General features: G+C 35.5%; 29 protein-coding genes. 7 read left to right on the top strand and 22 right to left on the bottom strand.

Annotated features, from left to right (window positions below; all coding sequences use genetic code 11):
- Window positions 1–681: 681 nt before the first annotated feature.
- The 18 genes from CCZ01_RS07545 to CCZ01_RS07460 all read right to left on the bottom strand — a co-directional run bounded on the left by CCZ01_RS07545 (window position 682) and on the right by CCZ01_RS07460 (window position 21,822).
- Window positions 682–2,232, bottom strand: coding sequence for a DASS family sodium-coupled anion symporter (locus CCZ01_RS07545; RefSeq protein ID WP_112052609.1), 1,551 nt, complete (start codon window positions 2,230–2,232; stop codon window positions 682–684).
- 1,342 nt (window positions 2,233–3,574) lie between these two features.
- Window positions 3,575–5,524, bottom strand: a complete 1,950-nt coding sequence (locus CCZ01_RS07540; RefSeq protein ID WP_112052608.1) for a lysozyme inhibitor LprI family protein — start codon at window positions 5,522–5,524, stop codon at window positions 3,575–3,577.
- A gap of 332 nt (window positions 5,525–5,856) precedes the next feature.
- Window positions 5,857–7,302: an ABC transporter ATP-binding protein gene (locus tag CCZ01_RS07535; protein ID WP_112052607.1), complete on the bottom strand. Its 1,446-nt coding sequence runs from the start codon at window positions 7,300–7,302 to the stop codon at window positions 5,857–5,859.
- Between the two features lie 2 nt (window positions 7,303–7,304).
- Window positions 7,305–8,120: a nickel ABC transporter permease subunit NikC gene (nikC, locus tag CCZ01_RS07530; RefSeq protein WP_112052606.1), complete on the bottom strand. Its 816-nt coding sequence runs from the start codon at window positions 8,118–8,120 to the stop codon at window positions 7,305–7,307.
- Window positions 8,117–9,052 carry an ABC transporter permease subunit gene (locus tag CCZ01_RS07525; protein WP_112052605.1) on the bottom strand — a complete coding sequence of 312 codons (936 nt, stop codon included), beginning with the start codon at window positions 9,050–9,052 and terminating at the stop codon, window positions 8,117–8,119. The genes nikC and CCZ01_RS07525 overlap by 4 nt, the downstream gene beginning before the upstream one ends.
- An 8-nt stretch (window positions 9,053–9,060) precedes the next feature.
- Window positions 9,061–10,614 carry a nickel ABC transporter substrate-binding protein gene (nikA, locus tag CCZ01_RS07520; protein WP_258437019.1) on the bottom strand — a complete coding sequence of 518 codons (1,554 nt, stop codon included), beginning with the start codon at window positions 10,612–10,614 and terminating at the stop codon, window positions 9,061–9,063.
- A gap of 85 nt (window positions 10,615–10,699) precedes the next feature.
- A complete protein-coding gene (locus CCZ01_RS07515) occupies window positions 10,700–11,344 on the bottom strand; it encodes a hypothetical protein (RefSeq protein ID WP_112052603.1) in 645 nt (214 codons plus the stop codon).
- Window positions 11,345–11,347: 3 nt separating this feature from the next.
- Entirely contained in the window at window positions 11,348–12,445 is a 1,098-nt protein-coding gene (locus tag CCZ01_RS07510; RefSeq protein WP_112052602.1) for a glycosyltransferase, read from the bottom strand.
- Between the two features lie 555 nt (window positions 12,446–13,000).
- Complete coding sequence (locus tag CCZ01_RS07505) at window positions 13,001–13,606, bottom strand: acyltransferase (RefSeq protein ID WP_112052601.1); 606 nt, start codon at window positions 13,604–13,606, stop codon at window positions 13,001–13,003.
- 91 nt (window positions 13,607–13,697) lie between these two features.
- Complete coding sequence (locus tag CCZ01_RS07500) at window positions 13,698–14,468, bottom strand: formyltransferase family protein (protein ID WP_112052600.1); 771 nt, start codon at window positions 14,466–14,468, stop codon at window positions 13,698–13,700.
- Complete coding sequence (locus CCZ01_RS07495; protein ID WP_258437016.1) at window positions 14,465–15,538, bottom strand: aminotransferase class V-fold PLP-dependent enzyme; 1,074 nt, start codon at window positions 15,536–15,538, stop codon at window positions 14,465–14,467. The genes CCZ01_RS07500 and CCZ01_RS07495 overlap by 4 nt, the downstream gene beginning before the upstream one ends.
- Window positions 15,535–15,963, bottom strand: coding sequence for a glycosyltransferase family protein (locus CCZ01_RS10855; RefSeq protein ID WP_258437014.1), 429 nt, complete (start codon window positions 15,961–15,963; stop codon window positions 15,535–15,537). Before CCZ01_RS10855 ends, CCZ01_RS07495 begins: the two co-directional genes overlap by 4 nt.
- 161 nt (window positions 15,964–16,124) lie before the next feature.
- The gene (locus CCZ01_RS07485) at window positions 16,125–17,309 is read right to left on the bottom strand and encodes a phosphonoacetaldehyde reductase (RefSeq protein ID WP_258437012.1); all 1,185 of its coding nucleotides are present in this window, start codon (window positions 17,307–17,309) and stop codon (window positions 16,125–16,127) included.
- On the bottom strand, window positions 17,306–18,469 hold the full coding sequence (gene aepY, locus CCZ01_RS07480) for a phosphonopyruvate decarboxylase (protein WP_112052598.1): 1,164 nt from the start codon (window positions 18,467–18,469) through the stop codon (window positions 17,306–17,308). The genes CCZ01_RS07485 and aepY overlap by 4 nt, the downstream gene beginning before the upstream one ends.
- Entirely contained in the window at window positions 18,463–18,828 is a 366-nt protein-coding gene (locus CCZ01_RS07475) for a hypothetical protein (RefSeq protein ID WP_112052597.1), read from the bottom strand. The genes aepY and CCZ01_RS07475 overlap by 7 nt, the downstream gene beginning before the upstream one ends.
- A gap of 4 nt (window positions 18,829–18,832) precedes the next feature.
- A complete protein-coding gene (locus CCZ01_RS07470) occupies window positions 18,833–19,696 on the bottom strand; it encodes a TylF/MycF/NovP-related O-methyltransferase (RefSeq protein ID WP_112052596.1) in 864 nt (287 codons plus the stop codon).
- A 14-nt stretch (window positions 19,697–19,710) separates the two neighbouring features.
- The gene (gene aepX / locus CCZ01_RS07465) at window positions 19,711–21,036 is read right to left on the bottom strand and encodes a phosphoenolpyruvate mutase (protein WP_181566364.1); all 1,326 of its coding nucleotides are present in this window, start codon (window positions 21,034–21,036) and stop codon (window positions 19,711–19,713) included.
- A 108-nt stretch (window positions 21,037–21,144) separates the two neighbouring features.
- Window positions 21,145–21,822: a class I SAM-dependent methyltransferase gene (locus tag CCZ01_RS07460; protein WP_258437009.1), complete on the bottom strand. Its 678-nt coding sequence runs from the start codon at window positions 21,820–21,822 to the stop codon at window positions 21,145–21,147.
- A 1,087-nt stretch (window positions 21,823–22,909) separates the two neighbouring features.
- Between CCZ01_RS07460 and gltS the strand changes: the two genes are divergently transcribed.
- A complete protein-coding gene (gene gltS, locus CCZ01_RS07455; protein WP_258437024.1) occupies window positions 22,910–24,118 on the top strand; it encodes a sodium/glutamate symporter in 1,209 nt (402 codons plus the stop codon).
- Between the two features lie 205 nt (window positions 24,119–24,323).
- Entirely contained in the window at window positions 24,324–25,301 is a 978-nt protein-coding gene (locus tag CCZ01_RS07450; RefSeq protein ID WP_112052594.1) for a cation diffusion facilitator family transporter, read from the top strand.
- Between the two features lie 29 nt (window positions 25,302–25,330).
- Here the strand turns inward: CCZ01_RS07450 and CCZ01_RS07445 are convergent, their stop codons facing one another.
- From CCZ01_RS07445 to CCZ01_RS07430, 4 genes are all read right to left on the bottom strand, one after another.
- Entirely contained in the window at window positions 25,331–25,921 is a 591-nt protein-coding gene (locus CCZ01_RS07445; protein WP_112052593.1) for a DUF6033 family protein, read from the bottom strand.
- A gap of 66 nt (window positions 25,922–25,987) precedes the next feature.
- Window positions 25,988–28,330 (bottom strand): penicillin-binding protein 1C, encoded by a 2,343-nt coding sequence (gene pbpC, locus CCZ01_RS07440; protein WP_112052592.1) that lies wholly within the window; start codon window positions 28,328–28,330, stop codon window positions 25,988–25,990.
- On the bottom strand, window positions 28,330–33,681 hold the full coding sequence (locus tag CCZ01_RS07435) for an MG2 domain-containing protein (RefSeq protein WP_112052591.1): 5,352 nt from the start codon (window positions 33,679–33,681) through the stop codon (window positions 28,330–28,332). Before CCZ01_RS07435 ends, pbpC begins: the two co-directional genes overlap by 1 nt.
- A gap of 29 nt (window positions 33,682–33,710) precedes the next feature.
- A complete protein-coding gene (locus CCZ01_RS07430) occupies window positions 33,711–34,235 on the bottom strand; it encodes a peptidylprolyl isomerase (protein WP_112052590.1) in 525 nt (174 codons plus the stop codon).
- Window positions 34,236–34,307: 72 nt separating this feature from the next.
- On the opposite strand from CCZ01_RS07430, the gene CCZ01_RS07425 reads away from it, so the two are divergent.
- From CCZ01_RS07425 to CCZ01_RS07405, 5 genes are read left to right on the top strand one after another with little or no spacing between them, the layout of a single operon-like run.
- Entirely contained in the window at window positions 34,308–35,297 is a 990-nt protein-coding gene (locus CCZ01_RS07425; RefSeq protein ID WP_112052589.1) for a hypothetical protein, read from the top strand.
- A 57-nt stretch (window positions 35,298–35,354) separates the two neighbouring features.
- Window positions 35,355–37,829 carry a DNA topoisomerase (ATP-hydrolyzing) subunit A gene (gene gyrA / locus CCZ01_RS07420; RefSeq protein ID WP_112052588.1) on the top strand — a complete coding sequence of 825 codons (2,475 nt, stop codon included), beginning with the start codon at window positions 35,355–35,357 and terminating at the stop codon, window positions 37,827–37,829.
- A 2-nt stretch (window positions 37,830–37,831) separates the two neighbouring features.
- The gene (locus CCZ01_RS07415; protein WP_112052587.1) at window positions 37,832–38,230 is read left to right on the top strand and encodes a hypothetical protein; all 399 of its coding nucleotides are present in this window, start codon (window positions 37,832–37,834) and stop codon (window positions 38,228–38,230) included.
- 2 nt (window positions 38,231–38,232) lie between these two features.
- Window positions 38,233–39,546 (top strand): sigma-54-dependent transcriptional regulator, encoded by a 1,314-nt coding sequence (locus CCZ01_RS07410; protein ID WP_112052586.1) that lies wholly within the window; start codon window positions 38,233–38,235, stop codon window positions 39,544–39,546.
- 9 nt (window positions 39,547–39,555) lie between these two features.
- Entirely contained in the window at window positions 39,556–40,575 is a 1,020-nt protein-coding gene (locus CCZ01_RS07405) for an aspartate-semialdehyde dehydrogenase (RefSeq protein WP_112052585.1), read from the top strand.
- Window positions 40,576–40,782 lie beyond the last annotated feature (207 nt).

Below are 40,782 nucleotides of genomic sequence, written 5' to 3'. Positions count from 1 at the left end.
AAACTAATCCGCATTATTTTAGGATTCCCCCACTTAGTTTCTCCTTAAGCACAAAAAACTTACGCTAGATTGTGGGGGATAGCGTAGCTACAAAAAACGACTACAAACAAAAACATAGCCTATATTAACTCTATAAGCCTTAAAAACTACATTTAATAATAACAAAGGTATTTGTATCTTCTTGCATTATAAAACGCATTTATGAATGTTCTATGCCCTTTTGTGCTTAGGTGCGGGGGCGGTTTGTTTTTTTGGGTTGTGTGTGGGCGGGGCGGATTGTTTTTTTTCTCCAAAAAATGGGCTTGAAATATGTGTTATAAGAAAGAAACTTTTGTTGTTTTTGATAATTTTTTGAGTGAATGCAATGCAATAGTATAGGAATGGCAAAAAATGAAAATGGCAAAAATATGTTTTTTATAGAGAGTTTTTAAGGGTTGAGTGTATTATTATAAAGGTTATAGACTCTATCCTAGTCTTTAAATAAAACTTAAATTGACACAAAATTGGCACACTTTTATTAAAGCCTTTTACAGACTCCTATAATAGGTGCTTTAAAGGAATATACCCATTTCTTTTAAAATACCGCAATGTAACCCACAAAAATGGAAACAACAAATATAAAAAATAAGAACACCGCACAAGATGGCACAGATTTAAACGTGCCATCCAAGGACATAGAGTCTAATGGAAACTCAAATAAGGTGTGATAAATTCTATCCACGGAAGCCCCACGAGCAAGAATATTGCCATATAGATAATAGCGAAAATCCCACCTAGCAGGAAGAATTGAGGTCCTTTAATATAGTGACTTCCAAACCACAATGGAGAACAGCCTGTGCCATAAGGCGTGATTATCCCCATAAAGCCCATCGGCAAGATGAGAATAAGGAGGATTTTATTTGCTTCAAGCACAGCTTGTGCCTCTGTAAGCGAGCCTGCCTGCACTGCACCTTGCACCGCTGCTTGCACCATCACGATAAATACCGACATTACCGCTACAACGAATGCCGTCCCGGAAGCGAAGAAGTATCGTAGCCATGAGAATACCAAAGTAAGAGCGATTGTCGCGACGAGAAGCGAAGTTTCGTCAAACATACCATTGAAGAATTTTGCAAGCCAATCAATAAATCCTACATTGCTTAGCCCTCCTGCCATCGCTACCAAAGTCGCGAACCACACGAGCGTATTCCACGCGGGTTTGTTGCCTAAGAAATCCTGCCAAGTGATGACTTTCGCCGCCACCATTAGCACTATCATTAGGAGTGCGGTTGTCGTGGCATTGAGATTATAGAGTGCGGTTTTAGGGAAGAAACTCGCTCCTACCCATAGAACAAGCCCAACAGCTGCAACGCCTACCATATAAATCTGAGGTTTCGTAATCGCACCAAGTGCCTTGTATTTTTCCTGTGCCCATGAGACGACTTCGCTAGAGCCTTTCACTTCCGGTGGATAGATGAAATACGCAAGCAATGGAGTAATGATGAAAAGTATCACCCCCACCGGCAAAAATGCCAAAAACCAACTCATCCAATCCACGACTTGTCCACTACCTTTTTCGATTTGTGTGAGTGCAAGCGGGTTGGGAGCTTGTCCGGTCAAGAAAATCGAGCTTGACACACACGCACTCGCCAATCCTACCCATACGAGATATGCCCCGATTTTGCGAGGATTCTTATCTGGATGACTATCAAACATCGAAGCAATATTTGTAACGATAGGATAGACAGAACCACCGCTTCGTGCCGCATTACTAGGAATAAATGGTGCAAGGATTAAGTCAATAATCGAGATAGCATAGCCTAAACCTAATGTGGATTTGCCAAGCTTACTTACAAGCCATAGTGCGATACGTTCACCAAGCCCTGTCTTTGCAAATCCAAGCCCAATCGTAAATGCAGCAAAAATCAACCACACGACGGCGTTTGAGAATCCACTAAGCCCCCAATTTATCGCATCACCTGCCTTTGTCACCGCATCATCTGTACCCGAACCCTTTGGTCCAAGTCGAAAAATCACCGCCACAACGATAGCAATCACACCAATAAACGCTGGTGGGATAGGCTCTAAAATCAGCCCCACAATAAGCCCCATAAAGATTGAGAGATAGAGCCACGCATTCACCGAACACCCACTAGGCGCACTCACACCCCAAAATCGTGGCAAGAAAAACATTACCAAACCAAAAGCGACGGGAGCGAGCAGTTTGATATAGAATTTAGCCTTCTCATTCATAATATACCTCCAAAATTTACCTCTTTAATTTAACCCTTCGCCTGTAAAAAAACAAGTAAAATTATACAATAATTCTAGTGATTTTTAGAATGATTTAGAATTTCTCTTATTTTGGATTAAAACCCACAATCTAATCCGCTTAACTTCTCGAAAAGCCTCTCCCGCTCATTCCTCTAAAATCGGTATTTGATTTAATTTTAGTTATTTCTTCTTTAATTGCTTTTGGTGTTAAATTATTGATTAAAATCTTAAATACAGGTTTAGAGGTTTAGGGTGTGTAATTATTAAATAAATTATAATTTACTATTAAAACAGTTTTTAAAAATATTTTAACAATATTCATCAACTCTGGATTTTTAAGTTCCATTTTTTTGGTTAATATTCCTATCAGAATAAAATGTTATAATTCGGTTGTTAGAGGAGGATAGTGGCACATCGGGACCCTCTCCTTTATTTAGCAACCTTAACAACACATCTAAATCTTAATTCTCGCTATTTTCCCATTCATAAATTTTTACTCCATTTTTATCTATAAAACATTTTAATCTTCTGTAATTAAGTTTAAACTATATTTGTGTTACAATGTTTTCGTCGGCTATTGAAGGTGCTTTATTGCACTTAGGTAAATCGTTTGATTTACTAGCGTAACGGTCTAGCCTTGTGGATGCTGCATTTGCAGATGACGTCTCCACCAATAGCTGATTATTTTGGCCTTCCTAAGCAATCTATCAAATTATTGCCTATTTTGCTTGATTATATGATATGGTATTTTTTCCTCTGTTTTTTATTGTAAATTTCTAATGTTTGTTTTGTGGCAGTTAAATCTTTTTAACTTCTAGCTTTTGGACTCTTTATGATTGAGTAGGCTCTTATACTACTTCCTTGATGGCACTAGAAACATTTTGCATTTCATGGTGTTCTTCATAAAGTTTTTAAATCAGCAGTAACTTCTTTATCTTCAGTTAAAGCTTCCATTGATATTAATGTTAACTTAATTATATCTAATTCTTTTGATTATTTTTTATTGTTTTTATCCATTTTCAGATAGAATCGAAGTAAAATGTTTACTTTGATTTTAAGCAAAAATGGCATATGGAATGAATAAGCACAAACAAGAACAAGTGTGAGCAAAAGCATGGAGTTACTGATTAGCGATTATAACTTGTACGCATACACCACTGCTTATTTTAGTTTATACATAGCTTTAAGTTCTCAAAACATCAAAAGCAAAATCTTACAGGCTTATTAAACATATCTACCCTACTTTCATTGTAAATACAGGTAGCTAAGTGAATTTGGGACAATCTAAAATCTAGCACTTCCTTTTATACTGAAAACAAAACTACTTCCTCAATTCCCCTATGCGTCCGCTGATTTGATGATAGAGACACGCTATATTGCCACTTCCGCATTGATTGCGTTTTTTGAGCCACTGCATTTGTGCGTTAAAGAGCTTCTTTTTCGCCTCGCCACTCGCATTGAGGTATTTGGCATTATAAAATTCATTGAGGATTCTATCGCCAAGTGTGAGGGCGAAATCCGCACAGATTTGCTCCTCAATATTGTTGAGATTCCCATTCTCACAATCAAAGCTTGTTACACTCCCATATCGCTCACGATTTATAAGCTCCTTTGCCCAATCTGCGGGTGGCTCAAATCCCGTGATTTGATATTTCACACTTTCCCATGATTCCACGACTTCAAGGCTCAATGCGCCATTTTCATTGTTGATAGCATAATAGTTTTGCTCACCACTTGCATAATCATTAGCAAATAGCACCTCGCCGTATTTCGCGTGTTTGACGAGCTTCGCCTCGCCATGTATGCTATCATTATAGAGGACATTCATATCTTTATCGATGAGACTGACAAGGGTTTGAGGGTATCCACGCCCTCCGACTTGCGTCCCCCATAGAAACATCAATGCCTTTTTCTTACTCTGTGGGAGTGCGACTTCACCCGCGAAAGTCGGTCTATCAAGCGTTTGCAACAATGCTTCATAGTCTATCTTGCCACCCTTGTCGTATTTGCTCCCTTTGAGATAAGATTCCATTATCTGCACCATATCTTTGGGACATTCATCAAGCCGATAGAGGCTACATTCGGGCATATCTTTTGCGAGCGGATTGTCTCCCATATCTGCTTTATTGACGCCTGTATTTGTCGTCTTTATCTTTGCGATGCGATAGTGTTGCGGATTTGCTTCGACTTGACCTAGTGAGCCTTGAGCAAAAAAGTATAAAGAGCGCGGATTTTGCAATCTATCACTTGCTTTGCCATTCACGCCATAGAGGGCGAAATAGCCTTTCTTGTATGGCACGACAAAGGCGGAGTAATAGTCCCCTCGCCCGTCATCTGTCTCTATTTCTATGTCAAGGAATGCAGAGCAGTTTGCAATTTTATTTTGTTTGCAATATTCTAGGTTCCTTAGAGGCTCACTCACATACCACCACGCAAACCGCCCACTGCCTTGATATGAGACGAGGTAGGCAAAGAGGTCGTTATCATTGGAGAGTTTGCCGATACCATTTTCGCTCCCCATAAAGCGTAGGTTGGTAAGACTAGCATTAAATTGCTTGGTAATGTATTCCATAATGTTTGGCGTAGAATCCGCTACTGCCTTGCTTAGGAAAGCTATCAAGTCCTGATACTCCGCAAGGACTTGAGGGACGCCTACTTTGCCTTCACCCCGAAAATATACACGCATAGCAGATTCTATCTCATCAAACTCATAGAGATAGTCTTTGGCATAATAGCTAAGGGCGGTATGAAGTGCGATGATAGCGGTAATCTCGGGGTCATCGGTATGCTCGAGGGCGTGAAAGAGTGCGAGACGCAAATCGCGCAAGGATTTGGCGTGTGCCTCATAGTCGGCGAAATGCTTTTGCAGACTTATAGAATCCTCCTTCACTCCCATCATATCCATATCATACTTTGGCTCAAAGGGATAAAAGCTTGTGATATTGTTCAGTGCATTGACTAGCTCGGGCATTCGCTCTACAAAATCTTGCCATTTTTTGTCTGTTTGTTTAAGCTTTAAGAATTGTTTGGAATTATTAGAATCTTGCTTGAAATCCGCCTTGAAGCTCACATATAAAGGCGTAGGATCTGTAAAATCTATTTCACTAGATTGGCTAGAGTATAAAGTTTTGTTAGCAAACAAAAAAATCAAGAGAACTAGGGTAAGATATTTAGTGGGAAAACTTGTAAGATGATTTGTAGTGAGGTTTTTTACAAGAAATATTCGATAAAAATATGGCAAGAATCCTACTAGAATATTGATACATAGCATAGCATACCTCCAAAAACAATAGCAACGAGCTACATTGTAACAAAATATCCCAAATAACAAGCAATAGATAAATAAATTTTATTTAAAAAGTAAGAAATCTAGAGAATTTCTAGTATTTTTATATTTACATTCGTAGTAACAGGTTAGCTACTATATATCTCTCCTGTTTTATTTTTACTTCCGCTATTACTTTCTTTGAATGGCAGAAAAGTTTGCTAAACAAATTAAAAACAAAATTAACTTTTATGATTTATAAGTTTATAACAAGAATTTTAGTAATTTCCGTAAACTATTTTATAAAAATTACAACATTTTTTATAAATATTTAGCCTCTAAGATGGTAACTTTTTATGTATTCTTCCTCCCTGCATTTCCCAAATATCTTCACAAAGTGCATAAACAATCCGCATATCATGAGAAATAACAAGATAAGTAAGTGAAAATTGTTGTTGAATATCCTTCAAAAGAGTAATAATTTGAGCTTGCAAAAGCATATCTAAATTACTTAAAGCTTCATCTAGAATAACTACCGATGGTTTTGTGATAATCGCCCTCGCAATAGCAATGCGTTGCTGTTCTCCACCACTGAAATGGATTGTTTTTTTATGTAAAGATTCTATCTTTAAAGATTGTGCAATAAAATTTGCCTCTCGCAAACACTCTTGCTTAGAATATCCAATATTTCTTAAAGGTTCAATAATAGCATCTTGTGCACTGAATCTTGGGTTAAGGCTTGCGGGTGGATTCTGAAAAACCATACTGATATGACGACGATATTCCTTGATTTTTGTAATAGGAATAGAATTAAGGGTAATTTGTGCTGAATCTGCTGGTTGAATACCAAGTAAAACCCACATTAATGTGCTTTTTCCTGCACCATTTTTTCCTACAATTCCCGCATTCTTGCCCCGATATAAACAAAAATCAATGTTATTTAAAATTTTTTTAGGTATCTTTTTAGCAAAAAAATTTCCCTGATGGTAAGCAAGATGAATATTTTTTGCTTCCATGAGGATTTCTGAATGTGAATGCGTGTTTCCTTTTTGCTCAAACCGGCTTTTTGCTCGATTTAAAAGCGTATGTGCGTTTAAGAAAGAATGCGTAATTTCTTGCTTTGGAGATTCAAAAAAAGATTCCTTATCATTTTCTTCTTGAATTCTACCTTTATCCATTAAAATAATACGGTCAGCGTATTGTTGTGCGATGCTTAAATCGTGTGTAATAAACAAAATAGCAAAGTTTTGTTTTGCCTTTAGGCGATAAATCAATTCCATAAGCTCTTTTTGTCCTTGCGTGTCGATATCACTGCTAGGTTCATCAGCAATTAATAAAGGTGAATGCGAACATAAAGCAAGGGCAATCATTATTCGTTGCAACATTCCACCGCTCAATTCAAAAGGATATGCCTTTAATACAGATTCTTCAATATCTACTTCTTTTAAAAGTTGCCGATAAACTCTTGAATCACGTGGAAGTTTTTTTGCGTAAAAAGTCTCATCAAAATGTTGTTGAATTGTAAAGATAGAATCGAAACAAGAAGCAGGATTTTGCATAACAATTCCAAATTTTTTTGGACAATGCCAACGCACAAATCCCTTTGTTTGTAAGTTTTGTGGCAAAAGCCCCATAATTGCTCTTGCACTCAAACTCTTTCCAGAACCAGAAGATCCAAGCAATACAAGGGTTTCATTTTCATAAATATCATAAGTGATATTATGCAAGATAGTCTGTTGTGCGTGATACAGATAAAAAGATTCAAAAGAAATTAGCTTTTTCATACTTATACTACCTCATATTCAGGGTCTAGTCTATCACGCAAAGCCTCACCAAGTAAATTGAATAAAGCAACAGTAATAAAAATAGCTAAACCTGGATAAATAATTAGTGTGTAATGTTCCATAATATGTGGAGCAGCGTCATTAATCATAACTCCCCATTCAGGTGTGGGTGCAGTAACTCCAAGTCCCAAAAATGAAAGTCCAGATACATGTAAAAGCATATGTCCAATATCAAGTGTTACAAGGATAATCATTTGAGAAAAAACGGATGGCAAAATATGTCGCACAATCACCTGCCACTCACTCGAACCCATTGCGATACTTGCCAATACAAATGGGTGACTACGTGATTCCAGCACTAAAGAGCGGACAATTCTAGCATACCAAGCCCAGTGCGTTAGCACAATAGCGATAATGACATTATTTAAACCAACACCAAGAATCCCAATCAAAAATAAAGCAAGTATAAAAGTGGGAAATGCAAAGAAAATATCACAGATTCGCATAAAAATGGCGTCGTAATAGCCACCCTTATAACCAGCAATAAAACCGACAATAAATGAAAAAAATACAATGAGAACACAAATAATAAAGACAGAAAATAGAGAGGTTCTCGCCCCATAGATAAGCCTTGTAAGCACATCTCTTCCAAGATGGTCTGTTCCTAGCCAATGCTCCATTGTTGGTGGCAGAAATTTCTTTGTTAAGTCAACTTCAATAGGATCATGGGGTAAATAATTCGCAAAAAAAGCAAGGAATAAAATGCAAAATATACCAATAAGAGGAATGTATAATTTTATAGATTGTATGTGGTTCATATTTGTTTCTCGTAGCGGATTTTAGGATTCATAAAAACACAAAAAATATCAACTAATAGATTAACACAAATAAAAATTGTTGTCATAAAAAGCATAAAACATTGCAAAACAGGATAGTCATGGCTATAGATAGCACTGACAGCATAACGTCCTAAACCAGGTAATGCAAACAGAATTTCTACGACAACTGCACCACCAAGCAATTCTCCAAAATGCATTCCAAAAGAAGTAACCACAGGGAGAAGGGAATTTTTTAGCAAATGAAGTTGGACTTGTTGTTTGCTCAATCCTCTTGCTTTCGCATAAAATAAGCTTTTATCGTTTTTGTGTTCAAGAATACTTGAACGGACAAGTCGAATATTGATACTTAAAGACATTAAAGCAAGAGTGATTGTCGGTAAAATATAACGTTCAAAGCCTATTGATTGATAGGGAATGAGTACATTAAATTTTAGGGAAAAGATATAGATAAGCAGAAAACCAAACCAAAAGCTAGGGAATGAAACACCGCTAAAAGAAAAGAATATAATTATTTTATCCCATATAGAATCTTTCTTATAAGCCGCTAAAATTCCTACGGGAATACTAACGAGTACAATAAAAAACATTGCTAAAAATGTGAGATTTAAGGTTGTGGGTAAGTAGTACAAAATATCATCAAGCACTGCACGTTTTGTAACATAGGAATTGCCAAAATCAAGCATTATTGCGTTTTTAAGCCATGTAAAATATTGCTCTAAAAAGGGCTTATCTAATCCAAGTTCAATTCTTGCTTCCTGTAAAGCCTCTTGTGTTGGAGGAATTTGTGATTGGGTAAGATAAGAAAAGGCAGGGTCTACAGGACTCAAATACAATAAAGAAAACACAATAAAAGAGACAAATAACAACAAAGGAATGAGGAGCGCTAATCTTTTACAGATAAAAACTAGCATACATGCACCTAAGGATGAGTCAGAAGATGAAACATAAATTCTGTCTGCATAGCCCCAAATTCAAAGTTTTTAATTCTATCTTTTCGATAAACTGCTGGAACAAAACTATAGCTAATGGGTAGATAAATGGCACTATCATTGAGAGCATTTAGCACAAAAGAGTAATTTTCTTGCAATACTTTTGGATTAGCAGTATTAAGGATATTTTGGATACCTTTATCAATTTCAGCTTTGTTAGGTAAATCTTGTTGTGCGGTATAGTCAGCATGAGAGGAAGAAAGCATTGAGCCCAAAAAAGAATGTGGATCATAGGGGTTACCCCATGTTTCATTAAAAATAATATCAAAATTTCCATTCTTTTGTGTTTGATAAAAGGAAACCTCCTCACTCGCAACCAAATGAAGTGTAATGCCCACTTTTGCCAAATCTCCCTGCAAGGCTTCAGAAATAGCCTTTTGAATAGGGTTTGTACCGATATAAACTAAATTTAATTCTAATTTTTTTCCATCTTTGTAACGCATTTTTCCTTTTAGTTTCCAACCCGCCTCATCTAAAAGATGTCGAGCAAGTTCCTGATTGAACGCATAATGATGCAATGACTGATTAGCATAGGGTAAGGTAGGGCTAAAAAGGTTGTCGGCTTTTTGTTCTACATTTAACAAAATTCCAGAAATAACACTATCTTTATTAAATGCGTGCAAAATAGCTTTCCTAATTGCAATATCATATTGCGTAAGGCGATTATGAGAAGCATTAATGACAAGCGTTGTCGTACCTTGAATATCTGATTTCTCTACACCAAAGTTTGAATCCTTCTGTAAGCGAACAAAATTCTCCAAGCTGATAGAATCTTTACCGGTTAGAATATCAATCGCACCACTTTGCAAGGCTAAAACTCTTGCATTTGGGTCAGGCAACACCTTCATAATTAACCATTCAAATGCAGGCTTTTTACCATTAAAATGTGGATTTGGAACAAATATATCATACTCACCAAGCTTTGTTTCTATAAGTTGCCAAGCACCTGACCCAACCGCTTTTGCAATACCTTTTGAGGTATCTTGTGTCTTAAATCCTGATGGTGCTAAGATTCTAAAAGGACGTGGAAGACTAAGCTCATTGAGTGTCGCCACATAGGGGCTACTAAGCTTAAGCTCAAAGTGTGTAGAGTCAAGAGCTTTAAAAGATTCAATTTTATTGACGATACCTAACCATTGATGTCGTGCTTTATTCATGATGATTGTCTGAAAATTTTTTTCCACAGCAAAAGCATCAATAGGAGTACCATCAGAAAAAAGTCGGTTCTCTTTTAATGTGAATGTGTAAGTTTTACCATCATCAGAAATTTGCCAGGATTCAGCGATAGCAGGACCTATACTCCCATCTTTGTTGTAACGAACCAATCCTTCATAAACAAGCACTTGTGCATACATTTGGTTTGGGGTATAGAGATGGGGATTAAGAGGACCTGCATTCACAGGCCATGCACCAATAATACCTTTCGCAAACAAAAATGATAATGACAAAAAGGCAGTTGTGAGCATTAGTAATATCGATTTCATTATTGGAAATTTCCTTACCGATAAAGTCTTGAGAAGATACGGAATTGTAGCGAGTTAAGCTGAAAAGCAGTTTATGAGGGCTGATCTAAATAGTTGAAGAAGAATACTCAATTATTTTACTTTGGAGCTTTGAGGCATTCAGCATGGCATGAATACTATTGTGATGGAATGGAGCATATATTGGAGTATTGCAATCGGCAAGAGCTATATTTTTTTTAGCATGTCCAATGAGTGCTGCAATATTGGCACGATTGATTAATGTCCAATGATTGTGAACAAAAATATTTTCCCAGTATTGAATGCCTGTTGGGCGATGCAAGATGGGGCGATAACCCACTGCATCAAGTGTAAGGAGATAGTGAATCAAGCAGGATTGCTTTTTTTGCAAAGCAATAAGTAATTCATTTGCACCCCAACTATGAGCAATAACAAATAAAGGAAGGTTTGTTTGTGAGCATTCTTGAATGAGTGGCATAAAATAAGAACGACCGTTGAAAGTGATATAAAATTTCCAAAAAAATTGATGTTGAAATAAATAAAACGCATTGAAAATACCTCGTGAAAAGCTATCACAAAAACCACCGATAAAGATTACTAATGCAGAGGGTGAATCTGTTTGTTTGGAAGCTATTTCAAATTCCTCTTGAGAAATAAAATTTCCAAACGACTTTAGCCGATGCTGATGAGCATAGCTATTTGGAGCAATAAAAATGGGTGAAAGTACACTCATTTTTTATCTTTCATTAATCAGCATTTGATAGGTATTAAGGATCTTTTCTCCCATTATTTCTTCTGAAAACCGAGTAGAAATAAACAAGCGGTTAGGTGTGACTAAATCCATATGCTCTAGCAATCGTTTAAGAGTCATTGTGTATTCTTCCTCAGTTGGATTACTGTGCAAAAGAATAAAATTCTCCCCTTCGCTATCGCAATAATGCAAATCCCGAATACTTCCGATGTTACTGGCAATGCATGGCAACTCCATCGCCAAAGCTTGCATAAGACTTTGCGGTACACCCTCATTACGATCAGAAGTCATTAAGAAAATATCAATCGCCTTTAAAAAATATTCAGGTTTTTCGAGATGCCCTAAAAATATAATTCTATCTTGAACGCCTTCTTCAGCAGCAATTCCTAAAAGATACTCTTTCATTTCTTCTGTTTCTTTTCCTGCAATTACAAAATAAGCATTCTTAACTTGTGCTGCAATGCGAATAAATAAATCTTGACGTTTGAATTTACGCAAAACTCCTAAATTACCAACAATGACGGCATCTTGTGGAAGATTTAATTTTTCACGACATTCTTTTTTATCATATTTTTCCGGGTCAAAACGTTGCAGGTTGATGCCTGTTGGGATAGAGAGAACACGATGTGAGGCGATGCGATTATTTTTAATCATAGATTCTCTTACCTGCTCCCCTGTTGTAAAAACAAAATCCGCAAGTTGGTTAATAAAATTAAATAAAGAAGGATCAATTGGATTTGAAAGATGACGCGTACGAATAAATTTAACAGAATTCAATAAAGCTGCAAAACCACCACACCAAGTGTCTATTTCGCTATGTGTATTAATGATATTATATTGATGTTCTTTGATAATTTTTCTAAGTGAAAAAATAGTGTTTAAGTCGGTTTTACGAGCGAAAGGCAAAACATATGTTGCAAATCCTCTTTTTTGTGCTTCTTGCAAAATAACTGCATTCTCTCTTGTAGCAAGTCCTAATTCACAACCAAGTTCCCGCATTTTCTCCATTTCGCCAATAACTCTGATTTCCTGACCGCCCCACCCCATAGACCATTCAGTGTGTAACACTTTAAAGTGATTCATTGCACTCCTTTGAACAAAGTGCTAAGATTATAGCAGTTTTTGACTTTTGTGAGGCTTTAAGCAATAAAAGTCAGCTTTTTCGAGAAAACAAGCACAATGAGTATAAGCTACATAAGAATCACTTTAACATAAATTAAAACACCATTTTTTTGTTTTTTAAAGTAAGTTATGTTGCTAAAAAACTAGAACTTGGTAGTTTTGTGGCACTCTTGTAATAATTTCTGCACGATTGTGAATCCAAAGCCTTAGTATACAAGGATTTCTACATTCTCAAAACCTAATCTTGAAATCTGATAAACTTTATTCACAGCAATCAAAGTAGCACCCTTAAAATTGGGTAATAAAAATCTTAAAACAAGCAACATTTTTGTATTTAAAATTAGAATCTTGAAGTGTCTGTAAACGATTCTTTTCTGCCAAAATTACAGAAAAATCAAAAAGTGGAATTTCAGCGGATAGAATATATTTTTTTGCTAGTTTTCTGAAGTAAAACAGAATGAAAACTAGAAAGATGTTCCCTAAAATATTCTAATATACTCCACCCATACTGGGGCTTCAAAACACATATGCACTTAAAAATTTCCTTTCAAGATCTAAAAGATTCTTTTTACGTTCTGCAATGCGTCTAGCTGGAATCCCACAATAGACACCGAAAGAATTTGTAGGACTCTTTAAAACGCTCATCGCTCCTACGCTTACACCTTCTTCTAGCCCATGACTTGTTGGAAGAATCACACTACTTGCACCCACAATAGAATGTTTTTTAAGTATAATGTTTGATATATCCATATTATTCCTAAATTCCGCCATCATCAAAGAGTTAGTTAAAGTTTCCCCCAAATAATCATCACTTGCTGTAAAAATACTCGCACGTGGGGCAATAGTAACAAAATCTTCAAGAGTAACCTTATTACCACCACCTGAAATCAATACAAATGCACAAATATGCACAAAAGAACCAATCATAATATTTCCATGTATATAGCAGAAATCATCAATGCGTACATAATTATTAACCGTCATTAGATGGGCATTATATAAACTTGCTTTCTTTGAGATAAAAATCCCTTTCGGATTTTTAGGCAGAGTTATACCCATATCTTGTAATTCTTGCACACCATAAAATTCACCTTGAATAGATGGAACTTGATATTGTTTCATACCACCTCCTTGATGCAACCGCATTCAATATTTTGCTGAAATAATACAATACCGATATATGATATTTTTGTGCAGTGTTTTGTATTAAAAATTACCCCCCCCCCGACAAGAACAAACAATGCTTAATTTCTTGCCAATTTTGCTCATCTAAAAGATAAAATCTCTTATCTTGAATCTGCAAATAAGCTCCATCGTAAGGAGGATAAAAAAGAGATTGAATTTTCTTTTCTAATGTATTTACATTCATTTTTTGAATATCTTGTAAAGTGATATGTTTTTCGTTTTGCAACATTTTTTTAGAATAATATTGACCTGTATTTTCCTGCTTGCATAAACACAATGTTCCTTGTGAAATCATTTTTAATACCTTTTTTAATGCACTAAAACCAATCTCTTTCCAGATATATTCTGAAATTGCTTTTGCATTTCTACAGAAAGGTTCTAGCGAAAATTTTTCAATATGGATAATATCACCTGCATCAATATTATCATCAACAATATGCACGCTCACGCCCCATTGCTTTTCATCATTCATTAAGCCATAATACAACACAAAATGTCCTTTATATTGAGGTAGGATGCCACCATGAAAGTTGATGCAAAGTGGGACAGAATCTAAAACATTTCTTTTAATTTTCCTTGTAAAAGTATAAGAAATGGCTATATCAATGTCGGAAAAATCCCTTGTCTCAAATTCTTCTATACTTAAAATGGGAATGTCGTAGTTATCACAAAATTGCTTGATTTTATGATGAGGCTCACTATCGCTAAAACATACTGCTTCAAGTTGGTGTGTGATAGCCAAATATTTTAAAACTTTTTTAACACCTTTACGATGGCTGGTAAGAAGTAAGATTTTCATGCATTTTCTCCTACAAGGTTTTGTAAAAATTGTCTCAATATATTTAAAAAACCCTCAATATGATAAGGGTAAATCTCTCCAATATTTGCGATTCTAAACATCTCTAAACCTTCAATTTTTCCCGGATAAATTGTATATCCCTGTTTCTTGCAAGTATCATGCAGAGTTTTAAAATCTATATCCTTAGGCATTTTAATTGCTGTGATGATGACTCCAAAAGATTCTTTTGGGAAAATTTCTAATCCCAACCCTAAAAGCCCTTTTCTTAGAATGCTATTATTTTTCTTATAACGCAAATATCGCCCCTCTAATGTTTCTATACACAATTCCTCAATTGCTTTTTTTAGTGCATAGAGAATTTGGACAGGGGGCGTAAAACGCATTTGCTGTGTTCTCGTAAAATATTCATCTTGTGCTTTTAAGTCTAAATAGACACTTCTTGAATGTGATGCTTTTTTAAGATTATCCACATTTGCAACAACAAAACTAACTCCAGCCATACCCTGCAAATTTTTATTGCTTGAAGCAACAATATAATCAATTTCATTTAAATTCAAAGGGTAACAAGCAAAGCTACTCATACAATCCGAAATAATTTTAATTCCCAAAGGTTTACAGATAAAAGAAAGTTGTTTTAAGTCATTTAAGAGTCCACTTGTCGTTTCACTATGCACAACACCTACAAATTGAGGCTTTTGAGATTCTAAAAAAACTTTTAATTGCATAAAATCGATTGGGCTTAAAAAATCTGATTCAAAGGCGATGACATTTTTCTCATGTGCTTTAGCTATATCAAACATACGTTTCCCATACGCTCCATTCACAATGATAACAATTTTATCCTCACTACCTACAACAGAAGAAAGACAAGACTCGATAGCTAAAGTTCCACTTCCACCAAATAATACCGCCCTAGCTTTTGAAGAACCCTGCACAAATTTTAAAAGTCCACTTGAAACATCTTGCATAATTTGCCCAAACTCTATTTCTCTTGGACATATATCATCTACAATCTGTGCTAATTTCACACCCATTGTTGTATTTGCTGGACCTGGATTTAATAAAATCATACCCATTCTCCTTTTGCTTGAAGTTTTGGAATAATAGAATGCACCGCCCTATCTAAATGCTCTTTGCAGTCGATTTCACACCATATTAAAGAATCTACCTTCTTAACCGGAATATTTTTAAGCAGATATTCGTATTCTAAAGCTGAAGTAAAATCAAGATTATGTAAGGTTTCTAAAGAAATTTTAGAAATACCGACTAATTCAGCATCGCAATGTTCTAATTTTGTCTTATCTTTTGAGAGATTGTTAAGTGTTGAGTCTTTATTGATTTCTAAATACACTTCATCACCACTTTGAGTAAAATCACTTGCTAGAATCAAGTCTTTTCGCTCATCTTGTAATAAAGTAAAGATAGCAGAAGATTCAAATAATAAATCAGATTCTAAAAGCAAAAAATCATCATTGATTTCTTGCTTCAAATTCAATAAAGTATATGCACTCCCTGTGCTGTCAAAATAAGGATTTTTAAAAGTGGAGATTTTAGAGTTTGCAGACGCTAGAGAATCGTAATATTCGCTCTTATAGCCCGTACCAATTAAAATAGATTCAATACCTTGCGAAAAAAGAATCTCAAGGCTTCTACTAATTAGATTTTCTGCCCCCCCCCCCCGCTGGGTTCTAGAAAACCTTTTGGTTTGTCTTTAAACCCATCAATTTTTCCATCTATACGACTTCCCATACCTGCTGCTAAAATAACTGCTTGCATACTTTCTCCTTGCAATAATGATATAAAAATTTCTTCTACTTCTTCTAAACAAAAAAGTCCATTTTTTGCCCTTTCGTTTAGATTCATAAAAATATGATGAATTCTATCCGCATTCAAGCCATAATCTTGAGGCAACAAAGAAATCCCTAATTGATTATAGAGATGATTTATTTTTTTCTCAAAAGGAAGTAAAATTTCTTTAACCTCTGAATCATGCAGACAAGCTAAAAGAGTAGGTAGGCTAAAACTACAAGCAAGTCCATGTGGAATATTAAAATCCATACTCAAAGGGTAGCTAATGGCGTGTGCTAAAGCAGTCTGCGTATTTGAAAAAGCAAGTCCGGCATAAATACTTGCTAAAGTAATTTTTTCTCGCAATTCTAAGTCATTTAAATTTTGTGTCAACGGAAATAAATATTCCGTAATTAAAGAAATTGTATTCAAACTTAAGGCTGTTGAAATAGGATTTGCATTCTTATTCCAAATAGATTCTATTGCGTGCGAAAGTGCGTCAAGTGCTGTATTTATTGTTATTTCAAGCGGTAAAGACAACATTAAACTAGAATCATAAAATGCAACTTTTGGATAAAGTTCTTTTGCCTGCAAGGAATATTTAATGCCATTATCACTATCCCATATCGTTGCCCAAGAAGTCAGCTCACTGCTCGTTCCCGCAGTTGTTGGAATTGCATAAATAGGAATAAAATAAGTTGATTTTTGGATTTCTAAATTCTTATGATTTATGCTAATCTCTCCCTGCACACTTAAAAATTTTGCAGAATCGATCACGCTCCCACCCCCTAAAGCAAGAATAGAGACGTAATTATTTTTTAGATTTGACTTTAAATCTTGCAAAAAAGCCAATTCTGGATTAGGTAAAATAGAATCCACCACAAAGCTTAAACGACCTTGTAGTTTATCTTGAATCTTTTTTGTAAGCCCCCTTTGGGTAAATCCCTTTGAGGTTACCAGCAAAATAGAATCATCTTTAAGAGATTCTAAAGCTTTCTCAAAAGGGGTATTAAAATGAATTTCAACCGGATTAGTATATTGAAAAGTCTTCATTTTTTATTCCTTACCCATTCCCGTAAACGTTTTGCGACCTCTTGTGGCGTAACTTTTGGACGCCCTAGATTTTCTTTGCTCCCTCTTGCAATTTTCAGGTAAATAAACCATGCCCCACCTGCCCTACACTCTAGAAATTCAGCAATAGCCAATTGAAATTCATCTAAATTATGAGTCATACAAACTCTTTCATAGCCACAAGACAAAGCAATGGAAGTAAAATCTACAAAAGGGGAAAGGTTAAATTGCCCCCCTGTACTATCATGGCTTTGGTTATCTAGCAAAATATGACAAAAATTCCCTGCATTCCGCATTCTGGCATAATATGCATTTGTGCTTAATGCCCCGAGCCTCATCAATAGAGCTGAATCTCCATCAATCGCTATAACCTTTTTATTTGTTTGTAAAGAAATTCCAAGCCCTAACCCCCCTACACAACCCATAGAACCAACCATATAAAGCTGATTTTCTGAATCATTAATTTCATATAACTCCCTGCCACTTTTGCCCGTAGTCGCTAAAAGAATGCTATTTTTTCCTAAATATTGCAAGACCTCTAAAGCTTCTAACCTTGTTGGAAATATATCTTCTTGCTTAGAATCTTCTGCCTTACCTATCCTCTTCTCTAAAAGTGATAATTCTTGCAAAGCAATTTTATTAAAAGTTTTATTTTTTACAATAAAAAAGAAACTTTCGCCTTGTGTTAAATATTTCTTTGCCTCTTGCAACTGCTTCTGTGCTTCATACATATCTTGACTTAAAAAAATGTATGGAACTTTACATATTTCAAGAATCTTATCTGTGATACTACCTAAAAGCTCATGCTGTGGTTCATCTGTATTTTTTCCGCTAGAATCCGATTCTCCACGCAAAGATACAAAACCCAAAATCGGAATTTTAAAGATATAATTCAGGCTTGTTAAAGGGCTTAAAGCGTTGCTTAAGCCACTATTTTGCATCAAAACAACGCCATAGCTCTCACCAACAAGACTAATACCACTTGCAATCGCGACCGCATCACCCTCATTATTTGCCATAATAAAAGCATTTTGATTAATCGCATCATTAATTAGAGGAGAGAGGTAGGAGCAAGGCACACCGCTAAAATATTTAAACCCTTCTTGTCTTAATAGCTTGCCATATTGTGTCGTGTCTAGCATTTAATTTCCTTGTATTGTTTTCTGAATTCTTGAGAAAAATGCCAACCTTCAAAAATATCTCTAGCATTTTCGTGGATAAAACTTATTTCATATTCTAAAGCTTTAAAAATTTTTTCATACATATGAGTATCAAATTGAAAATTAATCTTTGCAAAAATTAACACCATACATTCATCGTTTTTCACTTTCTTTAAAATAAATAACATTTTAAGGAAACAATCTTTGTAAGAATCTCTTAGTATAAACGAATGAACAGGTTTAATATTGCATTTTTGCAAAAACAAATATTTTTGAGGAAATTTAAAATCCATAAAAAAATCAAGTCCACAATAAATAAATTGAATCCATTTTGATAACATTCAATTACCTTTTTAAAATTGCAATACTCAAAGAATCACCGATAGGCAAACTCATTGCATTAGATTCTTGTAGAAATTCTAAAACTGCCTTTTTAACCCCTATATAACCTTGTGAAAAATATTCATGCACTAAAATAACACCCCCCTGCACCATTCTAGGATAAAAAAATCTCAATCCCTCTAAAATAGGCTCATATAAATCTGCATCTAAATTGACAAAACAAAATTTCTCCTCCATAAGCCCCTTTGTGCTTTGTGGAAACCAACCCTGCTTGATGACACATTGCTCTTTATGAGGCATTTTACTTAAGACCAATTCAACCGAAGTATTTGCAAAATGTTTTTCTCCTAATTCTTTACTCATGTGTCCATCTTTTTGCACATCTAAACCATTAAATCCCTCGAAAGTATCAAACAAATAAAGCTTTTTATGAGGAAAAAATGCATTCATATGATGTGCAAAATCTCCACGATACACGCCGACTTCCGCAATTTCACCTTGTAAATTTTTCTCCTTACAAATTGAAGCAAAATCTTCTAAAAAAGAAATTCTCGCTAAAACACTTTGTTTAATATAGCTTGAATCAATCTTTTGTGTTGGAATATTAAATTCCTCTTGTAATTGTGCTTTTAACTCATCAAGCCCTGTAAAAGTGCCTAAAATCACACTATCAAAATCGGTATTGCGTATCTCAAGAGGTGATTTAATCTCTAACAAAATATTTTTCCCCCCCCCCCAATAAGTCTTCCCGTGTTTATTGCTATCATTATCTACAAAAAATAAAATTTTATCTTGTTTATGTACCAAAATCTTTTCTGCAATCAATCGCCCACAATTCCCTGCACCAAATATAATCACTCTTGCCATCTCATTTTCTCCTTTTATATTGTCCCAGGTATTAAGCTTAGAATCTCATCAACTTTCATACAAGAGGATTCCATCTCTAAACTTCTATCAAACTCCAAAATGCCTTTGGCAACTTCATTCATTGCGACAAATGACGCCCTAAGTAGGTGATTCGCATAAATCACAATATTTGCTCCTACTTTACCTAATTCTTCCGCCTTAATTGCATTAAAACTTGTGGGCACAACAACAATTGGAGTATTAGAGTCCTTTGCCCTAAAATGTGTGATAAATTCTAAAACCTCATCAGGGCTTTTTTGTCTTGAATGAATCATAATCCCATCAGCTCCAGCATTAACATACGCAAAAGCACGTTTCAAAGCATCTTGCTGTCCTTTTTCTAAAATCAAAGATTCAATGCGTGCAATAATCATAAAATCATTAGTGATTTGTGCTTTTTTTCCTGCAGTGATTTTTAAGCAAAAATCCTCAATATTATCTTGCGTTTGCAAAACCTTATTTCCTAGTAAAGAATTCTTTTTCAGCCCGGTTTTATCTTCAATAATGACTGCTGATACACCCGTTCGCTCCAAACTCCGCACCGTGAATGCAAAATGCTCTATCTTACCACCTGTATCCGCATCATAAATCAAGGGTTTTGTCGTCACTTCAAAAATTTCATTAATCGTATTCAGGCGACTTGTTAGCTCCACTGCTTCAATATCGGGTTTTCCTCGACTCGTGGAATCTGTAAGACTAGAACTCCAAAAGCCATCAAATTCAATTTTCTGCCCGCTCGCATCAAAGAATGCATTTTGAGCAATGAGGGCTGAAATTGCTGAATGTGTTTCGATAATCCTAAGAGGCTTTTTTGCATTTACTAAACGTCTCAATAGCGACAATCTTGCATTCGTCGCGATACCAATCGCCCTTGCATTAATATTGAGTTGTGTCGAACTAATCCCCTCTGTGTATTTAGGCTCAATCAGCTCTCCGCAACCTAACTCCTTAAGAAGTGCAATCACTGCTTGACGTTCTTTTTGTTGAATACCATTTTTCCAATCATCACCATGCACAACAAAGCGTGGCAAAAGCTTTCTAATATTAGGCTCATAGCTTAGACTTTCTTGAGGAATAACCTCATCGACATATTGCACAGATTCTACAACTGCCTTGCGTTGTTCAAAACTCATATAAGGTAATCGCTTATATGAAGCAATCGCTGAATCAGTAAGTAATCCTACAACAACTTTTCCTTGAATTTTATCTGCATGCTCTTTTGCAATTTTTAAGATATTAATATGCCCAGTGTGCAATAAATCCACTGCCATAGCGATATAAACGATAGGCTTTTGTTTCATATCGCCTCCTCTACGCAACACCATTCAGCATTTTGCTGGATGGACGCAAGTAGAATGTCGGGTATTTTAATGTAAGTTTTTGTATAAAAAGTGGCTTTAGAAAGAATATTAAAGAGAGAACTCTAAACTTGCCCCCCCCCCCCGCTGGGTTCTAGCAAGAATACGAATAAAATAATCATCTACACCATTCAAGGGTGCAAAGCCCTTATCTTCGGCTGCAAAGATAATTTCACAATCCCCCAAAGTATTTTTCAAACTTTCTAGTAAGGATTCAAAATGGACAAATCGGCGATAATGGTCATTATAAATAAAAGCGTCTTCTTGCCCACCCACAGAATCCCCTTTCTGGAAGAGAGAGTTTTTATAACCTCTTGTTTCAATAGCTAAAAGCCCATTTTTTTTCAAAAACAAAGGAATATCTGAAAAAAGTTGCTTCTCTTCTAATGCACTGACTGAATGCAAAGTAAAACGCGAATAAATGCAATCATAGGGTGGTTTTAAATCTCTAATTTTTTGTAATTGTGTAAAATCGCCAGAAATAAAAGATAAATACTCGCTTCCAAGCTCATTTTGAAGATAGGTAATCTCTTCTTCCACCTGGTCAATTGCTGTCGTATAAATATGATTCTTCGCAAAAAATGTGGCATCGCGTCCATTCCCGCAACCAAGCTCCAAAAGAGAACTCCCCTGCTCTAAAAATTGTTTAACAAAACTGCTGAAAAGGGAATTATCGGCACTAATCTTATGTGAACGATAATAGAATTTCCAGTAATCCAAACTACTCACTACCAACTCCTTAACAATAGCAATACCTTTCAAAATACAATCACCTATATCCTAACTTTGCAATAAGCTGTATTTTGCTTTGCATTCTTAACTCAAATGCCCTAAAACTTGGTTATCTATACGCACAATAACTCATGTCGTCTCAAAGATTCATATTGTAACATTATTTTGAAAAAAAGTAAATTATTTGATTTGGATTTTTAAAATTTTACTTCAAACTTTTATTTCATCGTTATTCTATACTCAATCATAAATATTATGATTGAGTATAATATTGTCATTATTTTTATAAGCCTTGCCCCACCCTTGAAGTTTTCAGATAAAGGCGATAGAACACACAAATGAGTTTTAAGAACAACCTTCTTTTTGTGCAACTTGACACAGAAAAATTACACTAGATTGTGGGGGTAGCATAACAGAAATCAATTAAAAAGAAAACCCATATGATCAGATTCTACATTATCCTTATTTTTGTTTCACTTGTGTCGTCTATATACATTTTTTTGTCTAATTCACATATTAAGCCTATCTTAATTTTAAGTCAAGTAATAGAAATAAAGTTACGAAAATATACACTCTTTAAAAAAATTCTTATATTTTAGACATGTATAGCCCCTTTCATACAAACTTCGCTCTACTTTATGTATAATACGGAACGATTATTTTGTTTTTTAAGGAGCATTTTATGAAAAAAGCCATTTTTTTTCTATTGCTTTCCATATTTGGTTTAAGTAGCCTTTATGCAGAAAGTATTTCAGCAACATCAACAGGCAATGAATCTTGCCAAACTTTTATTCTCAAAAATAGTAAAAATTTTGAGAATGTTCCTGCTTGGCGCAACAAGTATAGCATTACAGCTGAAGAAGCAGTTTTGTATTCAGCACCTAATTCTGAATGCCAGGCATCACCAGTCGCCAGGTATTCATTAAGCGAAAATGATATACTTCAAGAAACATCTTTTACGCTTAAAAAAGGAATGAAGGTAGAAGTTTTAAGCCAATATGGAGATTTTTTATCTGTACGTTATACAGACAAAAGTTTTGAACTTCTTGGCTTTGTTAAGGCAGAAGACGCAAAATTAAGTGGTATCAACTTTGACTTCTACTTTACCCTTGTTTGTATTGTTGCCGTCCTGATTCTCGGACGAATTATTATCAATCGTGTTAAGATTTTACAAGATTACAATATTCCAGAGCCTGTTGTGGGTGGTATTATTGCCGCAATTGGAATTTTACTTGTATATAAGATGTTTAATGTTGAATTCAGCTTCAATTCTTCCCTTAAAGATCCGCTTATGCTTGCATTCTTTACTTCAATTGGTTTAAGTGCCGATTTTGCCTCACTCAAAAAAGGCGGAAAAATGCTAAGTATATTCTTAGTTGTTGTGGTAGGATTACTCTTTTTACAAAATATTGTCGGGGTTGGTGTGAGCCATTTAATGGGTGTTGAACCCCTTATTGGAATGCTTGGTGGTTCTATTACAATGAGTGGTGGACACGGAACAGGTTCTGCTTGGGCAACAGAATTCATCAAAGAACCTTATAATTTTGGGGCGGCAATGGAAGTTGCAATGGCTTGTGCAACTTTTGGATTGGTGATGGGCGGAATTATTGGGGGTCCTGTTGCAAGATTTTTGATTAAGCGACATAATCTTAAGATTCCCGGTGCAGAACACAATAAGGATAATACGCATGGTGGCTTTGAAACCCCTCAACAAGAACGTTTAATTACACCCATTAGTTTTGTAGAATCATTGGCACTCATTGCGATTGCACTTTTACTTGGTAATCTACTTAGTGATTTCATGAAAGCATCTGTTCCATCATTCACGCTTCCCACTTTTGTTTATTGCTTATTCCTCGGTGTTGTGTTAAGAAATGTCCTTTCTGCACTCAATATTCATCATGTTTTTGATAGAGAGGTATCTGTTTTAGGGAATGTTTCACTTTCGCTATTCCTTGCTTTTGCAATGATGACTGTGAATCTATGGGAACTTGTCGCACTTGCATTACCGATGGTTGTCATTCTTGGTATTCAAGCCATAATGATGATTTTCTATGCAATTTTTGTAACATTCAGATTTTGCGGGAAAGATTATGATGCGGCAGTCTTAGCAGCTGGACATTGTGGATTTGGTTTAGGTGCAACACCAACTGCAATGGTTAATATGCAAACCGTTACTTCGCATTATGGACCAAGCCATATGGCATTCATCATTGTACCTCTAGTTGGTGCGTTCTTTATCGACTTAGTCAACGCACTTGTTATTCAAGGAACACTCTCTGTGTTGTTTTAAAATATTAGGGGCGGAAAATTTTTATTTTCTGCCCTGCGACAGATTTAAAAAAATTACACAAAATTGACTTTGAAGGATATTAGAGTTAAAATCTGCTATGCCTGTTCTGCAATCCTAAATAAAGAACTTAAAGCATTCCACTTTAATTTATTTATGAAAAAAGGTGGAGTTTGAATAATGTAATATCCAAATCATAAGGTATGAAATGTTTTCAAGAATCCACAATAACCCTTCCAGTAAAAAAATTCGCAATAATGCGGAAGTATGTAGCGACCCCTTACAGCAAAGCAAAAAAGAACAATTTGTATTAAATGTTTCGTTATTTTTTGCAGTCATTTTAGCTATTTTTGGGATATTCTATGGTTTATATATTGGTTCTAAGGCAATTATTTTTGATGGATTTGTGGCATTTTTAAGCGTTGCTTTAATTATGCTTAGCGTCGTAACCTCAAAATATATTTTTAAAGAAGATGATGATATTTTTCAGTATGGCTATACGCGATTTGAACCTATGGTGAATGTTTTTAAAAGTTTAATTTTACTTTTAGTTTGCCTCTATGCATTAATCAATGGAGTACATGGAATTCTTGAAGGAGGATATCGTGTTGAATTTGGTGGTGCAATGGTTTATTCTTTTTTTTCTATGATTCTTTGTATTGTAATTTGGGTTTATACAAATCGTTGTGGAAAACATTTGCAATCCCCATTAATCAGTGTAGATAGTCTGGAGTGGCTTATCGATAGTGTATTATATTTAGGTGGATTCGTTGCATTTGGTGCAATTTACCTATTAGATGAAGAGAATGTCAGTGTATGGGCTCTTTATGTCGACCCTGCATTAGTAATTGTCCTAGCAATTATTCTTGCAAGTATGCCACTTAAGGTATTCATTCAGAACCTTGCTGATTTAGCAATGGTTGCTCCAAAAGAAATGGATGATAAAATTGATCACATTTTACAAGAAATAGCCCAAAAATATCGCTTTAAAAATTACGACACTCATGTGGCAAAAAGTGGACGGTTTTATATGGTTGAGGTTAATATTTTGCTTGATAGTCATCGCGGCATCCAAACAGTAGATGATATGGACCGTATTCGCGATGAAATTGAACAAGGGCTAGAACTCCCTAGTTATAAAATATGGCTCTCTGTGAGTTTTACAAAAGACCCAAAATGGCTATGAAAATATAGATTCCTTGTTGAAGTCGACATCTATACCCTAATATCAAGGGTATCTTGTTGCATGGAACGTCTCTCTTGTATAGGAATACTTGATTCTTTAATCCGCCCATCTTCGATAGTTAGCTTACGATTTAACACCTTTTTCAGAATGCTTCTTTCATATTTTGTATCCCTACCTTGTGATTCCAAATGTTCAAAATAAGCTTCCTCCTTTTGGTGCTGTTCCTGTCTAAAATAATCTTGCGGACTAGCCGCTTGAACACTTTTAGCAATACTCCAACCGCCATAACTACTATCAAGATTCACAAAAAATCCCGAAGATTCCAAGGAAGTATTTTTTTGATCTTTATATATTTGTGCTTCAAAAACTCGCATATCTGCTTCAATCCTTGCTGAAAACTCGGAATCCCGTGCCATCTTTTGCAAAATACCTGCTGGCAACATAAAATGGTTGTTCCCTGATGATTCAAATAAACTAGATGAAGAGGGAATTTGAACAGAAATATTCAATGAAGGAAAGCGTGACTTGAGTCCTTGAAGATACTCTGCAGCTTGAGAAGTTGTTTTTTGTTGTAAACCAGCTGTATAGCTCTGTATCGCTTTGTTAAGTGAAGCTTTCATTTGCTCTCCTTTCTATTTTATTCATTTATAATAGAAATTTAGCAAATAGTATTCCAATCTAAAAAATTATTCAATCCTAAACTGAACACTATCGTGATGACCACTTTCACTAATAATAAATAGACGATGAAAGCCTTTAGATAGGGAAAGCTTAAATGTTTCTTGGTGTGTTTGTGTCAATAAATTTCCATCTAAAAACCAAAAAATATTTTCTTTTTTTAGATTAGCAATCCGAACAATAAGTTCTTTTTTACCACTAAAATCCTTAGGTAAGGTAATTTTGATATTGGGAGGTGGATAGATAAAACGAGGTGTTCTTTTTTCCTGCTTGCGTAAAAAATGTGCAATATCCACCCTTTCTTGCAAATAAAAATTCAAGATTGGTGTAGGGAGGTTAAGACGCAAAATTTGGTGAGATTCTAAAAATCTCGAATCACTTGAGAGAGCCTCTGTACCATCATCATAAATCCAATACGAATTTAAAAAGGGAGAAGTTTTAAGAATCTTTGTACCAACCGGAGCAATTTGTTCTTCTGCCTGAATCAAAGCACCTTCTCCCATCTTTTTTGCTTCAAAGCCATTTTTAAGAAGTTTATTTTTATTTTTAATTAACTGAAACATCTCATCACTAAGCCGATAATGTGTTAAGTTATCTGTAAGAATACTACGCATAGAATTTGGCGGTAAGCTAAAGGCATTTTGTTGTGGTAAAAGTTTTAAAACCTCAAAAAACCAAACTCCAGCACTTTTTGCACCGCTTAAATTTGGGCTTCCTGCTCCATTAAAATTACCTGCCCATACAACAAGAGTATACTGCGGAGAAACACCCGCTGCCCACGCATCTTTTTGCCCCCAACTTGTTCCACTTTTCCATGAAAAGAGGTTTTTTGTTTTATAAAAATTTTCTTCCCCATAACGTTCTAATTGGCTTAGATCCTGCAAGGTAAGATACGCACTCCCTTTTTGAATTAGCTGAAAACCACCCGATACAGGCTTTTTTATATTATAAGTTAAATCACTAAAATATCCATAATTACCAAGCCCAACAAAAATTTTAGCAATATCCAATGGTGTAAATTCTTTTGTCCCAAGAATCAACGACAACCCATAACGTTGAGGATTATCTTCCTCAAATTGAATGATTTTCTTCAAAATATAATAAAATTTTTCAACACTATATTCATTAAGCAAAGTAACAAAAGGTACATTCAAAGAACGGATAAGGGCTTGCCTTGCAGGAACAAGCCCACGATAGTGGTGATTAGCGTTATGTGGATTAAAATTTTTAAAAAACAAAGGTATGTCAGGAACTAAAGAATTAGGTAACAATAAACCTTCATCAATACTTAAAGCATATAAAAGTGGCTTTAAGACACTACCTACACTGCGTTTTGCACGCACTCCATCAATCTGTCCCAAACCTTGAATATCAAAAAAATCTTGCGAACCAATATAAGCTAGAATCTCCTTAGTTTCTGTGCTTGCAAGGAGAAGGCTTAGGTTATGTATGCCCTCTTTTCGGATTCTTTGCTGATAAGACTTTGCACTTTTTTCAAGTCGCATTTGTAGAGACTTATCAATAGTGCTATAAAAAAAATATTCTTCTGGTTCGCCCTCTGCTATCATTCGTAAAGCAAGATGGGGTGCAATATTATGGTGAATCTTAGGTGTAGGAATAGGTTCAGCTTGTGCAATTTGTAAAATATCTTCCCCAAATTCACCTTTTTCATAAAGTTTTTGCAAAAGTAAGTTGCGTTTTTGTTGCAACAAATGGCGATTTGTGGTGAGATTAATCAATCCTGGTGCATTTGGTAAAACCGCAAGTAAGGCAGCCTCACTCCATGTAAGTGTTTCAGGTGTTTTTTGAAAATAAAACAAAGCTGCACTTGCAACCCCCACAATATTTCCACCATAAGGAGCATTATTAAAGTAAAGATTTAAAATCTCATCTTTTGTATAAAGTTGTTCCAGCCTCAATGCCTCAATACTTTCAATAAATTTATGATAATAATTGCGTGGATTACGTTGAAGAAGCTTAATAACTTGCATACTAATTGTACTTGCACCCTGTTTTTTATGGTAAAAAAGATTATTTTTTAATGTGCGTCCGATTGCAAGTAAATCAATACCGTGATGTGTATAAAAATTTTTATCTTCATAAAGTATTAAGGCTGTTTTTAATTTTTCAGAAATGGGGGTATAAAGAGCTAAGTGCCATTGCTCTTCATCATTTAAAAATAAACTTAGAATCTGATTATTGCGGTCAAGAACTGCCCTTGAATAACGTTGAGAGAAAGGGTCGCTGGAAGGATTAAAACTCCAAAAAACTATATTAAAAATAATAAATATACAAATAAAAACAATCGCCCCCACCCAAAGAATGGGTCTAACAAAAAAGCTGAAAGGCATTATTGCGGAAGAACTTCCACAGGAATTTCTGCAACAGAACCTTGAATATTATGATTATACATCGCCTCCGCAAAAGCTGGAGGAAGAATGTAACTACCGGGTGTAACAGTGTTTATTTTCACCCAAACAACTTTTTTATCATATATATTATCAAAAAACCACATAATCTTATCATCACGAATATCTACATAAGTAACATCACGACTTTGGGATTCTTTCACAAAAGAAGGTAGAGAATCATCATTTAAACGCGTATTTTCAATTTCCCACCCACTAGGCAACCCTTGTGTTAAGGCAATATGAGTAAACTCACTCATATTGTTATCATTTGTAAGCACAAATCGAATCCAAAAACTTGTCGATGATTTGAGTTGTTTTAATTCAGAAATAGGCAGGGCACTACCATCTTCTTTCCAAAAGCTCTGTGCCAATCCTAATCCACCCTTATAAATTGGGTTTAACTTTTCCTTAGTAATTCCCTCCCAAATATAATTCACATAGATCGGTTGTTTTCCTGCATTCTGAATCTTTGCTTCTCCTGAATCTAAACGATAACTTTCAAGTGGGTTCTTGAGTGTATTTTGTGTTCCATTCACCGACACACTCCCTTGCAAACCTTCCTTGCTACCCTCTTGCTCTAACATAGCAAAGCTAAGCAACAAATAACTCGTTGTTTGGGTAGAAAGCCAACTCTCACTCTCTAAAATCGCTTTTAAATCTTGATAAAGAGCTTTTGGCGTATCCTTATAGATACTATGGTAAATTTGCAAGATAATCGCCCTATTGCGGGTATTACTACCATAGCTACCAATATTGTATTGACTATCATCATCAGGTTGTTGTGAAAGATTCTTTGTGATTGTTTTTGCAATATCTTCGTATCCTAGCAACTGATATGCCCCAGCCAAAAACCATTTATCAACCACATTTAAAGAATCAAGCTGATTTTCATAAAGCTCATTCATAAAACTCATCTGCCCTTTACCTGCTAAAGCAAGCAAATAAACGGAATAAGCTTTATAAGGAGAATCTTCATTTCTTAATTGACTTGTTTGGTAATCCACCCAACGTAAAAATAAAGAATCTGGTACATAAAACCCAACTTTTTTTGCTAAAATCATAAAATGCCCTGCATAATTGCTACCCCACATATTAGAATCACTTTGCCCTTGCCAATAGGCAAAGCCACCATCACCTGTCTGAAAACTTTGCAACTTTGCTATTGCTGCACGAATATTTTCTGCAATACGTTCTTTATTAATAAAATCAGCGTGACTAAGTTTATCCATAAATAATTGTGGCAATACAGCCGAAGTCGTTTGCTCTATACAACCATAAGGATACTGAATAAGAAATCTTAAGCGGTGATCAAGCATCAAAATTGGATATGAAGAAACAATTAAATGCCCCTCATTGGAATGTTTAATAAAATCTGTTGGACTTAAAATCGTTGTGTTTTCCCCTGCCTGAATGACAGTGCTTTGTGTTTTTGTAACATAAGGATTGATGGCTTTAATATCAATTTCTGTCTTGTCTGTTAGGGTAGAACCTTTTTGCATAAGCGTAAGAACAATTTCTTCTGTGCCAATGCTTTCTTGTACCTTACCTTTAAAATTCAATATTTGAGACCTTCTACCTTCAAATCTTGTTTGCAGTTCTGTTTGCTCAAAAACAATTTTTTCTCCACTGCGAATCTGGAGCGTAACCTTACCTACATCATCTTGTGTTGGAATTAGTTCAATAGGCAAACTAAAAGAATCTCCAACTTTTAAGGAACGAGGAATTGTAGGTAACATCACAACAGGTGCATTTACAATCACTTCTTTTTGTGCACTCCCAAAAAGTTCTTGCTGACTAGCAACAACCATCACACGCAACTTGCCCATATAATTTGGAATATCAAAGCGAAACGTCGCCTCTCCATTCTCATCACTTGTTGTGGGTGAAATAAAGAATGCTACAGGTTTGAATCTCTCCGCATTTTCATCACCTTTTTGCTTTGCAAAATATGCTTCCTCTCCCCCCGCCTTGAAAACCTTGGACACTTCGCCTAATCTTTTTTTTATAATTAAATCATATAAATCATAAGTTTCTATACCTAAGCTTTGTTTTGCAAAGAAATAATCCCATGCATTAGGGGTTTTAAACGCATTTAAAGCAAGTAAACCTTCATCAACAACAGCTAACGAAAATCCAAATTTTTCCTTCTTAGGGTTTTTAATAACAACTTCTAATGTTGAATCAGGGAGAATTTCATCTTTAGCTAGAATTTGTAAATTCAACTTCGTATTTTCATCAACAACATTCAAAGGAACAACTCCATACAAACGCAAAGGACGATCGTTTTCACTACTGGTTTGATAATTCTGCAATAAAGACACACTTACATAAGCATTAGGTAGCATTTCTTGAGTGATAGGAATATTTAATTCTGTTTGGTCGCCTATTGTATCTATCCAATAACGTTGCAAAATCTCACCTTGCGAACTAATACTCACTAAAGCTTTTGCACCTTTTGCACTTTCAAAATATACTTTTGCTTCTTCACCTAATTGATATTCTTCCTTATCCGCAGTAATTTTCAAAGAAATAATTTTATTTTCCTGTGTAGGTTCCCCCCAACTACTTACATAAAAATTTGTTCCTGTACTACTTTTGCTTGCAATATCTGTGAATTCAATAAAAATTTCTCCCGTTTCTGAGGGCGTATAAGTAAAAAATATGGGCTGATCTTTAGAAGTAAGCTCTCCTTCCGCTATTAACTGACTATTGCGATCACTTTTAAATGCGGCTATAAAGCTACTGTATGAGCTATAATCCCACCACCACGAGTAGCGATTATGATAAATCTTATAGCTGATTTTTCTCCCTGCAACCGGTGTATCATCAGCTGAAAGCACGACGACAGGCAGAGACAATGGGCTATTTTGTTGAATATAACGCGAATTGGGTTCTTGCACTCCCACAAAATGGTCATAGAGTTGAATAGAGATTGATTTACGTGCTGAAACTCCTCTACCCCCCCTTTCAAAAACCTGTGTGAGAATTTTCGCCTCAAGGTTAGAGTTAGCCCTTTCAAGTGAATTCAACTGAAATGAAGAATGTGCATCACCATTTTCATCTAATGTTCCTTTCTGGGACTCTTCTGCATTGTAATTATAACTTGTAGGGTTCTCAAAACGATAATCTGGATATTTCTTGCTATGAAAAATACTTGGTATTACTGACAAACTAGAACGATAGTCTAAATTCGATGCAGGAGCACCAAAAAGATACTTAGAGTGGATTTGATAAGCTAAAGTGTTCTCTTGTTCTGACAACTTTAATGTATCTTGGGCATCTAACTCAACAGCAATGCGGTATGGAACAATAGTTTCAATAGGAATTGTTTTATTAAAGTTTTCTGTATCACCAATTTTAACATTCACATTCCACAGTCCAGTAGGAGCATTCTGTGGAATTTCAATGGTATGGTTATAGAATCCAAATTCATTACTCTGTTTTAAAGGTAAATCGACAAGCGTTTCTTTGCCGCGTGGATTTGTAAGTGTCAAAAGAATGGGTAACTCAGCAGGTAAAAGCGAGTTTTTATTTCTCGCGATAAGGCTTAGATGAATACTCTCACCCGGTCGATAAACGCCTCTATCCGTATATAAAAATGCACGTATATCTTGAGGAGAGATTCCACCAACATCAAAACCATCATTGCTAAGAGGAGCTGAAAGCTTTAAGGCACTGACATCTTCATTACGTTGGGTAAAAAGATAATAAATATCCTTACTGGGTAAAATCACATCGCCTGCATTGTTAGTTGTAGCTTTTGCAATAAGCTGATTACGCGAATTATAAGCTTCAATTTCTACACCTGGAATAGGTTTGTTACTTGTAATGTCTAAAAGTGTAGCATAAAGTTTATCTTTACTGCGTTGGGCAAGAATAGACATATCTGTAAATACTAAATGCTTACCAACGCGTCCTTGTTTTATGAAGTAATTACGAATTTTCCATTTTTCCATGCTGGAAGGAAATTGATAAGAGATGCTTTCTTGCTTAAAGGAAAGCTCAACAACAAAAATTCCTTTTTTGTTTTTAATTGAGGTAAGGTCAATTTCGTTTTGTTGCCATTGGTTTTGCACATTTTGAATATCAAAATCTCCCTCAAAAACTGTATCGCCTAAGCGAGACAGCCTACTTGTAATATCATAGCCTGAATAACGACTACCTCCAATTAAATCTTGGTCATAGAAGAATTGTGTTAGATTATTCAAATAAATCTGACTCACACGAACATGCACCTGATTCACATTTAATGTCTTAAAGGCAATTTTATGTTGATGATTTGCAGGCAACAGAGCTCCCTCATTAGAAAAAGCAATTTGTGGCGGTAAATCTGTGAAACTAAATTTTTGCGTTACATTTTCCTTCAATTTTTCGCCCTGTAAACCTTTGATTCCTGCAAGAATATCAAGATTATAGGTCGTACCAATTTTAAAATCTCCATTGAGAATAATTTTATTACCAACGCTCGAAATTTTGAGTGTTGTTTCTGGAGAAATGCGGAGATAATTTTCAAGATTTTGTATATCTATTGGTTGCGAAAAATATAATTCAATTGCAGGTACAGAATTCCTCACTTGTAAGTTTAAGAAATTTAAAGATGAATTTCGATGAAGCGTAACATCGTACTCAAGATTCTCTTCTAATCCTAATTTTTGAGCATCAAATTTCAAACGATAAACTAAATCCTGCGAATAGGAAGAAGTTTGCAAATCCGAAATCACACGATACTTTCCACCCGCTAATGTTTCTAATGTGAAAGGAACTACCTCATTTTGGGGTGATTGGATAGAAATTCCACTCTGAATGTCCATAATTGGCACGGCAACTTCAAATTCTACCTGCAAAAAAGCAATAGTGGGGTCACTTTCGCTAAAAACAAATTCATTTTGACTAAGACTAAATTCATTTTTTGGTGTTGTAAGTGTTGTTTGCATTTGTGCAAGAGGCTTTGACTGGGTTATTTTGCTAATAGATGCCAAATCAAGAGTTATCTTATAATCCTGATTAGGTATCAGAGGATCTTTAAGATAGATTCTCAACGTATCGGACTGAACCCACGCGTATTTACCTTGAGGGGATACTTTAGAACCCTTATGTTCAAGTACAAGAATGTCTTTGACATCATAAAGGGTATTAATATTTTGTTCAGCAACAGGTTCTTTCAATACAATTTCTAACAAGTTAGAATCAATTTGCTTCACAGAATTTACCTCTATTTCAGAGGAACAAGCAACAAAAAGAATCGCAAAGACAAAGCCAAAAAAAACCCTCAAAAACAAAATCTTCGACATTATTGACACTCCCTCAAGATATTCTTCAATTATTCGGATTTAGTCCCTTTCTTTGATGGCGGATTAATGACAATACCTAGAATTTCATCACCTTGTTCTAAAGAATTTAATACTTTGTAACTTGGTCGCTCATTGGGTAAAATGCGTCCAAAAATCGTATGTTCACCATCAAGATGAGGCTGGTCATCAAAGCAGATAAAAAACTGGCTACCTCCAGTGTCCTTACCTGCATGTGCCATTGATAATGTACCTCTTTTGTGTTTATGAGGATTATTTGCTGTTTCGCAAGGAATACGGTAATTAGGACCTCCTGTGCCATTTCCTTTAGGGCAACCACCTTGTGCAACAAAACCCGGTATAATTCTATGGAAAGTTAAATTATTGTAAAATCCACTTTGTGCAAGAGAAACGAAGTTTGCAACCGTATTGGGAGCATCAAGAGGAAAAAGTCTGAGTCTTATATCGCCTTTGGAAGTTTTAATAAGAGCTTCTTTGAAGCTTTCAAGTTCTTCCTCCGCAACATCAAAAATCTTAAGTTCAGTCGTTTCCTTCATCGCATTTTCCTTTGTGTTTAAAATAAACTAAAGTGAAAATCTAACAAAATAACTTTAAAAAAGAGGTTAAAGATGTTCAATAAAACATTGTGTTTTCTTTTATTGTTTTCTGTGTATTTATTTTCAGAACCACAATTTCGGCTATTTGACAGTGTTCTTATCGAGAGTGATTTTAATGGGCAACCACCAAAAGATAGCTATGGCGTATGGCTTGAGGGAGGATATATCTTAGGCTCTGAAGCTTCCTTGTTTATAGAAGAAGAATGGGCAAGGAGCGCAAGAATCAAGATTCTTGATGCGGTCGGAATGCCACTTATTTATTTTGCTACACTAGAGCCTTATGCGGTGGATAGGGACCAAAAAATTGTTTTATTCAAAATTGCTTCTTTTACAGACCCTTATGGTAATCCAACAGAAATGAATCGGTTTCATTTAGAAACACTCCAAAAACGCGGAATGAGTTTTATCCCCAGGGAGGATACAGCAAGACGTTCAAAGTCCTATAAAAAAGTGCCTATAGGTGGCGGTTTTATTCCTGCATCCGCTATTCCAAAAGCAAGGGGTAAAGGTGCATTCTATCTTGCTAACCAAGAACCTACAAGCCAGAGTATATTATACTATCCTTATGCGAAAAAAGGTAATATTAAGATTACACGTAGCCAATTAGCGGTTTATCTGAAAGAATATCATAAGATTCCACCGGATCTTGTATTTTATACAACGCAAAAAAAAGCAGGTACACCAAAGGTTATTGATGTAAGCAGTGAATTAAAGAATGTTGCAAAAGAAGCAAAGAAAGAAAAAAATATTACGGGTGTTGTTGCGATTTCAAGCCTTTCTAACCTCTACCCTTCTAATCCTATAGGAGCACCCGTGTGGGATACTAAAGGGAACTTTGAAGGTATCACAATTGCTTCACGCCCAAAAGATAACCTAATGTTGACAAATGGGCGTGTCTTTGCATTTTTTTGTGCGATTGCAACAAATGCTGGATACGAAGAACCTTTACGTAAACGCATTTTAAAGGCATGTCCTGCAAGCTTTAAGCAGGGACTAAAATAGACTGAAGCAAAAGTATGTTAAAATCGTGAGTTTAGAGTTTTATTGAAGGTGTTAAGAATGTCAATAGAAGAATCGATTCAAGATATAAAAATTAAGGAATCTGTAGAAGAGAGTTATCTTGAATATTCCATGAGTGTAATTATTGGACGTGCCTTGCCTGATGCACGCGATGGGCTCAAGCCTGTCCATCGCAGAATTCTCTATGCAATGCATGAGTTAGGTATGGGAAGTCGTTCAGCTTATAAAAAAAGTGCAAGAATTGTGGGTGATGTTATCGGAAAATACCATCCACATGGAGATACCGCTGTTTATGACGCCCTTGTGAGAATGGCACAAGATTTCTCTATGCGTCTACAACTTATTGATGGACAAGGAAACTTTGGCTCAATCGATGGCGACCGTGCGGCTGCAATGCGTTATACAGAGGCAAAAATGACTGCTGTCAGTGAGGAAATTTTACGCGATATCGAAAAAGGAACAGTTGAATTTATCCCAAATTATGATGCTAGTCAAAAAGAACCCGAAGTTTTACCAAGTCGTATTCCTAATTTACTTGTCAATGGTTCAAACGGGATCGCAGTGGGAATGGCAACAAATATTCCTCCTCATCGTTTAAGTGAAATCGTTGATGCCTTGCTACACTTGATTGACAACAAAGAAGCAAGTTTGTCTGACATACTAGAATTTATACAAGGGCCAGACTTTCCTACAGGTGGTATTATTTATGGTAAAGGTGGCATTAGAGAAGCTTATGAGACAGGGCGAGGAAGAATCAAAATACGTGCAAAAACGCATATTGAGAAAAGTAAAACAAAAGATATGATTGTTATTGATGAATTACCCTATCAAGTAAATAAAGCAAATCTGGTCAAACAAATTGCAGAATTAGCAAAAGAAAAAGTGATTGATGGGATTTCAGAAGTTCGTGATGAAAGCGATCGTGAGGGCATTCGTGTTGTGATTGAACTCAAGAAAGAAGCAATGAGTGAAATTGTCTTGAACCATCTTTTTAAATCCACTCCAATGGAAGATACTTTTGGAATTATTTTATTAGCAATTTGCGATAAACGTCCAAAGATTTTCACCCTTTTGGAACTGTTACATTTCTTTATTTTTCACCGCAAGAATGTTGTGATTCGTCGCATTATTTTTGAATTAGAAAAAGCGAGAGCAAGGGCACATATACTAGAGGGTTTAAGAATCGCACTTGAACATATCGATAAAATCATAGAGCTGATTAAAAAAAGTAAAGATACGAAGGATGCAAACAATCAGCTTATACAACACTATCAATTAAGTGAAACTCAAGCCCAAGCAATTTTGGAAATGCGTTTGCAACGTCTAAGTGGATTAGAAAGAACAAAAATTCAAGAAGAATATAAGCGCCTTCTAGAAGAAATTGCACACCTAGACGCAATTTTAAAAAGTGAAGATAAACTCAATGAAGTCATCAAAGAGGAATTGCTAGAAGTTAGAGAAAAATTTTATGATGAACGACGTACGATAATTGAGGAAGACTATGACAGCATCGATATAGAAGATTTAATTCCTAATGAAAGTGTTGTTGTTACAATGAGTCATCGTGGTTATGTTAAACGTGTCCCCTTACGTTCTTATGAAAAACAGAATCGTGGTGGCAAAGGCAAGGTAAGCGGTAATACACACGAAGATGATTTTATTGAAAGTTTCTTTGTATCTGATACTCATGACACAATTTTGTTTATCACAGACCGTGGTCAACTCTATTGGCTAAAAGTCTACAAGATTCCAGAAGCGGGAAGAACGGCAATTGGAAAAGCAGTTGTAAATCTCATTAAACTTGAAGCGGGTGAAAAAATTATGGCAACAATCACCACAAAAGATTTCAATGAAGATAAATCTCTTGCATTTTTTACCAAAAAAGGATTAATTAAACGCACTAATCTTAGTGAATTTAAGAATGTCCGATCTATCGGTATACGTGCAATTAGCCTAGATGAAGATGACGAGATTGTTACAGCAAAGATCATTCAGAATTACAGCTTGATTGAACCAGCAAATCTATCTGCACCTCAACAAATTCTTGTTGTAACTTATAAAGGAATGTGCGTACGATTCTTAACCGATGAAGTTCGGGAAGTAGGACGAAACGCAAGGGGTGTAACAGCGATTCGTTTTAAAGAGGAAAATGACTATGTCATCGGTGCTGCCGTGATTAATTCTGAAAATGAAGAGGTTCTAAGTGTTAGCGAAAAGGGTATCGGCAAACGTACAGAAGTGAGTGAGTATCGTATGACAAAACGTGGCGGAAAGGGCGTGATAGCTATGAAGCTTACACAAAAAACCGGACAGCTTGTCGGCATTGTTAGTGTTGATGAAAGTATGGATTTAATGGTACTCACAGGAAATGGTAAAATGATTCGTGTTGATATGCACAGTATTCGCAAGGCAGGGCGAAATACGAGTGGCGTTATTATCGTAAACGTACAGGATGAATGGGTTGTATCGATAGCAAAATGCCCCAAAGAAGAAAAAGAAGATGAGCAAGACTAGGAATGAAAGCATTTTTAGGCATTTTGCTTTTGAGTGTCACCCTATTTGGAGATGAGAGATTCTATCTTTTTTCGTATCGTGTTGCTGTGCGAAATGGAATGTTAATTAATGAAAATTACAATATTTCAAGAAGTATGGTTATACCAAAGCATTTTGTTGTTAAAGCAAGTTGTGAGATTGGTGAACCTCTTGATGATAAGACAATCCATTATCGCCTTAAAAACTCAAAAGAAGAAATGCTGATATGTATGATGAGGAATGGGATTCAGCTAAGAGATGATACGATGGCTTTGAATCTTATGGGACGCTCAACAACCGCTTTATGGATTCCACCTGTGCTGATTCGAGCAGAGGAAATTGGTGGTTATGCCGTTGTAGAAATTTTAGAAACAAGGGAGTGAAAATGAAAATAGCAATTATAGAAGATGATATCAATATGAGAAAGGGGCTAGAAATCGCCCTTAGTGAATATCCAGAATTCCAGATTATTTCTTTTAAAAATGCAAAAGATGCCTTAAAAAAGCTTGATGATTCTTATGAGTTAATTGTAACGGATATTAATATGCCTGGAATGGACGGTATTGAATTCTTAGAACATCTCAATGGAAAATATGAAGCAATTATCATTACAGGAAACGCAACACTCAACAAAGCAGTTGAATCTATCCGTTTGGGTGTAAAGGATTTCTTAATTAAACCATTTGAGATTGAAACTCTTGTTCAAGCCATTAAACGTTCTGCAAAAGTACAAAAAGTACAAAGCGAACAACAACAAAATCATATCACTGCCACAAAAAAAGAAGAGGGTTCAGCAGGGAATTTTATTGCTGTTTCACCAGCATTTGAAAAGGTTTTAAAGATTGTTAGCAAAGCAGCAACAACAGATGCTTCCATCTTACTTTTAGGAGAGAGCGGAGTGGGCAAGGAGGTTTTAGCACAACATATCCATCAATCTTCAACGCGTGCAAAAGCACCATTTATTGCAATTAATATGGCAGCAATTCCAGATAATCTTTTAGAATCTGAATTGTTTGGTTACGAGAAAGGTGCTTTCACAGACGCAACAGAAGGTAGGGCAGGAAAATTTGAAGCAGCAAATGGTGGTACAATTTTTTTAGATGAAATTGGTGAAATGCCTTTAGCCTTGCAGGCAAAAATTTTAAGAGTTTTACAAGAAAAAGAAGTGGTACGTTTAGGAAGCTCTAAACCAATTAAGGTTGAATTTCGTATTGTTTCAGCAACAAATGCAAACATTCAAGAAAAAATTAAACGGCAGGAGTTCCGTGAGGATTTGTTTTTTCGCCTCCAGACTATTCCTGTCAATATTCCTCCTTTGCGTGAAAGAAAAGAGGAAATTATCCCTATTTGCGAATGGAAACTTTCTGAGGTGTGTGAACAATATGGTTTTCCGCTAAAAAAAATCAGCCAAAAAGCACAAACGGATTTATTAAATTATGCTTGGTATGGAAATATCCGAGAATTACTTTCAGTTATTGAGCGAGCGGTAATTTTAAGTGAAAACACAGAAATTTTAAGCGAAGATTTGTTTTTAAATAGTCGTGAGGGTAAGGGTGAAAGAGTTGAAGACTTGGAAAAAGATTTAATTATTGAAGTTTTAGCAGCTGTTAATAACGAATTAGATAAAGCAGCAAAAATGTTGAGTTTATCTGAAAAGGCATTACAAGAGAAAATTCAAAAGTATAAAATTCACATATAGGGGGATACGATGAAAAAATATGTTGTAGCAGTTGTTGGAGCAACAGGAGCGGTGGGCGAAGAGTTGTTTTCTCTCTTAGAGGAGAGGAATTTCCCTGTTCATGAGATTATACCACTAGCCAGCACAAGAAGTATTGGGCGAAGTGTACAATTTAAAGGTAAGGAAATTGCGGTAGTAGAACTCACCGAAGAAGTGTTTAAAAAGATGGGTGTTGAAATTGCTTTTTTTAGTGCAGGGGGTAGTGTGAGCGAAAAATATGCTCCTTTCGCCACAAAAGCGGGTGCTGTCGTAATTGATAACACAAGCTTTTTTCGTATGAATCCCGATGTACCTTTGGTTGTTCCAGAAGTTAACCCAGAAGATATTGCATTATGGAAAAAAACAGGGATTATTTCAAATCCAAATTGCTCTACAATTCAGATGGTGCAGGTTCTGAAGCCTCTTCACGACGCATTTAAAATCACGCGCGTTGATGTCAGCACTTATCAAGCTGTAAGTGGGGCAGGAAAAAAGGGAATGGAGGAACTTGTTACACAAATGCGTCATTTTTTTGATTTTACACTAAAAGATTGTAATCCAAAAGCATTTGCTCATCAAATTGCACTGAATGTCATTCCACATATTGATATTTTTATGGACAACGGGTACACAAAAGAAGAAATGAAAATGATTAAAGAAACAGCTAAGATTATGCATAGCGACTTTCCAATCAGTGCAACCTGCGTTCGTGTCCCAGTCTTACGCAGTCATAGTGAATCTTTGAGTATCCATTTTGAGACAACACCATCCGTAAAAGAGATTCATTCTGTTCTTTCTCAAGCACCTTCTGTCGTGCTTATTGACGACCCTAACCAACACCAATATCCTATGCCAATTATTGCAACAGATACAGACCAAACCTATGTTGGGCGTGTACGTAAAGATGTCTTTGATTCACATATCGCACATTTATGGTGCGTCGCAGACCAAATTCGTGTTGGTGCTGCAACAAATGCTATTCGCATTGCAGAATCTTTTATTCAATCTTAAAACAATAATTTAGGGTAGCTAAAGAGTTACTCTAAATTATTCTTGAAATATTTTTCATTCACTGCACATATTAAAAATCTCAACACAAACTTAACACTTTTTTCATATTTCTTTGACAACCCTACTATATCATTACATTAATCAAATTGAATTCATTCTGTTTGATAAAAAACTCAAGGAGCTAAAAATGAAAAAGTTGTTATCGGT

Source organism: Helicobacter monodelphidis, from assembly GCF_003288845.1.
Lineage (GTDB): Bacteria > Campylobacterota > Campylobacteria > Campylobacterales > Helicobacteraceae > NHYN01.
The sequence above is the reverse complement of the archived record's forward strand: the minus strand, read 5'-3'. Positions and strand labels throughout refer to the sequence as shown.

Coding starts and splice junctions, on each gene's coding strand:
- CCZ01_RS07495 (WP_258437016.1), bottom strand. CDS start 15,538: ATGATTTTATTAAATCCAGGTCCAGCAAATACAACAATGGGTGTGAAA.
- CCZ01_RS07445 (WP_112052593.1), bottom strand. CDS start 25,921: ATGAAAGCTTCACTTAACAAAGCGATACAGAGCTATACAGCTGGTTTA.
- CCZ01_RS07475 (WP_112052597.1), bottom strand. CDS start 18,828: ATGTTATCAAAATGGATTCAATTTATTTATTGTGGACTTGATTTTTTT.
- CCZ01_RS07435 (WP_112052591.1), bottom strand. CDS start 33,681: ATGTCGAAGATTTTGTTTTTGAGGGTTTTTTTTGGCTTTGTCTTTGCG.
- aepY (WP_112052598.1), bottom strand. CDS start 18,469: ATGCTAGACACGACACAATATGGCAAGCTATTAAGACAAGAAGGGTTT.
- CCZ01_RS07425 (WP_112052589.1), top strand. CDS start 34,308: ATGTTCAATAAAACATTGTGTTTTCTTTTATTGTTTTCTGTGTATTTA.
- CCZ01_RS07405 (WP_112052585.1), top strand. CDS start 39,556: ATGAAAAAATATGTTGTAGCAGTTGTTGGAGCAACAGGAGCGGTGGGC.
- CCZ01_RS07485 (WP_258437012.1), bottom strand. CDS start 17,309: ATGAAGACTTTTCAATATACTAATCCGGTTGAAATTCATTTTAATACC.
- CCZ01_RS07450 (WP_112052594.1), top strand. CDS start 24,324: ATGTTTTCAAGAATCCACAATAACCCTTCCAGTAAAAAAATTCGCAAT.
- gyrA (WP_112052588.1), top strand. CDS start 35,355: ATGTCAATAGAAGAATCGATTCAAGATATAAAAATTAAGGAATCTGTA.
- CCZ01_RS07525 (WP_112052605.1), bottom strand. CDS start 9,052: ATGCTAGTTTTTATCTGTAAAAGATTAGCGCTCCTCATTCCTTTGTTG.
- CCZ01_RS07540 (WP_112052608.1), bottom strand. CDS start 5,524: ATGCTATGTATCAATATTCTAGTAGGATTCTTGCCATATTTTTATCGA.
- aepX (WP_181566364.1), bottom strand. CDS start 21,036: ATGAAACAAAAGCCTATCGTTTATATCGCTATGGCAGTGGATTTATTG.
- pbpC (WP_112052592.1), bottom strand. CDS start 28,330: ATGCCTTTCAGCTTTTTTGTTAGACCCATTCTTTGGGTGGGGGCGATT.
- CCZ01_RS07515 (WP_112052603.1), bottom strand. CDS start 11,344: ATGAGTGTACTTTCACCCATTTTTATTGCTCCAAATAGCTATGCTCAT.
- CCZ01_RS07410 (WP_112052586.1), top strand. CDS start 38,233: ATGAAAATAGCAATTATAGAAGATGATATCAATATGAGAAAGGGGCTA.
- CCZ01_RS07500 (WP_112052600.1), bottom strand. CDS start 14,468: ATGAAAATCTTACTTCTTACCAGCCATCGTAAAGGTGTTAAAAAAGTT.
- CCZ01_RS07430 (WP_112052590.1), bottom strand. CDS start 34,235: ATGAAGGAAACGACTGAACTTAAGATTTTTGATGTTGCGGAGGAAGAA.
- CCZ01_RS07505 (WP_112052601.1), bottom strand. CDS start 13,606: ATGAAACAATATCAAGTTCCATCTATTCAAGGTGAATTTTATGGTGTG.
- CCZ01_RS07415 (WP_112052587.1), top strand. CDS start 37,832: ATGAAAGCATTTTTAGGCATTTTGCTTTTGAGTGTCACCCTATTTGGA.
- CCZ01_RS07510 (WP_112052602.1), bottom strand. CDS start 12,445: ATGAATCACTTTAAAGTGTTACACACTGAATGGTCTATGGGGTGGGGC.
- CCZ01_RS07545 (WP_112052609.1), bottom strand. CDS start 2,232: ATGAATGAGAAGGCTAAATTCTATATCAAACTGCTCGCTCCCGTCGCT.
- CCZ01_RS07535 (WP_112052607.1), bottom strand. CDS start 7,302: ATGAAAAAGCTAATTTCTTTTGAATCTTTTTATCTGTATCACGCACAA.
- nikA (WP_258437019.1), bottom strand. CDS start 10,614: ATGAAATCGATATTACTAATGCTCACAACTGCCTTTTTGTCATTATCA.
- nikC (WP_112052606.1), bottom strand. CDS start 8,120: ATGAACCACATACAATCTATAAAATTATACATTCCTCTTATTGGTATA.
- CCZ01_RS07470 (WP_112052596.1), bottom strand. CDS start 19,696: ATGGCAAGAGTGATTATATTTGGTGCAGGGAATTGTGGGCGATTGATT.